The following is a 47,221-nucleotide window of genomic DNA, read 5'->3' on the forward strand; positions in this document are numbered from 1 at the left end:
AACCCGCAAACCGGTGAGCCAGTCAAAATCAAGGCCAGCAACACAGTTGCCTTCAAACCAGGCAAATCGTTGAAAGATATCTGTAATAATAAGTAGCATGTTTCATTTTCTATGGATAAGTCGCAGCACCCCCTCTCCCTGAGGGGGTTTTTGGCCGACAGTCTTGATCTTGGTTTTTTGACGTTACATTTTTTGTGGTCCCGCCCAAATAATTTTGTGTGTCGCGGTTTTGTTTCATTTTTTGCTGACCTTCATGGCGTCTGCTACCGTAAATTTTTTACAGCGACACATGGGGTGGGCAAATGTCAATGTCCGCTTACGCGCTAACCACCGTGCAATTTACGAAGGTGGGAGGCATTAAGCTTAAGTTGGTGGCGATCAATGGTCAGATTGATCTGTTTGCTGGGGCGTACGCTTTGCAACGCTTCGAGAATGGATTGAGGATCAATTCCATTAAGGCAGATCAAACTGTCATCCTACATCTTTACCGATTTTGCGAAATCAATGCGATTGAGTTAATCCAGCGCATCGCGGATCAAAAGCCACTAAAAATCGGCGAAATCGAAGCATTCTCTTCCTTTTGTTGTTGTACTCGCTCAACCGGAGTGCCCGTTAACGCTGCGTGGTATGCAGCTCGCATGCGCGGTGCTATGGCATTTATCCATTACCTATGGTCGTTTTATCAAGACAATCTTCAAGCGGATTGCGCAGCTCTGCAGTCTGCATTGTTGCGATATCAACGAATGAAAGCCGGCTTTGACTTATACGCCAAGTCTCCTTACAAATCGGACCGGCAAGATAAGATAGGTCTTGCGCCAGCGTTACAGGCGAAATTTATCAGCATCATTGATCCCTCGCCAAGCAATAAGCTTAACCCTTGGAAAACCAGCAAAGTGCGTTGGCGTAATTGTGCATTATTGCTCCTGCTTATGCTGGGTGGCAATCGCAAAGGCGAAACGCTGCTATTAAAACTTAATCACTTTCAATTATCCGGGCATCGTAAATATTACGATATTTTTAAGGTTGGTCCGGTTGCAGATTACCCCCGCAGCGAAGTGCCCTCGGTGAAAACTCTGGGTCGACAAATTGAGCTGCACGAAGATCTAGCGAACTTGATTGAATATTATATTACTCAGGTCAGGGTGCTGTTTACCGGGTGGAAATCCACCAGTTACTTATTTATTTCATATCGAGACGGCTTACCTTTATCGCTGCAGACACCAAATGCCATTCTTAATGAATTGACACGGAAACACCCTGAATTCAAAGGACTTCTCAGTCCGCACCGCTTGCGCAATACATTCCATGACCTGCTCGATACCGCGCTTGATCTTAAGTTTAAAGACCAGAGCCCGCTGAGCCGTACATTACTGAAGTCGCCGATTCAAGAAGCGGCCGGTGGATGGGTTCGCAATAGTCAGATGCCGGAGCGATACGCCAAAGGCTCCATTCAACGCAAAGTCAGAGCATCGCAAGTGCTCATTCAGCAGCAGGCCCTCCACGCGTTCAAGGCGGGTGTTGAATAGGAGTAGCGTCGTGAAGGTGTCGCGCTTCCTTCCGGTGAGAAGCCGCTTGGGTTATGACGTCGAATTGTTTACCCCTGATGGCGATTTCAAGCCGGTCATTATTGTTCCTGATGACACCACGCAGTTTGTTTATCTTAAAACGGACGGCTTCAATCAGCTGGCGGATGACTTAAAAGAGATTCTCATCTGTTATGTGCAATATATCGTGCAGCGTTATCATGCAGCGACGTTGCTGGAGAAATTCTGGTTTTTGCAACGCTTCGTGTCCCAGGTCAATGCAGGGATCACTGTTGAACACGTATTAACTAAACTCGCGGTACAAGCGGATTCCTCTAGAAAAATGCATTGGATCGCCTGCGCTAAGGAATTCGCCAACTTTCTGTTGTTACACGAGTATGAGCTGCTGAGCGCGGAAGGTTACGAAAATATCACGCAATTGCACGGCTATTTCCGCAGACCCAATGCTTATTCCGCCTTATTCTTGATGGATGAAGAACATGGCCCGTTCACTCGAGAAGAAGTCAGTGTACTTTCTGCCGAGGTGGATAATACACGCCATTCCTTGCCCTTACGGCTGTTAGTCGACTTGTGTTTGAGTCATGGTTTGCGACCTATTCAGCTATCCCTTTTAAAACGTCAAGACTTTTTAACGGATCCTCAAACGGGCGTGCGTTACCTCAATGTACCCCGGGTAAAAAACGGCGCGCAACACCGCCGGACGCAATTCAGTGCGCGTATTCTGAGTGAACGCACGGCCACATTGATCGACCAAGTGATCGCCTCGGTAGAGCTCGTTGCTCAAGACATCCCCTTACAGGAACTTCCACTTTTCATGGCCACGCAGCCGCTGCGTTTGGAGCGCGTGCGTAATGCGCACGGTAGCGTGCTGTGGCGTGAAGAACTTCGACGATCAGGCGATTACTTTGCCGCTGATAATAAGCAAGCTTACGCTTACCACCGAAGAGCTTCGTTGTTAAGAAGCATGCTGAGTTACGCTCAGATTCATTTCCCGCTGTCGCCCCGAACGGGGCGACACTTCAACCTACACCCTTACCGTTTTCGCTACACCATTGGCACGCAGGCGGTGATGTCCGGGTGTTCACCCGAGGAGGTAGCGGACCTGCTGGACCATAGCAACACACTGTGCATCAAACATTACTTTCGGTTCACTCAGGAAATGTGGGAAGTATTGGAGCAGGCAACCCAAAGCCGCGTTGAGCAGCGACACTTTACGGCCGCGTGGATGAGGACGGAGGATCTAAAGGGCAATCTCTATGCGCGGCCCATCTACGAGCCGCGCAGTTTCACTGCCATCGGCCAATGTGCCACCGATTCGGCATGTTTTGATGAGCCCGCGGTGGCGTGTTACGCCTGTAAGCGCTTTTGTCCCAACAAAGATGTTCACGCGCATCGCATGGCTCTGGAGCAACTGACCCAACGCCAAGCGCAGCTGTTGTCGGTGTCAACGGCCACGGTGGTCAGTGCCTTTGAGCCCTCAATTGCCGGCTGTCAGGCGGCAATTGCCTACGCACAAGGCCACTGCGTGACATTAATTCACAAGCAGGAGGAGTGATGCCATGCTTATTGGTGAGCAACAGCATATGCAGACGCAGCGGCAACAGCGCCTAAGCCGGCTGGCTGAGGAAGCTCAGGCGCGGTTCGAGCAATTGAAGTTATTTCCGACTTCGCACTGGGATGATTTGTACTGGCTGTATCAGGGTAAAGTGCGAATTTACCTTACCGTACCAGGCTTGGTGCCGGAATTGGCGACCTTAAATAAAGTTTTTGTAACCACCTTGTTATGGAATGCTCGCCAGAGAAACAAAGCATTGGGAGCGACGCGCGTCAAAAGCCTGGCCGCAGCCTTCAAGATGCTCATCAAAGTCGATGTTCGAAGTCTGATTATGATCGATCAGGACGCCTATGATCGGACTCTTAATCATATCAGGACGTCGTATGCCCACGGCGAAGGGCTGTGCAATGATCTAAATCGACTCATGGCCTTTATGGCATCGCACCAGCTTTTAACACAGCCGATTGCCACCATCCGAGTTGGCGCGCAGTTCCAGCGAACAGATCGCTACGGTCGAATTGCGGCAGAAGAAAAGCTTCCTCTGCCGCCATTGATCGGCGCGATCATCCAACTAAAATGGGCCCTGGATCACTCGCCAGACCAGAGTATTCGAGCACAACTTGATCGACTGGCGATCTTAACGCAAGTTTTTCAGTTTGGTTTGGGATTGCGGATAGGTGAAGTGTTACGCCTTCCCAAGAACTGCTTGGTTGAGCGCAACGGACAACTTTTTTGTAACGTTTGGACTGAGAAAGGCGCGGCTCCTATGGCGCGTTATATCCCACAAATTTGGCGCCCGGTTATTCAAGATGCCGTGCGCAGGATTGACGCAATCTGCAGCCTTTGGCGCGAACGAGCCAGTGAGATTGAAAATGGCACCCTTGCTACAGTATTGGCGAAGCGATTTGACCGTCGTGTGGCACAAATAGACACCGACATACAGGTCGCGCTTGAACAGTTGACGGCATTGTCCGCCGCTAACGCGACTCGCGCCCAAACCTGTCTCAAACTCCTCAAGCCCCTGGCGGATGAAGCACAAATTGAGCTTCATCAATTGACGCAATATTTGCCCTTCGCATCCACGGCAGTCGGCGTGGACTCGTTGTTGGCTTTCTATCGTCGCTCAGGTTTTGACGTGAGGTCTACCCCGGTCGGGCGTTTTAAACATACCCATTACTTAGTCGGTGCCGATATCAAGCGCCGCCTTAACGAAATGATTACGTGGCGTACCCACAGATTCACCTACGAAGAGGTGTTCCAAATTATTCATGGGCAGCCTCCTTGCAGCCGGCAGGTGAAGTCCAGCGCTTTTCAAGGGTTGCGCTCGAAAGCCTTAAATCGGGTCGAATGGCTGGCTTTTTTTGGGGAGACCGTAAGTTGCGGTCGAGCAATCATTTATTGTGGTTATGACGAGGCGGTCGCGGCCATTAACCACGTTATGGGGGGAGGATTTGATTATCGCCGCTTGTTACCCCTGCTGGATGCGCAACAGCTCTATCCAGAGTGGTTTGGTCAGAAATCCATGACCATGATTCACAAGGGTTCTAAAAAAGGATTTTTCTCCTACCTGCGGTTGAATGCTGCCCCTGTAACCTTTTTTCGTAAAAGTGCGTCGACGACGGGTTTGAAGTATGCACACGGTACAGGTTACTTATTGGAATACCGCAGCATCACCCAAGCTATTTCGCAGGATTTTGTGGCTTTGAATACCCGCCTCCAAACTGAATTGCTGGCTGAAATGGTCAAGGAGGTGTTGTCGGAAGGATTGGCTATCAGCTCCAACGCTTTTCGTATTTCGCAAAAAGTCTCCGATTATCTATTTGTGGTTCCCAGTAGTTTGGGGGGCACCTACCAGGCTTATATTCCCTGCGTGCTGTCCTACGGTGCGGCGCTTTATGCCCTCAAACCGAGCGAGCAAGGGCTTGCACGGGGTTCGGCCTTTTCCCGTTATGGGGTGGCGGTGGAGGATGAGGTCATCCAATCCTTTCAAACCCATAAAGGACGACATTGGCAAACCAATTCATTGTTTCGTGCTGGGTTAGCTGCGAGCATCGTCAATAAATGGATGGGCCGAACCCAGCCTCAAGGCGCTCATTACGACCATCAAACCGCACGGGAACGAGCTCAGAAAGTAGGTGAACTGATGCTGGGTGAACATACCCGCTTTCTTGGCTCGTTGCCTGAGCAGCTACAGTCCTGGAAACGCAGTGAACTTTCCTTGAAAGATATCCAGGCCCAGTTGAACCTCACCTTGCAGACGGCTCATTACAGCCCTTTGGGGTTCTGCGTAAGGGACATCAACTTGAAGCCCTGCGAGTACCACCTCAAATGCCTAACGGGAAATGCAGGGTTAGGTTGCCGGGAGTTTGTATTTGACCTGCATGATCCGATTCAGCGCCAGAACATCACCAACGAACGTGACAAAGCTGAGCAGGAGCTGGCACGGTTGTTTGAAGTGTTAAATCGGCCAGACGTGCCAGCTGAATCGGTCGAGATGCACATTGAGCATCAAATGACGCTGTTCAGAAATGCCACTGCCATCCTTGAGCGCGCCCAATTGATCATGACCACCGCCCAAGCCGCACAGGTCCAAGACTTTCAACCGTTTCGAGCTCAAGGCTCCAAACCCGATGATTGCGCTTTTCAATGTGGAACACCACCCTTGGACAGTGTGTAGCGCTTGCAAAAGATCAGAGATCAGTCCCTCTCCCTCGCGGCGGCCCCCTGAAGAGGTCGCTGGGACGTTATGATTCTTAGGAAGATCATCACGCCAACGTCTGAGCCATATTGATGAAGCTTGTCTGGTCGCCAGCCCTGCCTGGTACCACCATGCCATATGGTCCGTTTGGGTTGATACGTATCTGGGTGCAGAACGGTGTGCTGCTGTTGGGTAGGCATCATGACCAAGACCCGTCGCCGCGCAGCGATAGTGCAATTTGAATATTGCCGCAAACCAGCTTAAGTAGGTAATCGTCAGGTGGATCTGGCGGTCATCCAGAACAGTGGGCGCCTTAGTGCCGCTCGCCATACGATTGACTAAGGCCAGATTTTTCCTAACAAGGCACGGCACCGGATGACGGTGTTCTTTCACTGGTAAAGAGGAACCGGGGAATGGCCACTACGCAAGAGCAATGGAAGCAGGCGTTTATGCTGCTCAATCACTTCGAGCGCCAGATGATTGAACCAACTGAATTTTGCTGGACTTACTTCACGAGTCAGCTCGGCGTGTCAAGGGTCACGTTATGGCGAAACAAAGCATTTGAGCAAGAATTTCAGCGGGTTAAGGACCTCGTCAAAGCCTATACACAAGGTAAGCGAACCTTCGACCAAATCAGCTCGCTAAAAGCGGCGAAGGAACGGGATAAAGATCAGCAGATCGAGTCACTGAAAGCTCAGGTGGCAACACTTAATCAGCAGCTCAGCCGAGAGCGTGAACGCTTGGTGTATGCCGCAATGATTGCTCGGCGCAAAAATATCGATCCTGCTGATTTTATCGATAACAGTCCTTTGCTGCGCAAGGTATACGGTGAAGCGTTAGCTAGCGAGAAGCCAGTGAAAATCCGAGAAATCAGATCGGATAAGAATCGGTAACCCAACAAGGTCGTCCTCGCTCTGGGGAACTGGCTCCAGGCGAGCTGTATTTGATGGGCACCATTGGGACCGCTGTACTTACAACAACTCGATACCTTGTTTTTTCGACGCGGGCCGAGCCATGGGTGCTACCAGCGGACTGGTGGAAGCGGAAAAACGCCGATTTTAGGGATGCCATTTACATACGCATCAACCCAATCGACGTTTTGTGAAGCTCCGTACACGCCGTGATAGGCAACCTAAAATTATTTAGAATCAAGCACAGCGGGCACCCATGGCGCGGGCGTCAATGACGCTTGGTAGCGGTATTCCGCCACTCGGGGGGCGAAATGCTGACCACTCGCGGAACAGACAGACACACCAATAGCCCAGACTATTGCCACGCACCTCAATTGCGGGGGAACCCGTAAAGTGAGACGCGGCGAGTATCGCCATGCAACGCGCTTAAGCCGTAAGCGGTTAGGGGCATGTCTCTGCATAATCGCTTCTCCATATATTTCTGGAAAATGCGACTGCACGATGGATCGAGCCACTCGGCTCATTAACTGCGGATCACTGCGGCGAAGACAAGCTTCCAATTGCATCGCTAGTTCCTTCTCGGTGATGAGCGCGGTCAAAGCCTTCCCTCTGAATATTTTTATTTTTTGACTCATCGTACGTCCTCGATAAGTTTGTCCTGTTGCCCTCCTATAGAAGCGTCACTTAGTCAAATGAACAAGGACGTACGTCCCAAAAAATAGCGCCGTTCGTCAGCTTTTTCCTACAAAAAATAAAACTATTATGGCTTAACGCGGTCATTCGCCGATTGGCGCGCTCCGCGTCGTTCAATGACCTGCTTTCCCAGCGGTCACTGCCGTCCTGCGCCGCAAAAGCGGTTTTCGTCCACCCATGAGCCCTCCTAACAAGGAGTCGGAAGAGGTTCGTCGTCGCCTCCCGGCTAAATAATCTCTCAGACAATGCTCCTCAATGGTCTGAGCAGCCTTTGATGCGTATTCATGAGGTCGTACTCCGCATTGGGTCGCTGTTCTGAGACTCTCTGTTACTGCCCTCCATAACAAAATGTCCATTCAGCATTTCTAAAAGAGGGAAAACCTTACGCAACCTGAGGCGTAGCGGCAATGAATGAGATATGGACAGACCCTGATGATTAAGCCAGTGCTGTTCGATGAATAACGCATCACACAAGTGACAACGGGGCACTTATAACGGCATAGGTTTAAATCTTACGCCGGGCCAATAAATGACAAATACGTCTCGGGTACGCCTTCAGGTTTACCTCACGACATCATATCAAGGTGTTTATTTTTATCATGTGAGGACTTCTATTATGGTGATGGGTGCCAACTATAAAACTGATGCAGCGTGTGCAATACTCATGTTTGGTTTGTTATTTGCTGGCCCCTCGTTTTCTTCGGGTATGAAACCTGCCTCTTCGGTCGTGTTGATTAGCGAAGACCAAGGTGAAACCACCATGAATGTGACTAATACCGATAAATACGCCGCGTTGCTGTATACCTCGTTGGAAACCATTCCAGAAGACCCTGAGCTGTTACTTGTCGTGTCGCCCCCCGTTGCTCGCGTCGAAGGCGGGGACAGCCAAGCCGTGCGGTTTATCCTGCAAAACAAAAAGCCATTCACCGTGCAGCGCTTGATGCGAGTGACCTTTGAAGGCATTCCCACGGTGCAATATAAAGTACCTAACAGCGTGGGCGTCACCTTTCGCCAGAACCTGCCCGTCATTATTTCACCGAAGGGTTTGAAAATAGAGGCGGCGCCCTGGAAGTTTTTAAAGTGGTCTTTATGTGGTGACACGTTACACGTCACTAACGACAGTCCTTATGTTGTACGCTTGGCCCTTTCTGGTTCGCTGCAGCCAGTAGCCGAAGAGGTCAAATTTAGCAAAGCTTATATTTTGCCCAGTACGCACCATGAGTTCCAAATAGGCCGTGTAATTACCGGTGCGACGTCGATGCGCATTCACCCTGCCAGTGTATATGGGTATGCCTTAAATCAGTTCGACACACCGTTGAGTGCCTGTACCTCACAGTAAGCCACCGTCCCTGTGGTATCCATTAACCCACTGTGATGGACTACTTCTATGTGCGCTACGCGGTTGTTCCATCCGATCGTTCCTGGATTGTTTATCCCGCTGATGCTCGCCAATTCATTGGCCATGGGCGAGCCGGGCTTAAGTTCTGCTCCTGCTCCCCGTCCTGATGGCTCGCCTCTGAAGGAGTCTTTAGCCCCCGAATTGCCCCTATCGCCAGCGGCGACCTTAGCTTCTCCCAGAGCCATAACTGACTCGTCGAGCGCCGACAATGTGGGATTATCCCGCATCCCTTCGAGCTCGCACGTTTTGGCTGTGACGCCGCCCCCCAATCAAACCGAAATCCTCGCCGTGACAAAAATGACCACGAGTACAGAGGGAACGGTGCCTGCAGCTCCAACAAACAGCGCCATCGAGGTTGTGCCCAACGCGTCTTCCCCCTCAGGATCGGCCACATCCCCTGAGGTAACGGTCACCTCAACGTTTGAACACCAGTCAACCAAAACGGCTGTGCCAACCTCCGATACAGGTGTGGTATTTGACATTGATACCCTGATCAGCCGCGGGATCGACCCCAAGCTGGCCGCGATGTTTAATGATAAAGCCCGTTTTTTACCGGGACTGCACAAAGTCACCCTGTTTGTGAACGGTGATAATCTCGGCTCGGTTGCAGTTCATTTTGATACGCAAGGCCAACTGTGTTTTGACCAGCGTCTCGCGGATAAGGCTGGCTTGCTTTTGCCATCAGATGGGGCACCGCTTCTTCCAAGCACCGTTGACCGCCCTCCCCAGGCAACGGCGGTACTCCCCACGGCAGATGCTGGAGCGACGCTTGTTGCTTCGCTAGATACAGCGCTGGAGGCCTCCACTGGAGAGTTTTCTTCTTGGGCTGACACCCCTGAGAGTACAGCTTCGAGCAGTCCAGGTCCTTCTGGGGCAAGCCCTTGTGTCGATTTTATGGCGTTATACCCACAAACAGATGTGGATTTGCGACCGAACAAAGACGAAGTTCGTCTCGCCGTTCCCTCGAATGCCCTCAAGCCATTGGAGCAAAATTTTTCGGGATACAGTTCCGGCGGTATGGCAGCGATCCTCAACTACGACGCTCTAAAAACCCAATCGCAGTTTTCTGGCACCACCAGTGACTTTACCTCGATCAATACCGAGGCCGGATTGAACTTGGGCGACTGGAGCGTGCGTAGCCGACAAACTTTCACCGATCAAAACGGTAAGCGCAATACCGATCAGCTGTACACTTACGCCGAACACAGTTTCGTGCCCTTCAAATCGGTGCTTCAAGTCGGACAACTCAATTTGTTCAATCCGGTGTTGCCCGGTGCGTCCATTACCGGTGTGCAAGTCGTGCCCGATAGTGCGTTACGCGCTCAAGCATCAGGTGGGGTAACCATTGAGGGTATCGCGACCACCCCCCAAGCTCGGGTGGAAGTGAAGCAAGATGGCATCTTGATTTATTCTACGGTGGTTCCCGCCGGCCCTTTTCAATTGACCAACGTGCCTCTGCTACGAAGTAACGCGAATGTTGATGTCACGGTATTTGAATCAGATAATTCGCAAAACACCTTCAGTTTACCCGCTGCGTCTTTGCGCCAGGTTGAATTAACCACCAATGGCTTATCGATAGCAGCGGGCAAAGTGCGCAATATCAATGACACCTCTGGGCTTGAGGAACCGATGGTCGTGTCGGCGGGCGATGACTGGTTACTCAGTGCTCGCGACAAGCTCTCAGCTGGAGTCATGATCGCCCAAGACTATAACTCCATCGGTGTGATCACCGATCATTTGCTCACTCAGGACACCCGTTTGAGCTTAAGCACGACCGTATCGCAAGCTCAAACATTAAGCAAAAGCGGAGTGGAAAGCAGTGTGGCGCTCAGTTCGCGCTTAACCGAAAGATTCGCCGTCAATGGCTCCATGACCCGCCAAACGTCTGGCTATCGCTCTTTGATGGATGCGGTGCAATCCGCCCAGGAGGAAGAAGACTTTGCAGGCGATGAACGCACCCAATTCAATGTCGGCGCGAGTTGGAGCTCACCAACTTATGGCGGTTTCGGCATGAATTTTATGCAGTCGCTCAATAACGATAATGCGTGGGACCGAACCCTGTCGTTATCTTGGGGCCATACGATTGCTGGCATTTCCATCAATGCCAGCGTGCAGCATGACATCAGTGGAGATATTCCCAATTCTGCTTATCTGAGTTTCAGCATTCCTTTAGGAGCAAGCCGTAGCCTACGCACCTACGCCAGTCGTACCAGCGCCGAGCAGCAGCAGATAGGAACCACCTACAGCGAGACGGTTAACGACATGCTCAATTACAGCCTGACAATGGGCCAGCAGCTAGGTCGCGGCAGTGATCGGGAGATGACTTGGGGGGGCAACGTATCCGCCTTGCCACGCTATGCACAAGTCAGTGCGGGCTATACCGATAATGGCGCTCACAGCAATAACTATAACGTCGGCGGCAGCGGCGCCTTGGTGCTGCATGCCAATGGTTTGACCGCTTCACCTTATCAAATTCAAGACACCTTCGGGATTGTCTCGGCGGGCGAGGAAGCGGGCGTCAAACTGATCACTAACAGTGGTCCGGTCTGGACTGACAGTCGCGGCCAAGCAGTGTTAGCTCGACTTCCGGCGTTCAGCGACAGTCAAGTCGAGGTCGTGAGTTATACCCTACCGCGCAATGCCGATATTGATAATGGCTATAAGCGTGTGGCGGCAGGTCGAGGCTCGGTGAATTACTTGAAATTTAATGTTTCCAAGGTACGGCGCGTACTGCTAACGGTGACCGACAGCAACGGTAAGCCATTACCTAAAGGTGCAGCGGTGTTTGATGGTGCTGAACGATTTGTCACCGTGGTATTAGATGAAGGCAAGATTTATTTGAATGACACTAGCCAGAGTGACTTGCGCGTCAGCTTGCGAGGTGGGGATTGCTACTTGAGTTTCAATTTGGGAGCTCAGGATAATACTGAAGGCTTATTCGAGCAGGTACCGGCCGTGTGTACCGCACCAGAGCGCGCACACTCCTCGCCCAAAACCTCACCGGCCAGCCCCTAGCCTTTCGGTGAAGCCGGTGAATCACCCTGAGGCGTCCGTGATGATCAGTCTAATGGAGTATTTAACGTGCAATGTCGACCCTTACTGGCACTGAATTTCATTGTTCTGATGGGCTCGCTTTCGCCGGTCTTCGCCTCGGAGTGCCAGCTACAAAGCAGTCAGTTGGTGCAAGATTTTGGACAATTCAATCCCTATGAGTTGGCGACCACCTCCGAATCGGGCCGCGCGTCAGTCGGTCAACGTTTCATTCAACTGAACGTCACGTGTCCGCAACCCACCCGTATGGCGATCTTGTTTCGAGGTACTGCAGTCGATCCTGAAAGTTTCAAAATGGGCGAAAACGGAAGTTTTAATTTAATCGCTAAGGATGCCTTGGTAGATGGTCGACCGGTAAACCTGGGCCGCGTGTTAAGCGGCGCGGCGATGGTGGATCATGGCACCAGCAGCGTGAAAATGGCTCCTGGCTACTACGTGGTGCCGTTGGCCCAGAACGGCACCCGCCTTGAAGGCCAGGCGTTCTCGATTCGGGTCGAAATCAATGCTTACTTAAAAAGTGATCGGTTAAAGATTCGAGATGTCACACCGTTTCAGGGGCAGGCGTTCTTCGAGTTGGATACCGGTATAGCTGTTCCTTAAGGTGTGAAGTACGAGCCGATATCTCAATGATAAGCGCTGGGGGGAAGGTAGCCGAGCCAGACCTGCATGGTCTGTTGCAACACTGTACCTACCATCGGTATCACTCCGCTCCCATAAGCGTTTGGGTCGAGTAGCGCATAGGGCTGATTGTCGATGCGCGGATGAGCCCACCTCATCACTCACCGACAACTTCATCCGCGCCGCAATAGAACCTACCCCCTCCTCCTTAGCTCTTCGCGCCTCATTCAAAGATCGTCGATATTTAGGCTGCAGTTGCTAGTGGGAAGGCGTTAACCGGCTTGGTAGTTGCGTGAGCTTTGTTAGACCTCACGCGTTACCAAGTTGCAATGGCTAAACGTTTTCGCCTTGTTTTGGGGTATTTCCCTACATTCGCCTGCCGAACTCCCACGTTTAATAAGTGCTGCTTTGTGCATGCTGGCAGATTGGCTGCTGCCTGGGTCCAGGCTCCGCACTGCCGTCACGGTCACGGAGCTTCACACAACATAAGGAGAAAACGGTGGGGCATATCAAGACAGCACCAATGCGTTTTTTGTTGCTAGTAAGCAGCGCTTGGCTGAGCATCTTTTTCGCGACCCGCCTGTGGTTAGTGCTGACTCACTGGAGTGAGGCCGGGAGCGCATTGCTTGCGATCTTCGGTATTGGTTTGCTCTACGACTTGGGCTTCATCGCCTATGCGGCATTGCCAATGGGGCTTTATCTGGTGCTTTGCCCTCCAGCCTTATGGCGACGTCGTGGCCATCGGTGGTTTTTGCAGGCACTGCTGGGGGTCAGTCTGTTCGCAATGTTATTCACTTCGATCGCTGAGTGGCTCTTCTGGCATGAGTTCGGGGTGCGCTTCAATTTCATCGCCGTCGACTATTTGGTTTACTCCGACGAGGTGCTGAATAATCTGCTCGAGTCGTATCCTATCGGCTCGTTGCTGAGTCTTCTTGCGGTGTTGGCGGTGATTTTGAGTGTCGCATTACGCCAACCATTCATCGCCGCCGTGCAAGCCCCCTTGCCCACTGTGCGTGGGCGTCTTTGGATTACGCTTGGACTGCTGATCGCTGCCCTAGCCAGCGCGCAACTGCTCAGCCAGGCCGCCCCTCGTGCCCAGGGTGGCAATACCTATCACAACGAACTGGCAAGCAATGGTCCGTATCAATTCTTCGCCGCATTTCGCAACAACGAACTGGATTATCCCCAGTTTTACAGCACGCTAGCGCCTGAGGTGGTTGGGCAACAGATTCGCAGCGAGCTAAGCGAGCCCAATGCTCGCTTCATCGGCGAGGATCCGCAGGATATTCGCCGAGCAATCGATAATCCTGGGGTCGAACGTAAGCCCAACATCATCCTGGTTACGATTGAAAGCTTCAGTGCCAAATACATGGGCAGCAACGGCGATCAACGTAACTTAACGCCAAACCTCGACGCCCTGCGCAAAGAAAGCCTGTACTTCAGCAATTTCTACGCTACCGGCACTCGCACTGATCGCGGGCTGGAAGCCATTACGTTAGCGATCCCTCCCACACCGGGTCGATCGATCGTTAAACGAGTGGGGCGCGAGAGCGGCTTTGCTAGCTTGGGGCAGCAGCTCAAGGCTGTGGGATATGACTGCGTATTTGTTTATGGCGGACGCGGTTACTTTGACAACATGAATGCTTTCTTCAGTGGCAATGGATATCGCGTGGTTGATCAAAGCAATGTTGAAGAGTCTGAGATTCACTTCAAGAACGCCTGGGGCATGGCAGACGAGGATCTCTACCAGCAAGCGCTGAGCCTGGCTGATGCCGACTATGCCAAGCAGCAACCATTTCTGCTGCAACTAATGACAACGTCCAATCACCGCCCTTATACCTATCCCGACCACCGCATCGACATCAAGTCTGGTAATGGTCGTGATGGGGCGGTGAAATATACCGATTACGCCATCGGCCAGTTTCTGCAGCAGGCACGTAAAAAGCCTTGGTTCGACAATACAATTTTCGTTTTTGTCGCGGACCATACGGCCGGTAGTGCCGGTAAAGAAGATTTGCCGATTAGCAACTATCACATTCCCCTCTTCATCTATGCCCCGAAGCTGATTGAAGCCCGAGAAACACCTCAATTGGCAAGCCAGATTGATCTCGCCCCGACGCTGCTGGGGTTACTGAACCTGGATTATCTGTCTACGTTTTTCGGGCGTAATCTGCTGCAAGACAATCCGTTGCCGCCGCGAGTATTGGTGGGCAACTACCAGCATTTGGGCCTGTTTGATGGCCAGGACCTGGCCATTCTCAGCCCCCGCCAAGGACTACGCCGGCACGATGCCGCGCTGACCGAAAGTCACGAGTCCCAAGCCATTGTCAGTGATCCTTTAATCAGCCGCGCCATTACCTATTACCAAACTGCCAGTTATGGCTTTAAGCAACAGTTGCTGAGTTGGCGGGCATCCCAAGGGGCTGAGCAGGTCAGCGAGCGTTAATAGAGATGGATGGGGCGTGGCATTCAAACAAGGGCCAGAGTGTCGGCTTGGTTCAACGTACCCCGTCGGTTCCCCACAATCACGGCCCAAGGAGGCGATATAAATGGACTATCAACAAGAATGGTCGGCACTCTATAAAAAACACATGGATATTCTCCATCGAGCCTCGCACAGCATGGACATCAATTTCGAATTCAGTGCCGCCTTATTGGCGTTAGGTCCCTACAAGCTCAAATGTTTTGCTCAACGCCTCGGTAATAATCTCCTCGCGCCCTGGGAGCCGCTAAAACCGCTGGAAGCCTTACAGCTCTATCTGATCAACAAGCATCACTGGACGTTGAATTATGCACGTACCTTCCGGCACGAAAAGGATTATCTCCTGTTGCTTCGCGAGGAGATTGCTCACCTCAAGCTGGATCGAGTGGAAGCTTATCCGGTTCGTTTGCAGGTGAAAAATCACGAGCAGCGAGGGGCTTTTACGCTGCATTTTGATGAGCGTGATCCGAAGCAGAAAATTGCCTAAAGGTTTGAAATTGCGCGCGATGAAGTAGAGAAAAAGCGCACCGAAGGTCAGGCTACGCCATAAACGAGGCCTCTCGAGCGCTTAGGAGAATTGAGTCCGTGAGCGTTGTCATAGACGCTTCTAGTTGCCGCGGCGATGGTCGAACGCGAATCGCTGCAGCATAAACGGGCCTTAAGAGGTTTTTGATGCTCGCTGGTGAGCGCCCATGATATCGATGAGTTCCCCATCACGTCAGTCCGGGGTGTGTGCAAATGAACTATCGCTCGGTGTGGACCAAGCTTATTACCAAACATCAATATCGTATCGATAAGGACCCCAGTTTGCGGCGTGACGGCGTTTATCCTAAGGCTGCGCAACTCGCCCTGGGTGAATATAAATTAATATGTTTTGCCGAGCGCCTCAGGGGCCAACACTCGATCTGGGAGCAAGACACCCCCCTTCCTTATCGAGAGTTACTCAACCTGTATTTGGTGAACAAGCATCATTGGACACTGGAGATGGTTCGTTCAAACAAAAGCAGTGATGTCTTCCTCCTTCTTCGCGATGAGCTGGATCAAATATTGCTCACCGATGAGGAGGCGACACCGGTTCGACAGACAACGGAAACCTGTTTTTCGTGGCAGGTTTTTGAGCTGCATTTTCAAGCCCCCGAGTAGCTGCGGCGAGCGCATAGAGATTTGAATGCGCGGCGGAACAACAGCCTACGATCTAGCCCAGTTTTGGAACAGCTCCAGGGCCATGTACAGATCAGCGGAAATGATCCACAGCGTCGAGCCGAGCGAGGTATGGCCATTTGAATAGGCGCAGAAGCCGATAGCAGTGATAGCAATTCCACCCCAGCAAACTGCAAGTTCCAGCATTGAACGCCCCCTAATAAATCCCGGCCAAACGGCGCTACCGTGTTGGCCTTCTGAAGTAGCCGCGACTAACACAGGACGATTGAACTCTGGCTGAAATTTGGCCAAGCAAAAAATCCTGCTGCGCACTCGAAATAAATCTTGCCCCCTTTCGAGCGGGAGCCAGCCACATTTGCGACATGACAAGGGGCGGTTAACTCGCAGACGGTCCTGCAGCATGGCAAAAGCCTCATACGCAAATCCAAACGAGTCCGGCCATTGCTGAAACCGTCAGAACAATACCTGACCATAACAGCGACCTTAATAACTCGTTCAGGTGTTTATTCAGGTCCTGTTCCATAGTGCCTACTCTGATAGGATCAAAACGAGTAACGAACTGTAAACTGCTAGCGGCATTGCTTGGCCGTGACATCAGCGAGCTCTAATCGTTGCGATATCTTTATAAGGTATGATGTCGCTTGAAATGCACGAGCTGCGGGAAAGATTGTAGACTTTGAAGTTTTTGCTGATGATTTTTTTTGCCATGAAGCGTAACGAAGGTAAAATCCTGGATTGGAGGTGTCGCTGGATATCACAAGGCGAAACAAATGAGTTGGTGTGCTCATAAAAGCGGCCGGACTGCTGATCAAGATCTACGCCCACTAAGTACACCTCATTAAATCCAAGATGATAGCAAAGCTGAAGCGCTACATAGGCAACGGTTCTCGCATCAAAAAAACCAGCGCTCATATTTTTACTGAATCCCAGAGAATTTTTTCGGGCGCTTAGTAGCGAGTAGTTCCTGACCAAATCCTTGTTGCGAAATATATAGTTTCGAAGTGATGATTTTCCAGGTTTGGATAAAAAATAAAGCTCACCCCTCGGTTGAATGTACTCACCCTCGACATGTTCTTGCCATAACGCTGTCCGCTGACTCAAGCGCATCGCAATATTAAACAGCGCTGGCTGTTGAGTGGAAAATTTCTTATCTGAGCAGACATAAAAATATGGGCGAACCGCAGTGCCCAAAAAGGCAGAAATGGCGCCATTCACGGTGATCATGGGGATGTGTGAAAATTGTTCAATCGGGAAATTTTTAGCGGAGGGCCCGGAAGCGATGATAAAAATCGGTCCGCTTCCAATATTTCGGCAATCGTCAAAACTATGTATGTCTAGCGCGTCCAGGTGGCGCTCGGCGCTTCCTTCTTCAAAAGGAGCGTTGTCCCTAATCACATCACCGCTGTCGACAAGCAACATATAGGTACCCTCTTTTTCATGTTCAGAAAGCTGTGCTGAACAAGCAGTCATTGCGCACGAGGACGGTATTGGCGATTCTCAATTTTTCATCCTGGCTACTGCACGCCTATACACTTCCAATTTCGCATTGATTGTTCATGCGTTTTTGCAAGGGGTCTGTAGGGAAAACCTTCATAGTGCTTATGCGGGCTCAAATGTAAGAGAGCTTTAGCCGGATGCGCGAAAAAGCATGACCCACCCAGAGCCTCGTGCTAGCCGTGGTCGAGTACACCTGGTCGGCAGGCACCAAACTGTGTATCGCGCTTAGCTGTTTAGCTATGTGGTTTCATCGGGGGGGGGGGTATCAACATCGACCGTCTCTGTGCTGCGCCCAGAGCGCAGGCACTGGGTTTGGGTCAGGCAGATTTATTGATCGTCGCATTCATTCCTCCTGCATGAAGCAGGATCAGGATCCCGTCAATACGGTGAGTACCTGGTCGGGCTCTTGGTCAGCGCGTCAGCTTTTTAAACTAATGAGGAGCTCTAAACTACTTTCCGACCAGTTAATTAGGATAGTTCAACTTGTATCGGCCGCGGCAATACGAAGTTGTGGGTGATTACCTCCCAAAAATAAGGTGGTGCGCGTTATCAAAAATCACACCCAATACCTGTAGGGAAAGCCGCAAAAACAACTGTATGTTTTCGGATTATTTGCCACCTGCTTCAATTACGAATTATTTCGCGGAAAGTGCATAAAATGGCCCGTCTCGCTGCGCGCAATGGTCATTACTCACCTATATTAATGTGAGTGAGCGCCTGGTACAGGCGTGCACTTATCAATATCACTCCCTAATCCCGAGGTCATAAAATGCAAGCCAAGCAAGCGTTTATTGCGACTCTAGCGATTCTGGTTAGCTCCAGTGTTTTGGCGGCGAAAGCACCCAAAACTCCAGTGGATAAGTGGACATGTTCAGACTTCTTGGAGATGGATGAAGAATATCAGCCCAGTGCGGTCTTTTTTGTTGAGGGTTTTACTAAGTCGGGTACGCCTGTTGATGCCGTCATGGACGTCGATGGCACGCTTACACAAACCCCGCGAGTTGTCGACGCGTGCACTGAGAACCCGCAGGCTTCTTTCGTAAACACCATCAAATCGACAAAGGGCAAACAGCCCTAATGCAGTGAGCAGGCCTGGAGAAATACGGTCGTTCGCGGCTCATGCTATTTCTTCAGGCCGATTTGGCATTTTACTCAAGCTGCCTATTTTACCAATGCCCAACGCTTCTATCGATTTAACTAGTCGGAATACGCTAATGACCTGTTCACCAGTCGACATTCGCAGTGACGCCTGAATTCACTTAAATTCAGGCTGAGATTTTTGGCTGTTTGATACTGGGCAGGAGGAAGACCGTTATCCAAAGAGGATACATCCGTAAGTAGGCTAATTTTCAGCGCTGCGGATGTGCAAGGATGTTATCGAGCTCGAACCGTCTTGAGCGAACCGGTGGTGCCAAGAAGCGAGACGAATTGGCAGTACTGCAGGCAGCATCATCCCCATGAAGCGCTTCCGTTCATAGCGCTCTGCCAATCCGCCTCTGATTAACATTAAATACCAGAAACCAGTTTCTTTATGTAGGATAATCCTTCAGTTTCAACCGTTGTGCGCTTAGGTGTAGTTGACCGATACGCGCTATTTAGGCGCGGCAGGATATAAACCTAAGGGATGAGAAAAACCAGCTGAATACCAGGGTGTGCGGTTTTGCTGGCAATCATAATTCTTAGCTGGGCAGCGCAAGGCTGGGTTAAATATTAGGCGAGGCAGCCACGACTGCGATATTGCGTTTGGTCACCATGGGGCAGGCGCTCAATGGGTTATGCCGTTGGGATGTCGGACCTAAGCGTCAGTGCGCCGGGTTGTCTAATGAGGTTGCTGGCGCCCCCACTGGGGAGGGGGGACTTGTGAGGGCGTTGCATTACCAGCAACCTCCAACGCATTAGAGCGTAAATGTTGCGCAGTTACTGTCAGGAAATCCTGAGTGTCGTCAACTCGAGCTGCCTTAGAGGTAAATCACTTCCAAGGTCAGCAAGCCATTGAGAGGAATTGCGTTGCCGGTATTGAGGGTGGCAGTTGGAATAATGCCCGCTGAAATACCCAGCCCCTGGCTCACAGTCGCCACCGGCGCGGGCGCTGAGGGGGCTCCCGCTGGCGTCCAGGACATACGCCACGCGCTCGTGTTGAGCAGTTGGCCTGCGGTTGAGTCGACCCAAGAGGTACCGGCATCCGAGCTCACGATCATCTTACCTGCTGCGCCATCCACGCTAAGGTCGGCGCTTCTGGCCGTTACGATATAAGCACCAATGTTGGTGGATGTGGAATCTTGGCCCAGACCAAAGAGTTGGTCGGCTGAGGTGCCGGCGGGAAGGCCGCCTGTAAGCACAAGAGGGTTAACCGACGAGGCGCGGTTATCCAAAAGCTTGACCGCAAACTGCGCCGGCGCATCACAGATTACCGTCATGGTTTTTATCGGGTCCGATCCGCCCATATTGGGGGTGATGGGGGTGGCTTTGGTGCTGCTGAGCGAGGACATAGGAATCACGTTGTAGTTAACCTCCGCTCCACCCACCAGGTTGATATCACATGCAACAGGTACCAACTGGCCAATTAGGGTTAGATCAACAATTTGAGCCGCTTGAGATATGACGGAAAAAGGAGCAAAAAAAACCGCGGCGAGAGTGAGACTGGGCGAGATTTTCATTGTTTGCTCCAGGGACTCAAAAGGAAAATTACACGCACTCACATTCATACCGAGGGCGGTATCTGGCTGATGGCGATGCAAGCCATTGCAGCGCGACAGTATGGCGATAGGAAACTCTAACATTCATCGAGGATGACTAATTTTGGCATAGGACAATTCGCCGGGCCTTGTCTAGGCGTATTTAATGTCAACATTCGAGGAGGCGACTGTAGGGAAAACCTGCAAACTCTGCGAATCCTTCGACGGTTTCCATCACCTCCATCAACGTGTCGACAAGATGCTCGCCTCATTGAGCGCTTTTAAATAGCGCTCAGGCTTAGAACAAGACTGCTCAAGAGTTTGGAACATAGCATAGGGCTCGATAAGCACGCTGGTTCTGCTCGATAGCACTGCAGTGCTGCTGACCTCCAGTAATTTGGATACCAGCTGCATCGCGTTGGACTATTCGGTTGCCTTGTTTTTTCCTGTGCAATGATCTACCGCACTTATCCTTCCTGCTGTCGCCACAAGAAAGAAGGAATTCCCTACAGACGAAAAACAACCAAGCATTGAAATTGCTATCAAACGCCCCGTTCTCAAAGCGTCGGCCTGGGGCGGGTTAACTTGAGAAGATGATATTCGGAGCCGGTGTACTGTCGAATGACAGGCATGGGTGGCGTATAGATTCTTAGGCTGGGAGAAAGTGTAGCAAACGCTAAAGAGTTCGTTGGAAGCATCGAGTTTTTGATTGATGGTCTACATCGGAAATGCGCGAAAAGCCAGCTCCTTAGGTGTTCGCGCTTCTTAGGAGGTCGCTATGAATCAAATACAAGAAATTGGGGAAGTTGAAGCCAGTCCAATCCCTCGGGTCATTTCAGATGAAGAGCTGGCGATACATTTACAAAACTGCCTTCGTGCAAATGATCCGGGCCTTTTGCATAGTGTATTGAGTCACCTTGCTCGGTGCAAAGATTTAACGCAGCCCGCCAGCCCCCCCAGCAATCGACGCGCAAATCTTTTACGTAGGCTCTCGATGTCTACTGAGCCGAGTTTTGCTGATGTGCTTGCGATGACATGCGCTATCGGTTTTCGGATGCATTTTGAAGCCATGTCCACGTTGAGAGATCGAGCCAGTGACCATCGATGATAAAACAGGCGCGGCTGACAGCCAGGCTGCGCCGCAAACGCGGAGTGACTCTGACCGCAAGGTGGTTCGTTCATCTTCTTGCGATGCATTGTCGGAGTTGGATTGGCTTGACACCAAGCAGGCACTTGCCCTGCTAAACGCTATGACTCGGAAACGGCGGACAGGACCCCCGCCGAAACCGTTGACACGTTGGTAACGTGTCGGTGGGTGAGCGGAGGTGATGTAATCAACCAAGCTTACATATTAGGAGTGGCGCCGACGCTCCAGCTGGAGCGTCGTATTCCGGGGATGAGCCCGATAGACCGTCCGGGTCTGCGGGCTCACGGCAATTATAAACTCGCGGCCATCTGCTTCCAGCGACGTCCAGCTGGACGACGAGCGTGCGCATTTTTAGATAGCAGGACAGCTCTAACACACCGACAGGAAACCCTGAGTGGCGTTTGATAATTAATGCCGCAAATTGATGATTATTGTTTTTGGGCGTCGGCAGCATTCTGCTTAAAATTTTCGGCGAGACGCCAGGCGTCGTCCCTAATATTTTCATTGCACGCTCACCTATGAAATCCTTTTTAAGCGTGGGTGCATGCCTGCAGAGTGATTCGAAAAATGTCTAAAATTTATCGGCGACAGGTTTGGGGTCTATTGCTTTGCGGGCTATATCTGCCGGCGTTTGCGCAGGAGCCGTTGCAACAACAAAGCAAGGGTTTTTGGTACCTACAAACCAGTCTTTACACCCGTCACTATTCCGCAGATCCCGATCATAATAACACCCAGGAATTGTTGGGGCTGGAGCGCAACGAAGACTCCGGCCTATTGTTCGGGGCGTCCACGTTCAAAAATTCATTCAGTCAACGGTCGTTCTACTTGTATGCTGGAAAGCGTTTTGATAATCCCACCTATCCGGTGTACTTGAAATTAAGCGGTGGGTTGATTCAAGGGTACCACGGCGACTACAAAGATAAGATTCCGTTGAACCGTTTTGGTGTCGCGCCGGCGATTATTCCATCGTTAGGAGCGCATTTCGGCTCAGTAGCCACCGAGCTCGTATTGCTGGGCACCAGTGCGGCCATGATTACCGCCGGCGTCCGTCTTTAGCAGTAGAATTAACCGATGTCATGGGGGAGCAGTAATGCAATTTCTGCTCCCGGGGTAATGAGCAATCGCCCTTGAGCGACAAGCGCTCGCAGCAGTTTCCTGGAGACGTTGAACTTTACCTGACCGCCTTTCAGAGGCCGCCTCCCCCTTCCCAATGGCCGAAACGTGCGCGCAATCACGCCGATTGGCGTGGCTGGCATCCCGTGACTTTGCCTGCTAAAACCTCAAAAATAATCCAGGGTCAGCATCATGCTTTCACCAGCGACCTGCGGATGTGGCAAGTTGGTGAGCCTGTCTGCTCGGAGCACGTGGTTTTTCAGATAACCCGTTGCATTCACGGAGGTTCCTAACGAGGCCTGGACCGACGTGCGACACTCCAATAATTGAACGGCTATATAAGGTTTTCGCCCATCTGCCTGAAGCGCGGCCGGCGTGATCTGACACGATGGGTCTGTCACAAGCCCTTCAAAACGAATGGCGCCTGCATTGGTGGGCTCGAGTGCATAAACGAGTGGACTGAGCAAGAACAGGCAAGAGTACAAACATCCATATTTCATCGGGGTAAACCTCGCCAGTAGAGGCGTGGCCAGAAAGGCCAAGCACATTAACCATAACGGCGGGATTAGCTATTTCTTGAAGGGATATCCTACGGCGCACTGCTGGAATTCCTGCTCACTTTGAAGTCTTTGCGCAGACCTGAACGATTAAGGGATGGCAGGCTGACTAACGAGACAACCCGAATATCATCGGGTCGCCCGCAGAAGGGGCTAACCAAACGCTTTTGTGTCTGGCTGTGCACTCTTCATGCAAGCCCCTCCCGCTCCGCCACCTCAAATCGGGAAAACCCTACAGACAACATTGCGTGCAAAACTGCAAATTGAGGCCTCTCGCGTTCGCAGTTCCGCGTCCGCCCACATGAGCGTAGGGGATATCAATGCAATTTAAACTACTTGGCACCGTGGCAGTTTGCCTATTGCTCGCCGCGTGCTCAGATCCGAAGGATTATAAACTTTCACGAACCGGGGACTGGAAACAAGACCCGCAGCTTCAACGAAATATCCAACAGTTAACCGACCCGGACAGAAAACTAATCGGTGAATATCTGCTGCGAGCTGAAGAGATTCGCGCTACAGGAGGCGCAGTACCGGAATCTATTAGCATCGGCCAGGCTATTGAAAACCAAGCGCAATGGAACAGTGTGCAGGAAGAGCAGCAGGCCGCCGCTGCATTAAAAGCAAAGGTTGATGCCGATATGCAACAAAAAGCCGATGCCGTCAACGCTAAGGTGCTCGAGGAAATGCAGACCGCGCTCTCACCAGCTGTGGAGTCATTTGAGTATGTTGAAGAAAAAAAACAAGGTCACTTTAACATCGGGATGACCTTTGCCAATAACAGCAAGACAAAGATTGTTGGCATTACCGGTGACATTCTTATTCGCGATCAGGCCGGCACAGACCTGAAACATGCCTTTGTTTCGACCGATAGCGCCGTGCCGCCTGGAGAGGTTCTTAACCAAGTCTGGCGCCTGGATTACAACGCCCAGGTGGAGGGTGACAAGGTCTTGAAGGACGCTGACGCTTCTAAACTTGTTTTTGGATGGCAGCCACGCACTTATCGTTTTGCGGATGGCCGAGAAGTAACGCTGGGTGAATAAACCGTGGACGATCCAGGCGTGAGGGGGGCTTGAAGTATTTGCCGTCTCCGATCGCCAACGATCTAAAGCGGCCTACGTCGGGCCTGTTAAGCAATCGACATGCGCTTCGCCACCGCGAAGCCTCGCCGTTAAAGGAGATGCCGCCCAGCTGTCCTGCCGGTATGTGATGTAAATGGACAGCGGGCAGTGAGCGACGTATTAGCGAGTATAAAATACATGGTCGTTAACTATGTGCGCCACGACTCGCGTCTTACCAGCGCCTGATACATCGAGGCGCGTGGCGTATGCAGCGGGGCGCAGCATCGCTCTAGCATTCAATCTGACGTTCAGAGTTTTAGACGCCAGGATTACTTCTTGAGCGATGCAACCCATTGGGGGTTGCAGGGAAGTGAAGCTTTTCTTTAAGGATTTATTATCCTGGCTTCGGCGTATGACGCTATTTAAGCTGGTTCCAAGGGATTGCAAGTTGTATGACTAAGTTTGGATCTGATTTTTAGACAGAGAAAAACTATTCACCACACTTGGCAAATAAACACTTGCGGTGCGTGAGACTTACTTCATACACTATCAGCGGGTCACAGGGGAAACCTGAAGCAACTAGCAGCCCGACCGGGGGCACAACAAATCAGGCGACTTCCTGTGCGCCCACCTATTTAAGCTCACTTCCTGACAGCGATATCGCGCGCCGCGAAGAAGATGGTCGGCTTTGTGCTTAAACGCCTCCAGCGTTAACGACAGTATTTGGCAGTGCCGCGCCACATCCTAAGTGCGGCTCAGGTTCATGGTCAAAGTTTAATAGAGCAAGCCAAGCCGCCTCGAGCCCAAAAGCATATTCGCGCTTGCTCGTTAGCATTCGCTATGAGGTCAAAGGTATATCAATGTCAGCGTAGCCGAGCCATCCAGGTGTATTTCGGCACTGGTATTCAGTGTCGAGTATGGCGCAATAGCCGTCGCCAATCTCATCGTGCCGCTCATCGTGCTGAAAGGGCTGGGGGCTGACGACGATACTGTACTGAATGAGAGGATGTAGTTGGCTTGAGTTCCTACGTAGCGAGGAAATGGGCTAGCCCACGTAGTGCCATTGGTATCGCTAGAGGCGACAAAGCCTGCCTGACCATCGATGGCGAGGCCGCTAACAGGCACCTCAAACTCGTACCAGCCAATTTTATTACCCGAGATGTCAAGGCCCAATCCGAAACGAACATCTTTAACCGAGGAAGCGGTTCCAGCCCGATTATCAGTCCCTCTGATACCAACTAGCGTGGGGCCTGCACAAACAATCGTGAGCGGTGTAGTCTGATCGGGCAATCGCACTTCTGCATTCCGGCTTAACATGCCTACGGAAATGTCGCCAACATCAAAGTCGCTTGCCCCTACGGCAATGTCGCATGACGGCGGCTCAATGAGCCCCGTCACCGCTAGATTCGTTGAGGTTGCGGCCATGGCAGTCTGTGTCGTTAATAGAATCAGCAGCAAGGAACATTTTTTCATCGCCATTCCCTCGATATTTAAAGCTTGACCGTTACCTATTAATTTATTCCTTTGTAAACCGTGCTTTTCACCCTAATGCCCTAACTTCGGTGTCAGGCTACTGGAACATTCAAGCACAGTAGTGATTCTGTGCTGGCATTACCTATTGAGCGCTTGTCACGCCCTCTTCGCTGTAAGGGAACCCTTAAACTTGCACTATCTAAAACTGCGTTTGTTGAGCCATGGATGCGCTTCATCAAGTCGGCGCACTGATAAAAAACGATGGTGGTGCATTGTCCGGGAAGCCTTTTCTGGGTTGATGCTATCGCCTGCCTGCGAGGCATAGCGGCAGATCAGGCAGATTTTTCCTACGGCATAATCAAGGAATACTGACAGAGCGATAGTGGCGACCATCACTACCATCAAAGCCATCTCGCGAACACTCCCCCCAGTCAAAAGGCATCCAGCGCCCTGAGTGGACGATCGACATAAGGAGTGCTGCAGTGGCGGCGTGATGCTTCCTCGGTTCTGGTTCGACTCCAGAGCCGTGTATAAGCGTGAAGTATCTTGATATGTAAGCCGTGAACGGGCCCCGGCCATTTCATTCGATCTTCGTTCTGCTGGTATGAAGCAAGGAGCCTGCCCATGACCTCGGCACCCTGGATCGCTCCTGTAGAGATCGAACGTCTCGCTGGTGCCTTGGACGCATGGATGCCTTGTCCCTACTCTCGCTTAGCGTTGATGCAATGGTTGGAAGCATATTTGGCTTCTTGGCCCTCTAACGACCACAGGCTCATGGTTAATACGCAGCCCGCACAATCGATGCTTCATGAGCACTATCGCGAATGGGTTGAGGTATTCGATGAGTATCAACTCTGACGGGTTTTTTCCCTTTAGGTAATTATACGGAATTACCTTCCGCTGCCGGAGGATGTCATGAATAAATTGACCTTAATCGCCGACTTGCTGATTTTGCAGGGTCGAAACCAATGGGCTTTAGCCGCAGCCATCGCCGAGTTGAACAAGTGGGTAGCGCAACGCGGCTCTTTAGAAGTAAGCAAAAACGTGCAGGAGGCACTGGCGATGTTAGATGAATCGCTACTGCCGCTGAGCCGGGGTGTCGCTCGGTTGATCGAAGAAGCTGAACGGGAAGATGGCATCGTGGAGGCTAATAGCAACCTGCCCAGGTGAGGGAGTCGACATGCTGACCTGATTGGGCTAACTCAAGAACTCGTCTGGTTAATGAATTAGCGATCGAGCGCCAGAACAGCGCGAGCCGTTTGCGCGTTACCTCAAGTTTAGGGGCAATCCTCAACCTGAGCTCTGACTGACTCCGCTCAATGGTAAACATAAGTTAGGGTGAGACGCTCAATACTTAGCCTAGACATGTGAACTCGCCTTGGTCGCTCCATTCCCTCCTCTACCGCTTGCGGTGCTCATGAGCGAGCTCACTCCTAAAGCAGCCTTTTACGCCGCAGGGCTCCAGGCAGCGCCAAGCCGGTAACAGCTGGCGCGCCTTCACCCGTCGGCCGCGGCCATTAAGGATTATCGGTCTCCAACAGTACCGCTTGGCTAACCTCGGGCAATGGTGCCATGCTTTTTTCCTGGTTTTTTGTGGTAGCTGAAGAAGCGCCAGAAAAAAAGCCGCCACGCTCAATAATTAGTTGCTCGGCTTGAATAGTCCCCTGGATTCGGCCGCCGGCCAGAATCTCCACAACCTCGGCATAGACATCGCCTTCCATCATGCCTGACACGACCAATTCCCGCCCTCGCACCGTGCCGCGTACAGCCCCGGAAATGCCAATGGAGATGCTGTTCTGGCAGGCAATTTTGCCCTCCATAAAACCCGCGACCAATATATTTCCTGTCACACACAGCTCACCCTTCACTGAACAACCTTCGGCCAGAATGGTAAGCTGGCTATTTGAGACCATTGACTTTGTTTTATTAAAGACGCCCACGGGACCCCCTTTTCTTCAGTAAAAATGGCTTGGAAGTTAGTATTTGACCAGCGGACAAAATTGAGTGGGTCAAGGTTTTTCCCTCGATACAAAACTTCGTAGTGCAAGTGAGGGCCGGTACTACGCCCCGAATTACCGCTCTGCCCGAGTAGAGTTCCCTTGGCGACATAATCACCTGCCTTTACAGACAAGTGACTCAGGTGAGCGTAGCGACTGGAAAATCCCAGGCCATGCTGAACGACAATCTGTTGACCATAACCCCTGCTATTTTTCTTGGCTTCGCCAACAATGCCGCTTGCTGTCGCATAAACGGGTGTCCCCGTTCTTGCCCCGAAATCGATACCTCGATGATTGCGTATACGGTGCAAGATAGGGTGCATGCGCCTACCAAAGTAAGAGCTGATCCGGCTCGCCTTTTTAAGGGGCGAACCATTAGGGATTAAGTTGAACAGGAGTGTGCGTTCTGCCGGTTGTCGGGGTGCGGGGGTCACCGCCGGGGCAGGAGCGCTCACAGGCCGAGGCGCCGAAATGTTGTTTTCAGCGACCTTAATACGCAGCACTTGTAGCGGTTGCACCGCATTCGACGCGATGACCCTTTCAGTCTGTAAAGGGGGTATGAGGTCGCTTTTCTGCTGCTGCACTACCGGTTCTTTATGCAGGGTCGACAGTTGGGTCTTGGCTTCGGCTAATGCCGATAAGGTCGATACGAGAGCGACGCCCATAACCGTGATGACGCCCACCAGCCCGACGCAGGTGACGCAAAAGGCAATTTTGGCTTTTGACGAAATGACAATATCTCGTGAGCCGCCAAGGGTTGAAAAAGTTACCACCAGTTCATGTTTCATCGTGCCCGACAGCCTCTGTAAAAACGAGAGCTGACCTGGTCAGTAAGAATTGAACTCTCACACAGATCGCCACGTGTATGTAGGTTGGCGCCTGACTCATAAGCAGGTACATGCGAAGCTTGAGTCCACCGCAGAAAGCCTTCCGGGGCTGACTCCTGGGAAGGGGCGGTTTGCGGGCCTGGCAACGGGCCAACATGTTTGCGCATCCGATTGGTACAGCCCCGAGGGCGCTATGCGCAGCACCTTTCGAGCCTTGTCAGGTCGCATTGCGGGATGAATCGTCGGCGACGTACGTCTTAAGACGACGCTGGATGATGGGGCGATTATCGCGATCATGGCGCGCAGAAAGGATCATCGGATCCTTCAGAGTGCGTAGGGAAATACTGCCTTGCCTTGTCGAGAGATTGCGAGGGGGGCCTTGTCACCATCAATGATCTAGACAAGCCCCAAAGGCTGTTCACAGGCAATACAACCGATGAGCGCAGCGGTGTGCCTGCGCCGAGCGAAAATCGACCACTCCTTCACTGAGAGTGAGCGCTGTCTGTGGGCGATGGAAAGGCTCTTTTGCAATCGCTCTTTATATTTGTCCAGCTTTTTTCGGTAGCCAATACGGCGCACCGGATAGTGACGTGTTTTTCCATCAGCGCCCTGACCATGCACTTGCGAGCGCAATATTCAGGTTTTACCTACAGCACTCCTTCCCTGCACATGCCTAGGCTAATAACGCGGTGGTCAATGCACCAAGGGTCAATGTTGCTGTGCACTCATCACTCGGTTGCCAACACCATGAAACAATGAGGAACTCTGGTATGGAATCGTTATCGGATCGCTTTAAGCTTTCTATCGTGTTTGCTGCACTTTTATCATTGACTGGATGGGCTCAGGCCGCGCAGACGGAAAAAACGAACATCCTGTTCATCGTCTCCGATGATACTGGCTATGGCGATCTGGGTCCTTACGGAGGCGGCGTCGGGCGAGGCATGCCTACCCCCAGCATCGATCAATTGGCTGCGGATGGCACCACGTTTTATTCCTTTTATGCCCAGCCCAGCTGCACGCCAGGCCGTGCGGCGATGCAGACCGGGCGCATTCCCAATCGCAGCGGTATGACTACCGTGGCTTTCCAAGGGCAAGGCGGCGGGTTGCCAGCGGCCGAATGGACGCTCGGCTCAGTGCTTAAAACCGGTGGCTACGACACTTACTTTACTGGCAAGTGGCATTTGGGCGAGGCCGACTACGCGCTACCCAACGCTCAGGGATACGACGTTATGAAATACGTCGGCCTGTATCACCTCAATGCCTACACCTATGCTGATCCTGAATGGTTCCCAGACATGGATCCCGAAACTCGGGCGATGTTTCAACGGGTGACCAAGGGCGCGCTCTCGGGCAAGGCAGGTGAAAAACCGATCGAAGAGTTCAAGATCAACGGCCAGTACGTGGACAAACCGGTGATCGATGGCAAGCCCGGTGTGGTAGGCATTCCCTTCTTTGACAACTATGTAGAAAAAGCCGCTTTGGAGTTCCTCGACACAGCAGCCAAATCGAACAAACCGTTTTTTATCAACGTCAATTTTATGAAGGTGCACCAGCCCAACCTGCCAGCACCGGAGTTTGTGCACAAGTCGATTTCCAAATCCAAATATGCCGATTCGGTGGTCGAACTGGACACCCGCATTGGCCGCATCATGCAAAAGCTCAAAGCGCTGGGTTTGGATAAAAATACCTTGGTGGTTTACACCACCGATAATGGCGCTTGGCAAGACGTTTATCCAGACGCCGGTTACACACCATTTCGCGGCACCAAGGGCACGGTTCGTGAAGGGGGCAATCGTGTACCGGCGATCGCTGTCTGGCCAGGCAAAATTAAGCCCAATACAAAAAACCATGAAATCCTCGGCGGCCTGGATTTGATGGCAACATTTGCTTCTGTGGCCGGGGTGAAATTGCCTGAAAAAGATCGTGAAGGTCAGCCGATTATTTTCGACAGTTACGACATGCTCCCGATGCTCACTGGCCGGAGCCCTTCGCCGCGTAAAGAGTGGTTTTATTTCACCGAAAACGAACTGTCACCGGGCGCAGCTCGCGTCGGCAACTTCAAGGCGGTGTTCAACTTGCGGGGTGACGATGGCGCACAAACCGGAGGGTTGGCGGTAGACACCAACCTAGGATGGAAGGGTGCGGAAAAATACGTAGCTATCGTGCCGCAAGTATTTGACTTACTGCAAGATCCGCAAGAGCGTTATGACATCTTTATGAATAATTTTACCGAACACACCTGGACCATGGTGCCGATCTCCAGCGCCATCATGAAACTGATGAAAACCTACGTGGATTATCCTCCGCGCAAAATGCAAAGCATGGGATATGACGGCCCTATCACACTGTCGCAGTATCAGAAGTTTCAATCGGTCCGTGAACTTCTGAAAAAGGACGGCATTAACCTGCCAATGCCATCCGGCAATTAATCAAACCACGATAATGGCAGCCTCGGCGAGGCTGCCATCGCGACTTGATGTGGGCGTATATCTGTTAACCCGTGAAGTAATTATTGCCGGGAGCATCAAATGAAGATTGCCTATCAATGGTTTGTCGGTGTGCTGGTAAGTAGTTTGCTGGTCACAGGATGCACTTCGAAAATAACTGAAAGAGATCAGTTTTCAGGTTTTCTAACCAACTATGACGATCTACAGCCGGTGAAGTCGGCCAGCGGCCACCCGGTATTGCGCTGGGTTTCGCCTGATTTCAAGCCGGCAGGTTATGACACTGTGGTGTTCGACCGTCTACAAATCTTTTTAGCCATTAAGCCGACTGAGCGGGTCAACCTGCAAACGCTGCAGCAGATTCAATCATTCAGCAGTGACAGCGTGAAAGAGGTGCTCAAACAGACCTATCGCGTCGTTCCCGATACTCAATCGGTACCACTCGGTGCAAAGGCCATGCTCATGCGCACGGCCATGACAGGTGTTGCTGCGACCAATGAGGGCATGCGTTGGTATGAAGTGGTACCGATCGCTGCCGTGGTCGGTGCTACAGAAGCCGTCACCGGTTACCGCGATCAAAACACTGAGCTGTATATCGAGGTGGAGTTTATAGATCTGGCCACGGGCAAGCCATTGGCCAAGGTCGTACGTAAGGTATTTGGCACGCCTCTGAAAAATAGCACCCAACAAATCACCGTTGATGACTTCAAAGCAGCCATTAGCGAGACGGTGAGCGATCTGAAAACGTTCCTGAAATAACAACTGATGCGCAGGACACCGACCTCCGTCCCACGTAATGGTTGGTCGATGCTCAGCGCCGACCATAAGCGGTGGATGATTTCTGGCCCACGGGCTCACCCGGTTTTAAGGATAAAGTGATGAACCGAACTGTATTAACTCGTCCATTCCTGCGTTGGCTCTGGCTAATCTTATGGTGGCCGTTGCTACTGCAAGCAGCCGAACCATTGCCCTCTTGGCAAGACGGCTCTTCCCGACGCGCCATCATTGAATTTGTCCATGCAGTCACGACCAAAGGCTCCAAGGACTTTGTTGCCCCGGCGGCGCGTATTGCCGTGTTTGATAACGATGGAACGTTATGGAGCGAGCAGCCGGTGTATTTTCAAATGCTGTTCGCTTTAGCTGAGGTCAAACGTTTGGCGCCGCAGCATCCCGAATGGAAAACTCAGCAACCGTTCAAGGCGGTGTTGGAGAACGACATTAAGACCTTGGCTAACAGTGGTAACGAGGGGTGGTTGAAAATTATTTATGCCACTCACACTGGCATTAGCACACAAGCATTTTTGACTAACGTCCGTAACTGGATGGCCCAAGCAGTTCACCCCAAGACTCATAGACCTTACACCGAAATGGTCTACCAACCCATGCTGGAGTTACTCGCTTATCTGCGAGGAAACGGCTTTAAAACCTATATCGTCTCCGGGGGCGAAGTGGCCTTTATGCGCGCTTGGACAGATAAGGTCTATGGCATTCCTCCCGAACAAGTGATCGGCACTTCCTTCTACGGCGAGTACAAATATAACGGTGGCAAGCCGCTGATCATGCGCCTACCTAAAATCGCCCAAAACGACGATGGCCCTGGCAAGCCGGTCAGTATTGAAGCGGTGATTGGTCGTCGTCCGATTTTTGCCTTTGGTAATTCTGACGGTGACCAGCAAATGTTGCAATGGACCGCTGCGGGTACTGGCAAGCGCTTTATGGGTTTAGTGCATCACACGGATGCACAGCGGGAATGGGCCTACGACCGGGACTCGAAAGTCGGCAAGCTTGACAAGGCGTTGGACGAAGCGCTTAGCAGGCATTGGACGGTCGTGGATATGGCTAAGGAGTGGCGCGTCATTTATCCGCCGCAAACGCATTGAGCGCCGAGCGGCGCGTCGTTGTCGGAAGCCCACGGGCTCTGACAGATTTGGCCGCTTCGCTTAGGCCTACTTGGATTTCTCTATCTCCCATCGGGATGAGAGCTGCATATGCGCAAAGGCTATCCATGTGTGTCGCTGATGATGCTGGCGATCAGTTGGTCGCAAACCGGGCTTGCTGACAACCAGGCAGAATTGGCCAAGCAATCGCTTAATCCAGTCGCCGCTCTTTACAGTCTGCCGATTCAGTACAACTGGGATCAAAAACTGGAGCCTGGAAGTGATGGTTATCAAAGCGTCACGAATATCCAGCCGGTTTTGCCTTTTAGCCTCAATGACGAGTGGAGCCTCATTTCCCGCACCATTTTACCGATCGTTGATCAGCATGGCTTGGGCCCGGGTGGGGCCCAAGATTCATCCGGCGTCGGGGATATTACGCAGAGCTTGTTTTTTTCGCCCAAGCAGCCGACTGAAAACGGATGGATTTGGGGGGCTGGTCCCGCGCTGTTACTCCCCTCCGGCAGTGATGAGCGGCTAAGCGCTGAGCAATGGGCGGCCGGCCCCACAGCGGTTGCTCTCAAACAGAGCGATGGCTGGACCCGGGGTATTCTCGCCAATCACCTCTGGACACTGGATAACAGTCCGCCAGATGACAAAAACAAGGTCAATCAAACGTTTGCTCAACCGTTTTTTAGTTACACCACCAAGACCTACACCACCTACGGCATCAATACGGAATCTACATACGATTGGCAGGCCCGTGAATGGTCAGTTCCCATCAACCTTTTCGTGAACCAGTTGTTCAAGGTGAGCCGGCAGCCCATGAGCCTACAGGTCGGGCCGCGATACTGGGTCGAGAGTCCGCGAGATGGTGCTCAAGGTTGGGGATTTCGAGTGGCGTTAACCCTGTTGTTTCCCAAGTAACCTCTATAACCCCCTGCTTTTTTATTGAAAATGGAATTTACCCATGTACATCAGACCCTTAGTTCTGCTTGTTCTCGCTTGGCTTGCGCTATGCAGTTCGCCCGTTTGGGCCGGCGGTATCTTGTTATATGAAATCGGTACCGATAACGCCGGATTGGCTAATGCCGGCGCTGCGGCTCGTGCCCAAGGCCCGTCAACCATTGCGAGCAATCCGGCCGGCATGAGCTATTTATCCGGAACGCAAATCTCCGGCGGTTTGCAGGTGATCTACGGCGATCTGACCTTTGACCGTGATTCTGGTAGCAATGTGTCCGGCAGCGGCAGTGGTAACGCGCTCGACCCACTGCCGAGCGGCAGCTTTTTCATCAGTCATGAGCTTGACGATCATTGGAGCGTAGGCTTTGGAGCTTACGGGGACTTCGGCCTGGCAATCAATTATGACAACGACTGGTCCGGACGTTATTTTGCTCAAAACTCAAGTTTGCTCGGGTTGTCGCTGGTGCCCAGCGTGGCCTATCGCTTTAACGAGCAGTGGTCGGTGGGCCTAGGCGTTAAGGCAATGTACGGTATGCTGCAGGCGCAGACGGCCATTGATCGTTCTCCTTTGGGCGGCAGCGATCGCGCAGATGGTCAATACAAGTACCAGGATGGCACTTGGGGTTATGGCGCCAACGTCGGGGTGATCTATGCCCCGCAACCTGGCACACGCATTGGTCTGGCTTACACCAGTCAAATCGATCTGGACTTCGAAGATCGGCTCGACGTCAAGGGCCAGGGGCCGGTGCTTGATCGGATCAATAATACCAAGACGGAACTCGACTTGAAGGTGCCTCAAACGCTGACCTTGAGCCTGTTCCAGCAATTGAACCGGCAATGGGCCTTATTGGCCTCGGCAAACTGGCAGGACTGGTCGGAATTTGGCGACATTGGCGTGCAGGTCGATACGAGCGCGTTAGGCTCACAATCAACGACCGTGGACGCTGGTTTTAAGGACACTTGGCACCTGTCCCTCGGTGCGCAATACCAAGCCACCGAACAATGGTTATGGAATGTCGGTATGGCCTACGACAGCAGTGCCGTGTCCGATAGCCATCGTAGCGTCATTGTTCCCATGGGTGAATCCTGGCGCCTTGGAACAGGCGCCACTTATGCCTTGAATCGGGACACTGAGGTTAACGTGAGCTGGGCCTTGGTTTGGCTCGGTAACATGCCGGTGGAGCAGAGCAAAACAATATCGGGCAATCAAATCTCCGGGCAATTTGACAAAGCTTGGATTCAAAGCCTGAACACCAACATGACTTGGCGATTTTAAAGTGCCGTTGGGCACGATGCTCCAGATCGCATCGCGCACGGCAGGTACTGTAAACCGGGGGCATCGAACGTCCCTTCGGGACCGTGCCTGACGCAACCACTCATGCGACCCCGTTATCGACATGTGACGGGGAGGCTTTGTCGTCATAACTGCAAATTCATGAAAGAACGCAACAAACCGGTATGACCACTGACGTCCTAGCAAGAGGTGCGTAATGATGAAAATGATTCTGTCTTGGCTGATGATCACTGCATTGACCGTCCTTACCACAGCCTGTTCCACCGTAGGCTCCACCGAAGGCGGTGCGGGTGAAGTGCAAATACGCTCAGGGAAGATCGAGCAAATAATGCTGACCCAAATGCAGACCAATCATGATAGTGGCGTTGGTGCCGTGCTCGGTGGTCTGGGCGGGCTTGGGATTGGCAGCCTGATTGGACGTGGTACCGGACGGGATGTCGCCATGGTTGCCGGCGCACTTGCGGGGGCAGCAGGCGGCAACTATGTCGAGAAGAAAAAGTACGATCAGCCACAAGAGGCCCAGCAGATCATCGTACGGGTTACTAGCGGTGTGTTGGTTTCGATTACTCAGCCGATCAATCCGGCATTGAGTAAGGGTATGAGCGTGTACATCGAAGGCACAGGCAACAATGCTCGAGTTCTACCGCAAGGACAATGAGCTTTTTTTCATCGATCTTGACAACTTCAGCCGTAACAACTGTCCGTTGAAAATCTTTACTCGGTGGGAGGCCCCTCTGCCAGCATTTGAGATTTTTGATACGGTTAGCCAGTGCTCACGAAAGTCGGCCTCCAGTTGAAGATCACCGGCCGTGGGCATCTCTTGATAAGGTGAAGCATGCAGAATTCGAGGGGATAACACGTCAAGTGCTTCCCCTCTGCGGTCCTGACACCGAACTGAAGAAGTCAGTGCAGTAGACTTACCGGTCGGAGTGAGTGTGCAGGATGGGATGCTCACCAGCGAACCGATTTTCTACATAGGCTTTCTAATTGCATGTTAGCGCCAGTTCAGTGGCGGCATGCTCAAGTCTTGAAGACAAACGTTGATGTCAATACTGCAGGCAGATGCGCCTGGCGCTTATGTTGTATACCACGTTTATTGCCAGAGATGGTGGCGTATGTTTTTCATCACGCTTTCAAATTCTGGTGCTTGCAGCTCGGCCAAGGCGATTTGCATGGCTTTAAGTTTGCGTTGGTGGCGCCGTCTTGCATGTCGTTGGCTCTCGTTAGGCTCAACTTTATACTCACAGACGTCTACGTCTTCAAAAATGACCCGCCAGACGGCCAACCCATTAGGATCCTTGGCCAGGGTGGAGAACCATTGTTGCCAATAGTCAGGCCGCTCGTTGTATGAGCGTGCAACTGAATGATTGATCGCCATTAGTCATTCCTCAATGCCATCAGGGTTGAATCAGTTACGATCTGTACGAGCTGTCGGAGTACATCATTAAGAAAAGGCGCCAATTTGTCGTTGCCCAGGGCCACAAGTGCGCGCTGCATGGCAGTCAATTTACGGACCTGTCGTTCGAGGGCGTGACGCGAAGTCTCATCATTGCGGATGTAGCGAGCTCGCACTTCGTGTTCAAGAAGGCCGTCCAAATCCATCTTTAACAGTACAGCGGGTCCTTGTTGGAGTTGTTGGAAATATTCCAACCAATATTCGATTCGCTCCTCATAAGGCGGGCAGACGCCCTGCTGGAAACTCGTGCTCGCTGATAGTGTCTTTTGCGAGGGAAAGGCTCGAACAGTTTTGCGCACTGGCCTGGTAGTAATGGTCTGCATCATGTTACTCCAGCAGCAGAAGGATCCTGCAATAGGCCCAGGTGGTCCCATTGTCGTTCAAAGGAACCTCGGCTCTGCTGCAAGTCCGGTGGGAGGCTCAAGATGTGTCAGTCTAAGAGTCAGGACATTGGCGGAGCTGTAAGGAATTACTGAAGTTGCTAGCTGGTTTGTCGCCTGCGCAATGAGTGACATCCTCCGCGGCCAATGGCTCACTACAGGAGGGGCAGGACGATAGTCATCCAGAGAACGGAACAGGTGAGGTCCGCAGCGATGTCTGGCGTTTCTATTTGGCTATTGGCCTAAGGGCGTTACGGAGTATCACTTGGCAGCCCCATTAAATGGGCCAAATGGCGCTCACGTTGACCGATCTGTTCTTCCATCGTCCGCACTTCCTTCATGTACAGGTGGACCGCAGGCGGCAACGACCGCTCTTTAAGATGGATGAAGCCATAATGAGTCTTCAGCGTCAGATCTTGAAGAGGTAAGGCGACGATTTCACCGGCCACTAACTCCTGCTCAAAGGTCGACAGGTAACCCAACGCCAAAGCATTGCTGTTCTCGACGAAGGCCTTCATTTGCATTGGTACGTTGATCTCAATCGCCGGCACGAAATCCCCATTTGCCACATCGTAAACACCGGCACAGCCCAGGGTAGCCGGCAACAAATGCGAAGCTAGTCGCAGCGGAATGCGCGACGCTACCCAAGGATAATCGAGTGTTTGCGCCACGTTCATAGACAAGCGCTGTGCAAGCAATGGATGCCCGGGGCGACAAAATAATCGGCCCACGTGCTCACCCACCAGTTCGCAGGCGAACTCCTCTCTCCCGCGTAATGCGCTGATCTCGGCAATTCCTAAATCAACCTCTCCGGTAGCAACTTGATGCGCCACATCGGCCCAGCCGCTCACATGCGCGGTGATTTTTATTTGTGGATGGCAGGCATGCAATCGGGCAATGCTAGCAAAACCACTGGTGATGCTTGAATACGGACCAAGCGCTACCTTGAGCGAGCCATTTCCGCCCCGCGCGAGCAAGGCAAGATCACGTCGCAAATCTTCTTCTGCCATCAAGAGATGCTGGCTTTTCTCTCGAAGTAGTTCGCCAAACGCAGTCAACCTAATGCCTTCCCGGCGTCGGTCGAACAAGATGACTCCAAGCTCACGCTCGAGTAATTGGAGGCTTTTACTCAGCGCGGGCTGAGAAACGCCCAAAGCCTTAGCGGCTCGGCCAAAATGGGCATATTCAATCAGCGCTAAAAATTGACGGAGGCGCCAAGGCGTCATCTCATAACCTTTATGTTATTCATTATGGGGAATTTAGAATTTCTCGTTATAAAATGAGTATGTTAATAATCTGCTGCAAGGTCAAGTTGCCGATGTTGATACCCGCGCAAACGGCAGGCTGACGCTTCTAGCAGATTTTTGGCAAAGGAAAACTCATGTTTAGCAAGACCCTCAAAATAGCTTTGGTAATGACTTTTGGCAGTGGCCTCTGCCCTGCTGTCTTCGCTGCCGACACCACGGCTAGTAGTGGTGACTCGACCTCGACTCCGAATGTGCACTTCGACAGCAAAGGTAAAGCACCTTCGTCCTACACCATCGAATTGCAAAATGCAGCGCGACAGTCTCTGCCCTTTGCTGACCAAAGAGACCTGGCAGAGGCTAAAAAAGGGTTTATTGCAGCTCCACCTTATAAACAGATCATGGCCGATGCCGGGAACGTTGCCTGGAATATGGGCAGTTATGATTTTCTCCTAGACGGAAAAGATTACGACAGCATCAACCCTTCGCTTCAGCGTCAAGCTGTCCTCAATATGGCCTATGGGCTATATGAGGTAGTGCCCGGCAAAATCTACCAAGTCCGCGGTTTTGACTTGGCGAACATCACCTTTATCAAAGGCGATACGGGTTGGATCATTTTCGATACCCTGACGTCGAAGGAAACAGCCAGAGCCGCCTTGGCCTTCGTTAATGAGCAGTTGGGCAAGCGTCCAGTGGTTGCCGTCGTATTTTCCCATTCTCATGCTGATCACTTCGGTGGCATTCGCGGCTTGGTCGACGAGGCCGATGTGCGCAGTGGAAAAGTGGCTGTGATTGCCCCCAAAGGGTTTATGGAGCATGCGGTAGCCGAGAACGTCTATGCAGGCACCGCCATGAACCGACGTGCGTTCTTCCAATACGGCATGTTGCTGCCGCATAGCCCTTACGGGCACGTCGATATGGCAATTGGTAAAAATACCGCCATCGGCGATATGGGGTTGATCGAACCCAACCGGTATATCGACAAAGATTTTGAGAATATGACCATTGATGGTGTGCAAATGGAGTTCCAAAACACGCCAGGTACCGAAGCGCCCGCCGAGATGAACACCTGGTTCCCGCAATTTAAGGCATTCTGGGCCGCCGAGAATATTACCGGCACCATTCACAACATCTACACCCTTCGCGGCGCCTTGGTTCGCGATCCACTGGTGTGGTCGAAGAACATCAACAATGCCTTGTATCGTTACGGACAACAGGCTGAGGTTATGTTCGCCGCGCATAGTTGGCCGCGCTGGGGCAGCGAACGGATTCAGGAAGTCATGCGCGCCCAGCGCGATGCGTATGCCAACCTGAACAATGCCGTGCTACATGCCGCCAATCAGGGCGTAACCATCAATGAAATCCACAACGTCTACAAGTTGCCGGAAAGTTTGAAAAACAACTGGGCAACCCATAGCTACCACGGTTCGGAAGAACACAACAGTCGCGCTGTGATCAATCGCTACTTGGGTTACTGGGATGCCAATCCGGCGACGCTGATGCCGCTGTCCCCCAAGGATTCAGCGCCGCTGTATGTCGAGATGATGGGCGGCGCCCAAAAGATTCTGGTCAAGGGCCAAAGCTTGTTCGATCAGGGTAAATACCGCGAAGCCTATGAGATTTTGAATAAATTGGTGTACGCCGAACCGAAAAATAGCCAGGCCAAAGATTTGTTGGCGGACGTCTACGAACAAGTCGGTTATCAGAAGGAAAGCGCCGGAGTGCGCAACAGCTTCCTTGCGGCGGCCTATGAATTACGCCACGGCATGCCTGAGGGGGTACCGCCAAACTCCACCGGTCCTGACATTATCCGCGCCATGAGCACGGAGTTGTGGCTTGAAGACCTAGGTATCCGCTTGGACGGCAGTAAAGTCGCAGACAAACACTTTGTTTTGAATCTTAAAACGCCCGACAACGGTGAGCAGTTTGTCGTTGAGTTGAGCAATTCGACCTTAACCAGCATCAAAGGGCAGCAAGCTAAAAATCCAGACCTGAGCATTACTGTCGATCGATCGGCGCTCGAAGCCTTAATGGCCAACAAGTCCAGCTTTCAGCAGCTTGTCGCAGACGGCAAGGCGCAAGTGGAAGGCGATCGGCAACATCTGAAAATAATGGATGCCATCACGCCGTTTACGCCGGCGTTTGAACTGGTACCTGGCACTAAGCAATAAGCTAGGCACGCCGCGTATTCCGCCTGCTGCAGGCTGAGTCGCGGCGCACTGGGAAACCGCGCCGCCAGCGCACAAGGACGTCGCTGGGGCTCACTCGCTTGAGGTCCCTTTCGATCAGTCATTGGACAGAAGCGGCAATGCCAATAATTGACGCCTCCGTTCGCCAGGCGTCGCCGCAAACCAGCGGCGGGAAGCGCGATTGAACACGCTTTGCTCGCTATAGCCGAGCATTCCGGCAATTTGCGAGATCGGGATACTCTGCTCCTTTAAATAGTAATCGGCGCGCTCACGCCGGATCTTATCGAGTATCTGGTCAAATCGTTGCTGACGCTCGGCAAGTTGGCGTTGCAGGGCGCGCTCGTGAATACCCAGGTGCTGGGCAATAATGGGCAAGCGACACTGTTGGGTCGGTAGCAGACGCGACACCACACGGTGCACTCGACCAATCAAATCAACGGTGCTGTGGCCATGGACGTGTTCAAAATATTGCACCAGTGTTCGGTGTACGTTTGGGTCCTGCGCTTCGATCCCCTGATTCAACTGCTGCTGGGTCATCACCAGCGCATTGCAGCTTTGTCCCGTACACACTTCGGTCTTGAAATAGCGGCGGTAGTGCGCCGTTGGCAGTCCGCTGACCGCGCACAATAAGACTGCCTGAGCCCTAAAGTGGGTGCCACATAGCAGTTTCATCGCCTTGTATGCCACCCCCATGGCCAACTCCAGCATTTGCCGTTGTGGCAATAGACTGGGCAACCGAAGGCCAATGATAAGGCGTGGAGACTGAGCGAGACTCAAATCCAGGTCGAGTTCAATGCCCGAACTGTGGTAACCAATAAAGCGCACAATATCTCTTAACGCATGTTCTACGCTCGCCGAATTGCGAGCCATCACGGCAATCGGCCCAAGCACTTGTAAATTCTGATATTCCGCCATGCGCAGGCCGAAGTCGGAGCAGTTCAATTCACGAGCCGCGTACTCCAATAGTTCGACCAATGAGCGTAGGGGCACTGTGGCGTCCGCTTCCTGAAGGAATTGGGATTGGATGTGAAAGCGCTGCAGCATCTGCGCGGGGTTACCACCCAGCTTGGTCACAAGTTCATGAAAGCCGCAGAAGGAGGTCGTTCGAATAAAAGCGTCCATGTCGGCCAAGATCAATTTTCTGTCGGCAAAGGTCAAGCTTATGTCATGGGCATCGCGAAAAATCCAGGGCGACAACCCACTCCTTGGAAGCCATTTTATGGAATTTGACTACATCATCGTTGGCGCCGGTTCGGCCGGGTGCGTGCTGGCCAACCGTCTTAGTGCTGACCCCAGCATTTCCGTTTGCCTGCTGGAAGTGGGCCCCCAAGACCGCTCACCCTTGGTCCACATGCCCGCCGGTGTGGCGGTCATTCTTCCCACTCGTCATGTTAACTGGGCGTATGACACCGTCCCACAACGCGGTTTGGGCGGGCGTATCGGCTATCAACCACGGGGCAAAGTGTTGGGCGGTAGTAGTTCGATCAACGGCATGGTGTACATCCGTGGTCATCACAGTGACTATGACGACTGGGGCGCGCTGGGCAATGCCGGTTGGTCCTTTGCTAACGTGTTGCCCTACTTTCGCAAAAGTGAGGCGAATCACCGCGGAGCCTGCAATTTTCACGGTGCGGACGGTGAGCTGCATGTCGGCCAGAACGACGTGCATCCGGCCACACAGGCCTTTATTGAAGCAGGACAACAGGCAGGCCATCGCTACAACAGCGACTTCAACGGACTCAACCAAGAAGGGATTGGCGCGTACGATGTGACCATCCGCGATGGTCGACGTTGGAGTACGGCCAGCGCCTTCTTAGCACCGGTGCGCGACTCACGTCACAACCTTACCGTGCTCACCGGTACCCACGCAGAGCGCATTGTGCTGGAAGGCAAACAGGCCACCGGAGTGCAGATCCGCTATAAAGATCGCACCAATATCCTGAAGGCACGCAAAGAGGTGTTGCTCAGTGCCGGTGCGTTTGGTAGTCCGCAATTATTGATGCTCTCGGGCATTGGTGCGCATGCCGAGCTTAAGCCACAAGGTATTCCGGTGCTGCACGAATTGCCCGGTGTCGGCCAGAATTTGCAAGACCATCCGGACCTGGTGCTCTGCTACAAAGCCACTGACAACTCACTGATCGGGTATTCCGTTGCAGGTGGCGTCAAAATAGCTGCGGCTGCGGCCCAGTATTGGATGCACCAGCGTGGTCCACTGGCGAGCAATTTTGCTGAAGGTGGCGCTTTCCTGAAAACCGACGCGGCTTTGGCCCGCCCTGACATCCAGATGCATTCCGTTGTCAGCATGCTCGACGACCATAACCGTAAGCTGCATTGGGGGCATGGCTTTAGCTGCCACGTTTGTGTGTTACGGCCGAAGAGTGTCGGTAGCGTGGGTCTGTTATCGGCCGATCCGAGCGCTGCGCCCCGTATTGATCCCAACTTTTTGGGGCACGAAGACGATGTGCAAACATTGCTCAAGGGGTATCGCATGGCGCGAGAAATCATTGAGCAGCCGGCCTTGGCCCGCTTTGGTCTGCAGAATATGCACCGCATTGATCCCGGCAGCGACGAGCAATTAATCAATCTGCTCCGACGGCGGACCGATTCCATCTATCACCCCGTGGGCACCTGTCGCATGGGCCAAGGCGAGGACGCAGTGGTGGACCATCAATTGCGTGTTCATGGCCTTCACGGGCTAAGGGTTGTGGATGCCTCTATCATGCCCACGCTCATCGGTGGCAACACCAATGCGGCTTCAATCATGATTGCTGAGCGAGCCGCCGAATGGGTCCTGGAGGTGGCTTGAAGCTTACCGTAGATCGCCTGTCTGACACTCGTAAGCTATCTCACGACGCAAGGGAGGAGCGCCGTGCCGCAATGTTTGCAGCAAGGCGCTATTTGCAAGCAAAAAAATTACTAGGTTGCCACAGTGATCGGGTGAGCAAAAATCAAATCACCCGATTACGCCGAGCAAAGTCAACCAACTCGAGAAAGTTAGCGACTTGCAATTTGATAATGAGCCGAGCTTTGTACGTGCTGGCGGTCTTTTCGCTGAGCATCAGCTCCTGGGCGATGTCCTTGACGCGCCGCCCACTGGCCAATTGACGTAGTACCGTCAACTCTCGGTCAGACAGAGACTTCATTAACATCTCTTCGGAGGCCAAGCGTGAAGAGGTATCAACCGAAGAAAAATCTGTGGTTGGAAAAAGGGTATATCCAGCGAGAACAATCTGAACGGCGCTCAACAACTCGGGTAAATCACCGTCCTTGGACACAAATGCGTGTGCGCCGGCTCTGGAGCACCGAATGGCGTATCGCCCCAAATCCAGGCACGAAAATACGATGACCTTCATGCGATCGGATTCGGAACGTAGCCGCTGCAATACACCAAAGCCGTCTAGCCTTGGCAGGTCTATGTCTAGGATCACCAGGTCCGGTGTCAATTGGCGTGCGAGCCTAACCGTCTCCAGTCCGCACGACGCTTCTGCCACTACTTCATGTCCACCCTTTTCAAGTAACAGGCGTACCGCCATTCGAACCACGGCATGATCGTCTGCAATCAATATTCTGGCCAAATCACACTCCCTTTGCGTGAATTCACTCCGTGTGGTGCACCCGTGCTCGCCGGCCAATTCGCATTGGTCATAAACACATGGCTCCACCGCACCGGGTCCGGCGCTTATTTAGACTCTTCGAAATGGGGTGCCAAAACTACACGAAAAAGTGATCTGACTCAGATAACGAGCACGGGGCTGCCGATACGCCCGACAGCTGAGTCGTTGACGTGTTTTAATTAGGCCTTTTTACGAAGAGCCTGCCTGTAGGGAAATCCTTCACCTATTGCTATCCAAATACCTAAGTGACGCTAGCGACCTTATGTTCACCAACCCTAGTTTCTAACCAAAGGGGGTATTACGGCACCACATTCCTACAGGGCGTTTGCGCAGCGTACGCCGATTATGCGTAGTGAGCTCACCCCTGCCTGTGCACGTCACCAAAACCAAGGCCGGCTTTGGCCCCCTACAATTATGCTGCCAAGCAGGCTACTGCCAAGATCAATGGAAAGGAAAAAGATAATTCATCCAAGAGGCCATTCTCAGAAGAATCTTACGCATCACTGCGACATGATGGAAATGCTCGCTGTATAAAGCGGCCTGACCGTAAGCGCCCCCTGGCATTTGTTTGCGATAGGAGGTGAACGCAGGGTCGGTAATTTCGATAACCACCGGGACGCGACCCGGTGGGGTAGCCCCGGGAGAACTAACCAAGGTACTTGATGCTTGGACTTGACCTTCGCCAATGACGGTCAGCACATTTTTGACCTTACCTTGAAAGACCTTACCTGGTAGACCATCAAAGGCGACTTCCGCATCGCTGCCTACGGTCAAGCGTAACAGGCTATTTTGGCGCATCCAGGCCGTGAGGAAATAATCTTCATCCGGTATAAATACCATCAACGGTCGTAATGGAACACGCGTGGCGATCATTCCGGGACGCAGTGACATTTGGGTAACAAACCCATTGGCCGGGGCGCGAATAATCGTATGGTCCAGTTCATATTGCGCCGTATCAAGCTGTGCGCTCAAATCTTCAACGCGCGCTGTAGCCGTATCCAATTCGTGCTCATTGCTAAAGCCGTGTTTGGTCATTGCTTTAATGCGATAAAGATCGCTTTGCGCCGAAACTAATTGAGCCTTGATTGATTTGAGTCGATTTGCGAACGGCACAGGGTCAAGGCGAAACAGCACATCGCCTTTTTTTAGCGGTCGGTTGGTCTGGACGGGGACTTCGATGACTTGACCCGTAACCACGGGCACGATCGGAATGGAGACATAATACGAGCGCGTCACTTCCGAATAAGGGTGGTTATAGTTCATGGTGAAAATCAAACTACCGATGAGGACGATACCGCCTAAAACGGCGGTGGGTACTGTCCATTTGGTCAGCGGAATGCGAAAAATCTTGAACACGGCCACGCAAAAGGCCGAATAAATAAGAACGAGCAGCAGATCCATGTTAATCACTCATGGTCGAATTGACAGCGGCTGGAGTGGTCTCCAGTTGTGAAACCTCCTCAAGTTGAGCAAGCCGTTGATGGAGAGCGTTGACTTGAAGCTCTAAATTCAAAACATGGTTTTGTAAGGAGGCATTATTACTGAAACCCCACCCACGATCCTCTCTGTAGAGAGTGGCCCAAATCCATAAAAACGGCCAAAGCACATGCAAGGTGAAGAGGCTAACCCAGCCGGTAGCATGAATGGCATCTTGATGAGGGTGATTACGATGTTTGGCAATGTCGTAGGGGATGTCGTGCAATACGATTATCCCATAAAACAACACTATGCCAACAAAACATAACAACCCTAAAGCAATATAGTCGAGCATAACAAATCCTAGTGCAAGTTACGAAAAGCCGTGCGGTACGCACTTGTGCATTAGGCAAGCACATGGCGCACTAAAATTCCAATTAAAACGCGGCGAATCTGTGAGCTCCCCACAGACTCACCGCGCTAGTTGTCGCGTGCAATGGTGCTTATCAATAAGCTGTCACATCACTAATGAATCTAGGATGTGTCTGTTTTTGATGCTGTAGATAGATCCGTATGTGTTGTCACTGATTCTGCTGGAGAGTCAGCAGATTTTTTGTTTAGTATAAACACCGGACCAGCTGCTACCTCACGTTTTATAACATAGTTGCTTTCTGGGAAGTCAATCCATTGAGCTCCCCCGTATCTTGACGTGCCGCTTCTACAAAGTTTTTGGGAACGCCCCCGGTTGTTGACTTTCCGTCAAAATCATCAAATACCCCCTTGGATGGGTGATTTTTCATCCCGCCATTCTTTGCAATAGAAGCCGAATCATGCGGCGACGCAACGCTATTGTCCGGCATCGGCGCTACCTTAGCGGTCCGCTTCGGATTCGTCGCCTTAGACGGCTGCGGTGCCTGTGTAGAACCACTATTGTCCGCCAACGGTGCCACTTTCGCTGTCCGCTTTGGAGTGGTTTTCGCAGGCTTAGCCTGAATGTTATTCTTAGCTGTTACTGTCCCCGGCTTGGCGGCGCTGCCACTTGCGTTAGATCCGAACACCGGTGTCTTATACGTGGATTTCGGTGCTGGTGAAGCTTTAAAAGTCGGAGCGTCGTTGTTGGCTACCGGACCCGACGGCGGCTTCGATTGATATTTCACAGAGTATTTGCCGTTTTCTTTTTTAACGTCCAGATAAAGTTTTGTCGACTCACCCACGCCTTTCGGCAGTTCGAGCCCTTTATTCCGTGCACCGGTGTAAATCACCTGGCCATGCAATTTTTCCATATCGCTCGGTTTGCTAATGACGATTGGCGCCCTTGGCTTGCCATTGGCATCCAGATAACCTTTATTGTCTAGATTAATCTTGATTGGATTTTTCTGGAGTTTAGCCAATCCCGCTTTATCGTTGACGTTGACGGCACTCATCGCCTTTTTAACTTCGTTAAATTCTACCGAGTCAAAGTTACGACCTCTGCTTGGACCAGGCTTCGCTGGCACAGCCGGCGGCTTGATCGTCGAATCCACGACGTCCAGATCTATCGGTGTCACAGGTTTCACAGGCTTCACTACTGGTTTTACAGTTGGCTTCACTGGTTGAGGGTTAAGTTTCATCTTCGTCCCCACGACCTCCAGCTTAGGCGGGCTCATATCAATCTCCCACGCAATACCTTTTGGATAGGTTTTGGGTGGTTTTGGGGGAGACATATCAATTTCCCACGCAATGCCTTTTGGATAGGTCTTGGGCGTTACTACAGGAGTCTTTGTTACGACCGGTGGTGTCTCCTGAGGCAAAGGGCTTGTCGGCTTAACCTTGTTACCCGAGCCGCTCGGGATCTTAGTCGGGATACCCAGCTTGATGTCGTTGCCGGCGATCTTCTGATCCTGGTTCACCA

General features: G+C 52.1%; 38 protein-coding genes and 1 pseudogene. 24 read left to right on the forward strand and 15 right to left on the reverse strand.

All coding sequences use genetic code 11. The features are described from left to right. The 11 genes from D8U69_RS17495 to D8U69_RS17545 all read left to right on the forward strand — a co-directional run. Nucleotides 1-96, forward strand: a 96-nt coding sequence (locus tag D8U69_RS17495) for an HU family DNA-binding protein (RefSeq protein ID WP_177434290.1), incomplete at its 5' end; no start/stop codon positions are given. Nucleotides 97-302: 206 nt separating this feature from the next. Further along, nucleotides 303-1,526, forward strand: coding sequence for an integrase (locus tag D8U69_RS17500; protein ID WP_130930265.1), 1,224 nt, complete (start codon nucleotides 303-305; stop codon nucleotides 1,524-1,526). A gap of 10 nt (nucleotides 1,527-1,536) precedes the next feature. Further along, nucleotides 1,537-3,099, forward strand: a complete 1,563-nt coding sequence (locus D8U69_RS17505; RefSeq protein ID WP_130904890.1) for a site-specific integrase — start codon at nucleotides 1,537-1,539, stop codon at nucleotides 3,097-3,099. 4 nt (nucleotides 3,100-3,103) lie between these two features. Next, nucleotides 3,104-5,776: a hypothetical protein gene (locus D8U69_RS17510; protein WP_130907806.1), complete on the forward strand. Its 2,673-nt coding sequence runs from the start codon at nucleotides 3,104-3,106 to the stop codon at nucleotides 5,774-5,776. Nucleotides 5,777-6,210: 434 nt separating this feature from the next. Then, nucleotides 6,211-6,690, forward strand: a complete 480-nt coding sequence (locus D8U69_RS17515) for a hypothetical protein (RefSeq protein ID WP_177434291.1) — start codon at nucleotides 6,211-6,213, stop codon at nucleotides 6,688-6,690. A gap of 1,327 nt (nucleotides 6,691-8,017) precedes the next feature. Next, nucleotides 8,018-8,740: a fimbria/pilus chaperone family protein gene (locus D8U69_RS17520; protein ID WP_177434293.1), complete on the forward strand. Its 723-nt coding sequence runs from the start codon at nucleotides 8,018-8,020 to the stop codon at nucleotides 8,738-8,740. 357 nt (nucleotides 8,741-9,097) lie between these two features. Beyond that, on the forward strand, nucleotides 9,098-11,815 hold the full coding sequence (locus D8U69_RS17525) for a fimbria/pilus outer membrane usher protein (protein ID WP_177434305.1): 2,718 nt from the start codon (nucleotides 9,098-9,100) through the stop codon (nucleotides 11,813-11,815). 66 nt (nucleotides 11,816-11,881) lie between these two features. Next, nucleotides 11,882-12,451 (forward strand): hypothetical protein, encoded by a 570-nt coding sequence (locus tag D8U69_RS17530; protein ID WP_130907808.1) that lies wholly within the window; start codon nucleotides 11,882-11,884, stop codon nucleotides 12,449-12,451. Nucleotides 12,452-12,968: 517 nt separating this feature from the next. After that, nucleotides 12,969-14,915 (forward strand): LTA synthase family protein, encoded by a 1,947-nt coding sequence (locus D8U69_RS17535; RefSeq protein WP_130907809.1) that lies wholly within the window; start codon nucleotides 12,969-12,971, stop codon nucleotides 14,913-14,915. A gap of 103 nt (nucleotides 14,916-15,018) precedes the next feature. After that, nucleotides 15,019-15,438: a hypothetical protein gene (locus D8U69_RS17540; protein ID WP_130907810.1), complete on the forward strand. Its 420-nt coding sequence runs from the start codon at nucleotides 15,019-15,021 to the stop codon at nucleotides 15,436-15,438. 251 nt (nucleotides 15,439-15,689) lie between these two features. Continuing rightward, the gene (locus D8U69_RS17545) at nucleotides 15,690-16,094 is read left to right on the forward strand and encodes a hypothetical protein (RefSeq protein ID WP_130907811.1); all 405 of its coding nucleotides are present in this window, start codon (nucleotides 15,690-15,692) and stop codon (nucleotides 16,092-16,094) included. Between the two features lie 45 nt (nucleotides 16,095-16,139). Here the strand turns inward: D8U69_RS17545 and D8U69_RS17550 are convergent, their stop codons facing one another. After that, nucleotides 16,140-16,403, reverse strand: coding sequence for a hypothetical protein (locus D8U69_RS17550; protein WP_130907812.1), 264 nt, complete (start codon nucleotides 16,401-16,403; stop codon nucleotides 16,140-16,142). Nucleotides 16,404-16,706: 303 nt separating this feature from the next. Next, the gene (locus D8U69_RS17555) at nucleotides 16,707-17,531 is read right to left on the reverse strand and encodes a DUF115 domain-containing protein (RefSeq protein ID WP_130907813.1); all 825 of its coding nucleotides are present in this window, start codon (nucleotides 17,529-17,531) and stop codon (nucleotides 16,707-16,709) included. A gap of 847 nt (nucleotides 17,532-18,378) precedes the next feature. Here D8U69_RS17555 and hdeA point away from each other — a divergent pair. Beyond that, entirely contained in the window at nucleotides 18,379-18,687 is a 309-nt protein-coding gene (gene hdeA, locus D8U69_RS17560; protein WP_130904898.1) for an acid-activated periplasmic chaperone HdeA, read from the forward strand. 880 nt (nucleotides 18,688-19,567) lie between these two features. On the opposite strand, the gene D8U69_RS17565 is transcribed toward hdeA, so the two are convergent. Continuing rightward, on the reverse strand, nucleotides 19,568-20,266 hold the full coding sequence (locus tag D8U69_RS17565) for a DUF1120 domain-containing protein (RefSeq protein WP_177434307.1): 699 nt from the start codon (nucleotides 20,264-20,266) through the stop codon (nucleotides 19,568-19,570). Between the two features lie 1,732 nt (nucleotides 20,267-21,998). On the opposite strand from D8U69_RS17565, the gene D8U69_RS17570 reads away from it, so the two are divergent. Continuing rightward, on the forward strand, nucleotides 21,999-22,487 hold the full coding sequence (locus D8U69_RS17570; protein ID WP_130904900.1) for a sn-glycerol-3-phosphate transporter: 489 nt from the start codon (nucleotides 21,999-22,001) through the stop codon (nucleotides 22,485-22,487). A 934-nt stretch (nucleotides 22,488-23,421) separates the two neighbouring features. Next, nucleotides 23,422-24,141, forward strand: a complete 720-nt coding sequence (locus D8U69_RS17575; RefSeq protein WP_130904901.1) for a hypothetical protein — start codon at nucleotides 23,422-23,424, stop codon at nucleotides 24,139-24,141. Between the two features lie 864 nt (nucleotides 24,142-25,005). On the opposite strand, the gene D8U69_RS17580 is transcribed toward D8U69_RS17575, so the two are convergent. Beyond that, entirely contained in the window at nucleotides 25,006-25,632 is a 627-nt protein-coding gene (locus D8U69_RS17580) for a DUF1120 domain-containing protein (RefSeq protein WP_177434308.1), read from the reverse strand. A gap of 195 nt (nucleotides 25,633-25,827) precedes the next feature. Then, nucleotides 25,828-26,043 (reverse strand): hypothetical protein, encoded by a 216-nt coding sequence (locus tag D8U69_RS17585; RefSeq protein WP_130904903.1) that lies wholly within the window; start codon nucleotides 26,041-26,043, stop codon nucleotides 25,828-25,830. Between the two features lie 213 nt (nucleotides 26,044-26,256). Between D8U69_RS17585 and D8U69_RS17590 the strand changes: the two genes are divergently transcribed. Continuing rightward, a complete protein-coding gene (locus tag D8U69_RS17590) occupies nucleotides 26,257-26,490 on the forward strand; it encodes a hypothetical protein (protein WP_130904904.1) in 234 nt (77 codons plus the stop codon). A 57-nt stretch (nucleotides 26,491-26,547) separates the two neighbouring features. Then, a complete protein-coding gene (locus D8U69_RS17595) occupies nucleotides 26,548-26,802 on the forward strand; it encodes a hypothetical protein (RefSeq protein WP_130904905.1) in 255 nt (84 codons plus the stop codon). A 347-nt stretch (nucleotides 26,803-27,149) separates the two neighbouring features. Here the strand turns inward: D8U69_RS17595 and D8U69_RS17600 are convergent, their stop codons facing one another. Beyond that, a complete protein-coding gene (locus tag D8U69_RS17600) occupies nucleotides 27,150-27,500 on the reverse strand; it encodes a polymer-forming cytoskeletal protein (RefSeq protein WP_177434311.1) in 351 nt (116 codons plus the stop codon). Then, the gene (locus D8U69_RS17605; RefSeq protein ID WP_130904907.1) at nucleotides 27,497-28,417 is read right to left on the reverse strand and encodes a M23 family metallopeptidase; all 921 of its coding nucleotides are present in this window, start codon (nucleotides 28,415-28,417) and stop codon (nucleotides 27,497-27,499) included. Before D8U69_RS17605 ends, D8U69_RS17600 begins: the two co-directional genes overlap by 4 nt. Nucleotides 28,418-29,226: 809 nt before the next feature. On the opposite strand from D8U69_RS17605, the gene D8U69_RS17610 reads away from it, so the two are divergent. The 6 genes from D8U69_RS17610 (at nucleotide 29,227) to D8U69_RS17635 (ending at nucleotide 35,689) form a co-directional block, all read left to right on the forward strand. Beyond that, complete coding sequence (locus tag D8U69_RS17610; RefSeq protein ID WP_130904908.1) at nucleotides 29,227-30,885, forward strand: arylsulfatase; 1,659 nt, start codon at nucleotides 29,227-29,229, stop codon at nucleotides 30,883-30,885. Nucleotides 30,886-30,984: 99 nt separating this feature from the next. After that, on the forward strand, nucleotides 30,985-31,659 hold the full coding sequence (locus tag D8U69_RS17615; RefSeq protein WP_130904909.1) for a DUF3313 domain-containing protein: 675 nt from the start codon (nucleotides 30,985-30,987) through the stop codon (nucleotides 31,657-31,659). A 119-nt stretch (nucleotides 31,660-31,778) separates the two neighbouring features. Further along, complete coding sequence (locus D8U69_RS17620) at nucleotides 31,779-32,780, forward strand: HAD family hydrolase (RefSeq protein ID WP_130904910.1); 1,002 nt, start codon at nucleotides 31,779-31,781, stop codon at nucleotides 32,778-32,780. 138 nt (nucleotides 32,781-32,918) lie between these two features. Next, entirely contained in the window at nucleotides 32,919-33,701 is a 783-nt protein-coding gene (locus D8U69_RS17625) for a transporter (protein WP_241667751.1), read from the forward strand. A gap of 43 nt (nucleotides 33,702-33,744) precedes the next feature. Next, nucleotides 33,745-35,013: an outer membrane protein transport protein gene (locus tag D8U69_RS17630; RefSeq protein ID WP_130904912.1), complete on the forward strand. Its 1,269-nt coding sequence runs from the start codon at nucleotides 33,745-33,747 to the stop codon at nucleotides 35,011-35,013. A gap of 217 nt (nucleotides 35,014-35,230) precedes the next feature. After that, nucleotides 35,231-35,689 carry a glycine zipper 2TM domain-containing protein gene (locus tag D8U69_RS17635; protein ID WP_130904913.1) on the forward strand — a complete coding sequence of 153 codons (459 nt, stop codon included), beginning with the start codon at nucleotides 35,231-35,233 and terminating at the stop codon, nucleotides 35,687-35,689. 435 nt (nucleotides 35,690-36,124) lie between these two features. Here the strand turns inward: D8U69_RS17635 and D8U69_RS17640 are convergent, their stop codons facing one another. The 3 genes from D8U69_RS17640 to D8U69_RS17650 form a co-directional block, all read right to left on the reverse strand. Beyond that, nucleotides 36,125-36,409, reverse strand: a complete 285-nt coding sequence (locus D8U69_RS17640; RefSeq protein ID WP_130904914.1) for a hypothetical protein — start codon at nucleotides 36,407-36,409, stop codon at nucleotides 36,125-36,127. After that, complete coding sequence (locus tag D8U69_RS17645; protein WP_130904915.1) at nucleotides 36,409-36,813, reverse strand: hypothetical protein; 405 nt, start codon at nucleotides 36,811-36,813, stop codon at nucleotides 36,409-36,411. The genes D8U69_RS17640 and D8U69_RS17645 overlap by 1 nt, the downstream gene beginning before the upstream one ends. Before the next feature lie 305 nt (nucleotides 36,814-37,118). After that, nucleotides 37,119-38,093: a LysR family transcriptional regulator gene (locus D8U69_RS17650; protein WP_130904916.1), complete on the reverse strand. Its 975-nt coding sequence runs from the start codon at nucleotides 38,091-38,093 to the stop codon at nucleotides 37,119-37,121. Between the two features lie 155 nt (nucleotides 38,094-38,248). On the opposite strand from D8U69_RS17650, the gene D8U69_RS17655 reads away from it, so the two are divergent. Continuing rightward, entirely contained in the window at nucleotides 38,249-40,282 is a 2,034-nt protein-coding gene (locus D8U69_RS17655) for an alkyl sulfatase dimerization domain-containing protein (RefSeq protein WP_130904917.1), read from the forward strand. Between the two features lie 114 nt (nucleotides 40,283-40,396). Here D8U69_RS17655 and D8U69_RS17660 read toward each other — a convergent pair whose 3' ends face one another. Continuing rightward, nucleotides 40,397-41,458 carry an AraC family transcriptional regulator gene (locus tag D8U69_RS17660; protein WP_241667750.1) on the reverse strand — a complete coding sequence of 354 codons (1,062 nt, stop codon included), beginning with the start codon at nucleotides 41,456-41,458 and terminating at the stop codon, nucleotides 40,397-40,399. 61 nt (nucleotides 41,459-41,519) lie between these two features. Between D8U69_RS17660 and D8U69_RS17665 the strand changes: the two genes are divergently transcribed. Continuing rightward, nucleotides 41,520-43,106: a choline dehydrogenase gene (locus D8U69_RS17665; protein WP_130904931.1), complete on the forward strand. Its 1,587-nt coding sequence runs from the start codon at nucleotides 41,520-41,522 to the stop codon at nucleotides 43,104-43,106. A 142-nt stretch (nucleotides 43,107-43,248) separates the two neighbouring features. Here the strand turns inward: D8U69_RS17665 and D8U69_RS17670 are convergent, their stop codons facing one another. The 4 genes and pseudogenes from D8U69_RS17670 to D8U69_RS29800 form a co-directional block, all read right to left on the reverse strand. Next, complete coding sequence (locus D8U69_RS17670) at nucleotides 43,249-43,875, reverse strand: response regulator transcription factor (protein ID WP_130904918.1); 627 nt, start codon at nucleotides 43,873-43,875, stop codon at nucleotides 43,249-43,251. A gap of 480 nt (nucleotides 43,876-44,355) precedes the next feature. Continuing rightward, nucleotides 44,356-45,315 carry an HlyD family secretion protein gene (locus D8U69_RS17675; protein WP_130904919.1) on the reverse strand — a complete coding sequence of 320 codons (960 nt, stop codon included), beginning with the start codon at nucleotides 45,313-45,315 and terminating at the stop codon, nucleotides 44,356-44,358. Between the two features lies 1 nt (nucleotide 45,316). Continuing rightward, nucleotides 45,317-45,685, reverse strand: coding sequence for a DUF3302 domain-containing protein (locus D8U69_RS17680; protein ID WP_130904920.1), 369 nt, complete (start codon nucleotides 45,683-45,685; stop codon nucleotides 45,317-45,319). 298 nt (nucleotides 45,686-45,983) lie between these two features. Next, nucleotides 45,984-47,221, reverse strand: a pseudogene (locus D8U69_RS29800) (hypothetical protein); the annotation flags it as partial.

It is taken from the genome of Pseudomonas sp. Sample_16 (genome assembly GCF_004307665.1).
Classification (GTDB): domain Bacteria; phylum Pseudomonadota; class Gammaproteobacteria; order Pseudomonadales; family Pseudomonadaceae; genus Aquipseudomonas.

Coding starts and splice junctions, on each gene's coding strand:
- D8U69_RS17500 (WP_130930265.1), top strand. CDS start 303: ATGTCAATGTCCGCTTACGCGCTAACCACCGTGCAATTTACGAAGGTG.
- D8U69_RS17510 (WP_130907806.1), top strand. CDS start 3,104: ATGCTTATTGGTGAGCAACAGCATATGCAGACGCAGCGGCAACAGCGC.
- D8U69_RS17515 (WP_177434291.1), top strand. CDS start 6,211: ATGGCCACTACGCAAGAGCAATGGAAGCAGGCGTTTATGCTGCTCAAT.
- D8U69_RS17520 (WP_177434293.1), top strand. CDS start 8,018: ATGGTGATGGGTGCCAACTATAAAACTGATGCAGCGTGTGCAATACTC.
- D8U69_RS17525 (WP_177434305.1), top strand. CDS start 9,098: ATGACCACGAGTACAGAGGGAACGGTGCCTGCAGCTCCAACAAACAGC.
- D8U69_RS17540 (WP_130907810.1), top strand. CDS start 15,019: ATGGACTATCAACAAGAATGGTCGGCACTCTATAAAAAACACATGGAT.
- D8U69_RS17545 (WP_130907811.1), top strand. CDS start 15,690: ATGAACTATCGCTCGGTGTGGACCAAGCTTATTACCAAACATCAATAT.
- D8U69_RS17555 (WP_130907813.1), bottom strand. CDS start 17,531: ATGTTGCTTGTCGACAGCGGTGATGTGATTAGGGACAACGCTCCTTTT.
- hdeA (WP_130904898.1), top strand. CDS start 18,379: ATGCAAGCCAAGCAAGCGTTTATTGCGACTCTAGCGATTCTGGTTAGC.
- D8U69_RS17565 (WP_177434307.1), bottom strand. CDS start 20,266: ATGAAAATCTCGCCCAGTCTCACTCTCGCCGCGGTTTTTTTTGCTCCT.
- D8U69_RS17570 (WP_130904900.1), top strand. CDS start 21,999: ATGTCTAAAATTTATCGGCGACAGGTTTGGGGTCTATTGCTTTGCGGG.
- D8U69_RS17575 (WP_130904901.1), top strand. CDS start 23,422: ATGCAATTTAAACTACTTGGCACCGTGGCAGTTTGCCTATTGCTCGCC.
- D8U69_RS17580 (WP_177434308.1), bottom strand. CDS start 25,632: ATGAAAAAATGTTCCTTGCTGCTGATTCTATTAACGACACAGACTGCC.
- D8U69_RS17585 (WP_130904903.1), bottom strand. CDS start 26,043: ATGGCTTTGATGGTAGTGATGGTCGCCACTATCGCTCTGTCAGTATTC.
- D8U69_RS17590 (WP_130904904.1), top strand. CDS start 26,257: ATGACCTCGGCACCCTGGATCGCTCCTGTAGAGATCGAACGTCTCGCT.
- D8U69_RS17595 (WP_130904905.1), top strand. CDS start 26,548: ATGAATAAATTGACCTTAATCGCCGACTTGCTGATTTTGCAGGGTCGA.
- D8U69_RS17605 (WP_130904907.1), bottom strand. CDS start 28,417: ATGAAACATGAACTGGTGGTAACTTTTTCAACCCTTGGCGGCTCACGA.
- D8U69_RS17610 (WP_130904908.1), top strand. CDS start 29,227: ATGGAATCGTTATCGGATCGCTTTAAGCTTTCTATCGTGTTTGCTGCA.
- D8U69_RS17615 (WP_130904909.1), top strand. CDS start 30,985: ATGAAGATTGCCTATCAATGGTTTGTCGGTGTGCTGGTAAGTAGTTTG.
- D8U69_RS17620 (WP_130904910.1), top strand. CDS start 31,779: ATGAACCGAACTGTATTAACTCGTCCATTCCTGCGTTGGCTCTGGCTA.
- D8U69_RS17625 (WP_241667751.1), top strand. CDS start 32,919: ATGATGCTGGCGATCAGTTGGTCGCAAACCGGGCTTGCTGACAACCAG.
- D8U69_RS17630 (WP_130904912.1), top strand. CDS start 33,745: ATGTACATCAGACCCTTAGTTCTGCTTGTTCTCGCTTGGCTTGCGCTA.
- D8U69_RS17635 (WP_130904913.1), top strand. CDS start 35,231: ATGAAAATGATTCTGTCTTGGCTGATGATCACTGCATTGACCGTCCTT.
- D8U69_RS17640 (WP_130904914.1), bottom strand. CDS start 36,409: ATGGCGATCAATCATTCAGTTGCACGCTCATACAACGAGCGGCCTGAC.
- D8U69_RS17645 (WP_130904915.1), bottom strand. CDS start 36,813: ATGATGCAGACCATTACTACCAGGCCAGTGCGCAAAACTGTTCGAGCC.
- D8U69_RS17650 (WP_130904916.1), bottom strand. CDS start 38,093: ATGACGCCTTGGCGCCTCCGTCAATTTTTAGCGCTGATTGAATATGCC.
- D8U69_RS17655 (WP_130904917.1), top strand. CDS start 38,249: ATGTTTAGCAAGACCCTCAAAATAGCTTTGGTAATGACTTTTGGCAGT.
- D8U69_RS17665 (WP_130904931.1), top strand. CDS start 41,520: ATGGAATTTGACTACATCATCGTTGGCGCCGGTTCGGCCGGGTGCGTG.
- D8U69_RS17675 (WP_130904919.1), bottom strand. CDS start 45,315: ATGGATCTGCTGCTCGTTCTTATTTATTCGGCCTTTTGCGTGGCCGTG.
- D8U69_RS17680 (WP_130904920.1), bottom strand. CDS start 45,685: ATGCTCGACTATATTGCTTTAGGGTTGTTATGTTTTGTTGGCATAGTG.